Raw genomic sequence first — 56,360 nt, forward strand, 5'->3', positions numbered from 1 at the left:
CGCCATCGCCCGTGCGCACGAGCGCTCCGGCAGCAGCGCGCCCATGCGGCTGCTGTACGCCGTGCGCTCGGCGTCGGACGCCTTCTACCTCGACGACATCGACCGCCTCGCCGGCAACGGCCTCGTCATCGACTGGGCCTATTCGCGCGTCGCTCCGCCCGGCTTCGCACGTCCCGCCGGTCGGGTGGATGCCGCGACCATCGTCGCCTCGACGTTCGCCTCATCGCTCGAACCGACGGTCTACGTGTGCGGCCCGACCGGTTTCGTCGAGGCCGTCGCCGATCTCCTCGTCGCGGCGGGGCACGCCCCCGACCGCATCCGCACCGAGCGCTTCGGAGGAGCCTGATGGAACACACTCCCGAACCCCGGCCCGTCCGGCGCGTCGACGGGAACGCCGCCGGCGGGTATCTGCTCGAGATCTTCGGCAGGGACATGACCGGCGCGCGCGCCACCTGCGGGCACTGCGCGCGAGCGGCCGTGATCGCGGATGCCGTCGCCGAGATCGACGGCGCCTGCGTCATCCTGCTCTGCCGCGGATGCCGCCGCACACTGCTGACGTACCTGCGCAGCGAGGGGCGGAGGACGCTCCGCATCGACGGTCTGACGACCATCGAATGGGTGGACGGCGAAGTGGTGGGCCCTGCCGGGATCGAACCGACGACATCCACGGTGTAAACGTGGCGCTCTACCAGCTGAGCTAAAGGCCCTGGTGCGTCCAGTGTATCCGTATGCGGATGCGCACCCGCATGGTGGAAGAGGGCTAGGCTGAGGACGGCGCGCGTTGTGCACAGCCGACAAGGCTGCCCGCGTCGCTTCCCGTTTCCTTGGCATGACCTGCCAGCTTGACGAAAGGCTCCCCGTGACCGTCCACGACCAGGATCCGTACTCTCAGGACTCTCTCGACAGCGACCCGGAAGAGACGGGTGAGTGGCAGCAGTCGCTCGATGAGCTCGTCGATGCCAAGGGCCACGGCCGTGGGCGCGAGATCATGCTCAGCCTGCTGAAGCGCTCGAAGGAGCTGCACCTCGGCGTGCCGATGGTTCCGACCACCGACTACATCAACACGATCGCACCCGAGAACGAGCCCGAGTTCCCCGGTGACGAGGAGGTGGAGCGCCGCTACCGCGCGTGGATCCGCTGGAACGCCGCCATCACGGTGCACCGCGCCCAGCGCCCCGGCATCAGCGTCGGCGGGCACATCTCGACCTACGCGTCGTCGGCCGCGCTCTACGAGGTGGGCTTCAACCACTTCTTCAAGGGTGCCGACAACCCCGGCGGCGCCGACCAGATCTTCATCCAGGGCCACGCCTCGCCCGGCACCTACGCCCGCTCCTTCCTCGAGGGCCGACTGAGCGAGGACCAGCTCGACGGCTTCCGCCAGGAGAAGTCGCACGCCCCGCACGGCCTGCCCTCCTACCCGCACCCGCGCCTGATGCCGGAGTACTGGCAGTTCCCGACCGTGTCGATGGGCCTCGGCCCGATCAACGCGATCTACCAGGCGATGTCGAACAAGTACCTCGAGAACCGCGGCATCAAGGACACCTCGCAGTCGCACGTCTGGGCCTTCCTCGGCGACGGCGAGATGGACGAGGTCGAGAGCCGCGGACAGCTCCAGGTCGCGGCCAACGAGGGACTCGACAATCTGACCTTCGTCGTCAACTGCAACCTCCAGCGCCTCGACGGCCCGGTGCGCGGCAACGGCAAGATCGTGCAGGAGCTCGAGTCGTTCTTCCGCGGCGCCGGCTGGAACGTCATCAAGGTGGTCTGGGGCCGTGAGTGGGACGACCTCCTCGCCCGCGACACCGAGGGGGCGCTGCTCAACCTCATGAACGTCACGCCCGACGGCGACTTCCAGACGTTCAAGGCCGAGTCCGGCGGATACATCCGCGAGCACTTCTTCGGTCGCGACGAGCGCGCCGCCGCCCTCGTCGAGAACTACTCCGACGACGACATCTGGAACCTCAAGCGCGGTGGCCACGACTACCGCAAGGTCTACGCCGCGTTCAAGGCCGCGACCGAGCACAAGGGCAAGCCCACCGTCATCCTCGCGAAGACCGTCAAGGGCTACGGCCTCGGTCCGCACTTCGAGGGCCGCAACGCGACCCACCAGATGAAGAAGATGACGCTGGACAACCTCAAGACGTTCCGCGACGCCATGCACATCCCGATCACGGACGCGCAGCTCGAAGAGAACCCGTACCTGCCCCCGTACTACAACCCGGGCCCCCAGGACGAGACCATCCAGTACATGCTCGAGCGTCGCAACAACCTCGGCGGCTTCCTGCCCGAGCGTCGTTCGACGCACGTCGGTCTCTCGCTGCCCGACGACACCGCCTACGCACTCCCGAAGAAGGGCTCCGGCACGCAGGAGATCGCCACGACCATGGCGTTCGTCCGACTGCTGAAGGACCTGCTGCGCTCGAAGGACTTCGGCCACCGCATCGTGCCGATCATCCCCGACGAGGCGCGCACCTTCGGTATGGACGCGTACTTCCCGACGGCGAAGATCTACAACCCGAACGGCCAGCACTACACCTCGGTCGACCGCGAGCTCCTCCTCGCTTACAAGGAGAGCCCGCAGGGCCAGATCGTGCACGTCGGCATCAACGAGGCGGGCGCCCTCGCGGCGTTCACCGCTGCCGGCACGTCGTACGCCACGCACGGCGAACCGTTGATCCCGATCTACCTCTTCTACTCGATGTTCGGCTTCCAGCGCACGGGCGACGCCCAGTGGGCGGCGGGCGACCAGATGGCGCGCGGTTTCATCATGGGCGCCACCGCCGGTCGCACCACCCTGACGGGTGAGGGCCTGCAGCACGCCGACGGGCACTCGCACCTGTTGGCCGCGACCAACCCCGCGACGATCTCGTACGACCCCGCGTACGGCTACGAGATCGCGCACATCGTACGGTCGGGTATCGAGCGCATGTACGGCGGCGAGCACGAGGACCCGAACGTGATGTACTACATCACGCTCTACAACGAGCCCATCGTGATGCCCGCCGAGCCCGAGAACGTGGACGTCGACGGCATCGTGCGCGGCATCCACCGCATCTCGGTCGGCGAGGGCGAGGGCCACCGCGCCCAGCTCTTCGCCTCGGGCGTCGGACTCCCCTGGGCCCTCGAAGCGCAGGAACTGCTGAAGAACGACTGGGGCGTGATCGCCGATGTCTGGTCGGTCACCTCCTGGACCGAGCTGCGCCGCGACGGCCTCGCCGCCGACGAGCACAACTTCCTGCACCCGGAGGAGGAGCCCCGCACGGCCTACCTCACCCAGAAGCTGCAGGGCGCCGAGGGTCCGGTCATCGCGGTGAGCGACTTCATGCACGCCGTCCAGGACCAGATCCGCCCGTGGGTCCCGCAGCGTTTCGCGACGCTCGGCGCCGATGGCTTCGGTTTCTCCGACACCCGCGCCGCGGCACGACGCTTCTTCAAGATCGATGGCCCGTCGATCGTGGTGCGCACGCTGCAGTCGCTCGCCGAGGACGGCGTGGTCGACCGCTCGCTGGCCGCGCAGGCCATCGCGAAGTACAGCCTTCACGATGTCAACGCCGGCACCAGCGGCAACGCGGGTGGCGAAAGCTGAGTCATCGGTGACAGGTTCGTCTCCCGCCGGCATGGACAAGGCCGCGACCCTCGCCTGGCTGCGCCGGATCTCCGGTGACATCGCCTCGGTGACGATCAAGCGCCTGGAAGACACGCTGCCCTGGTACGCCGACATGCCGCCAGCCCGCCGCTCTGCGGTCGGGCTGGTGGCCCAGGCGGGCATCACGTCGTTCATCCAGTGGTACGACGACCCCACCTCGACGCCGTGGATCGCGGCCGACATCTTCGCCGCCGCCCCGCGGGAGCTGCTGCGCAGCGTGAGTCTGCAGCAGACCCTGCAGCTGATCCGCGTGACCGTCGAGGTCACCGAGGAGCGCGTCGCCGGCAAGGGTGAGAACATCCGCGAGGCGATCCTGCTCTACTCGCGCGATGTCGCCTTCGCGGCCGCCGACGTCTACGCTCGCGCGGCGGAGGCCCGGGGACTCTGGGATGCCCGACTCGAGGCGCTCGTGGTCGACTCGATCCTCACGGGCGAGGCCGACGAGGAGCTCCCCAGCCGGATCGCCGCTCTCGGGTGGCACGGTCACGGTGAGGTCGCCGTGCTCGTGGGCACGACTCCCCCGCAGTTCGACGTCGACCAGGTGCGACGCACCGCCCGCAAGCTGGCGGTCGACGTACTGATCGGCGTGCAGGGGTCACGACTCGTCCTCGTGCTCGGCCGCGCCCGTGACGAGGAGCAGGAGACCGACGACGACGAGCTCACGTTCCTCGAGATCGCGTCTCGACTGGAGCCCTCGTTCGGCCCGGGCTACGTCGTGCTCGGTCCCGCCGTCGTCGCGCTCGTCGACGCCAGCCAGAGCGCCCGCGCAGCACTCGCCGGTTTCGCGGTCGCCCGCGCCTGGCGCAGCGCCCCGCGTCCGGTCGAGGCCGACGATCTGCTTCCGGAGCGGGCACTCGCCGGTGATCCGCTGGCCAAGCAGACGCTCATCGAGCGGATCTACCGCCCGCTGCAGGCGCATTCGACCGACCTGGTCACGACGCTCTGGAGCTATCTCGACAACGGCCGCTCGCTCGAGGCGACGGCCCGCGAGCTCTTCGTGCATCCGAACACCGTGCGCTACCGACTCAAGCGCGTCAGCGAGGTCATCGGCTGGGATGCCACCGGCCCGCGCGAGGCATTGATCCTGCAGACGTCGCTGATCCTCGGTTCGATCGGCGCCGCCGACCAGTCCCGACGCCGCCCGTCGCAGCGTCGGGTGCCGCGCTGACCCGCGTTTCCCGCGGCACTGTGCGCCACACACAAGCGTTCTTCGGAATCTTGTGATGAATCATCCACCGCTTGCCTCCGATCATTGGCAGACTGGGGATGTGATTGTCGTCGTATGCCCTGGTCAGGGCTCGCAGACCCCCGGTTTCCTCGCCCCTTGGCTCGAGCTCGACGGGGTGGCCGAGCGCCTCGCGTCGTACTCCGACGCAGCAGAGGTCGATCTCCGCCTCCACGGCACAGAATCGGATGCCGACACCATCCGCGACACGCGCATCGCGCAGCCGCTGATCGTGGCCGCATCGCTCATCGCGGCCGACGCCCTGAACGCCCGCGCCGGGCGCCGGGCCGACGGCATCGCCGGCCACTCGGTCGGCGAGATCGCCGCCCTGGTGGGCAGCGACGTGATCGATGCCGAGACGGGCATGCGCCTGGTCGGCATCCGCGGACGGGCGATGGCGGATGCCGCGGCGCAGACCCCCACGGGCATGAGCGCGGTCCTCGGTGGCGATGAGGCGGCCGTCCTCGCCCGACTCGATGACCTCGGTCTGTCGCCTGCGAACTACAACGGCGGCGGCCAGATCGTCGTCGCGGGCGAGCTCCCCGCGCTCGAGGCCCTCGCCGCAGAACCGGTCAAGGGCACTCGGGTGATCCCGCTGCAGGTGGCCGGTGCCTTCCACACCACCTTCATGGCTCCCGCCGTGGCCGTGCTGCGGGACGCCGTCGCCGAGGTCACCCCCGCCGACCCGACGCTGACCCTCTGGACGAACCGTGACGGATCGGTCGTCACCCGCGGCGCGCAGGCTCTCGACTACCTGGTCGACCAGGTCTCGTCGCCCGTGCGCTGGGACCTCTGCATGGCGTCGTTCGCCGATCAGGGCATCACCGGCCTGATCGAGCTCGCTCCCGCCGGTGCGCTGGCCGGACTCGCCAAGCGCGGTCTGCGCGGCGTTCCGAGCGTCGCCGTCAAGACCCCCGAAGACCTCGATGCGGCCGTCGCGCTGCTGAACGGAGAAGCCGCATGAGCGCCACCCTGACGCAGGCCACGGGCCCCGCTTTCACCCGCATCTACTCGTACGGTGCCGCGCGCGGCGAGAACGCCGTGCCCAATGACGACCTGATCGGTCCGATCGACTCGAGCGACGAGTGGATCCGCCAGCGCACCGGCATCATCACGCGTGCGCGCGCCGACAAGGGCACCGACGCGATCGACCTCGCGTCCGAAGCCGGCGCCGAGGCGATCGAGAAGGCCGGGATCCCGGCCGACCAGATCGACCTCGTCATCGTCGCGACCATCAGCAACCCGAAGCAGTCCCCGTCGGTCTCGGCGATCGTCGCCGACCGCGTGGGCGCGAACCCCGCAGCGGCCTACGACATCAACGCCGCCTGCGCAGGATACGCCTACGCCGTGGCCCAGGCCGATGCCCTCATCAAGGCGGGTGCCGCCCGCTACGCGCTGGTGATCGGCGCCGAGAAGCTGTCCGACATCGTCGATCCCGCCGATCGGAGCATCTCGTTCCTGCTCGGTGACGGCGCCGGCGCCGCCGTGATCGGCCCGAGCGACACCCCCGGCATCGCTCCGGCAGTGTGGGGTTCCGACGGCTCGAAGGCGGATGCCGTGGGCATGAACGGCACCCTGACGCAGTTCCGCGACGGCGAGGTGCCGTGGCCGACCCTCCGCCAGGAAGGTCAGACGGTGTTCCGCTGGGCGGTCTGGGAGATGGCGAAGGTCGCCCGCGAGGCGCTGGACCGCGCCGGCGTCGAGGCATCAGACATCGCTGCCTTCATCCCCCACCAGGCGAACATGCGGATCATCGACGAATTCGCCAAGCAGTTGAAGCTCCCGGAGACCACGGTGATCGCCCGCGACATCGAGACGACGGGAAACACCTCGGCTGCATCGATCCCGCTGGCCAGCCACCGTCTGATGGCCGAGCACCCCGAGCTCTCGGGCGGACTCGCCCTGCAGATCGGCTTCGGCGCGGGCCTCGTGTTCGCGGCTCAGGTCGTCGTGCTCCCCTGACCGGGGCCCGACTTTCCCTAGACTGTTCCACGGTTCCGAAAACAACCCGTAAGAAAGAGGAAGACCACATGGCTTTCACCAACGATGAGGTCCTCGCCGGCCTCGCAGAGCTCATCACCGACGAGACCGGCATCAACGCCTCCGAGGTCGCTCTCGAGAAGTCGTTCACCGACGACCTCGACATCGACTCGATCTCGATGATGACGATCGTCGTCAACGCCGAGGAGAAGTTCGGCGTCACCATCCCCGACGACGAGGTCAAGAACCTGAAGACCGTCGGCGACGCCGTCAACTTCATCGTCGCGGGCCAGGAGTAATCCACGAGGGATGCCACCCCCGCACCGTCGGGGCGTGGCATCCTCCGTCCTGCCCCCACCCTGCTCTGAATCCCGTCCGACAAGGAACCACACCATGACCAAGCGCATCGTCGTCACCGGCATCGGCGCCACGTCCGCCATCGGCGGGACAGCTCCGGAGAACTGGACCAACCTCCTCGCAGGCGCCTCCGGCACCCGCGCACTCGAGCACGACTGGGTCGCCCAGTACGAGCTGCCCGTCACCTTCGCCGCCGAGGCGATCGTGCGGCCCGAGGAAGTCCTCCCGCGCCATGAGGCCAAGCGTCTCGACCCTTCTTCCCAGTTCGCCCTGATCGCCGCCCGTGAGGCCTGGGCCGACGCGGGCTCCCCCGAGGTCGCCCCCGAGCGCCTCGGCATCGACTTCGCCACCGGCATCGGCGGCCTCTGGACCCTTCTCGACGCATGGGACACCCTGCGTGAGAAGGGACCCCGCCGCGTCATGCCGCTCACCGTCCCGATGCTCATGCCCAACGCCGCGGCCGGCAACCTCTCGCTCCAGTTCGGCGCCCGCGCCTACGCGCAGACCGTCGTGAGCGCCTGCGCCTCGAGCACCGAGTCGATCATCCACGCGTTCCACCACCTGCAGGAGGGACTGGCCGACGTCGTCATCGCCGGTGGCACCGAATCGGCGATCCACCCGATCACGATGGCCTCCTTCGCCTCGGCACAGGCCCTGTCGCGTCGCAACGACGACCCCGCGACCGCTTCCCGTCCCGGCGCGATCGACCGTGACGGCTTCGTCATGGGCGAGGGTGCGGCAGCGCTCATCCTCGAGACCGAGGAGCACGCGAAGGCCCGTGGTGCGAAGATCTACGGCTACGTGCTCGGCGGCGGCGTGACGGCCGACGCCTACCACATCACCGGCAACGACCCCGAGGGCACGGGAGCGGCGCGCGCCGTCACCCAGGCGCTCGAGGAGGCGGGCATCACCGCCGATCAGGTCACGCACATCAACGCGCACGCGACGTCGACCCCGGTCGGAGACCCGAACGAGTACGTCGCGCTCAAGAAGGTCTTCGGCGACCGCATCGACGAGATCCCCGTGTCGGCGACCAAGGCGTCGACCGGTCACCTGCTCGGCGGCACCGGCGCACTCGAGGCGATCTTCGCGCTGCTCGCGCTGCGCGACCGCGTCGCCCCGCCCACCATCAACATGACCGAGCCCGACCCCGCTGTGCCGTTCCGCCTCTCCGGCGAGCCGACGCCACTGGGTGACGGCCCGCAGTACGCGATCAGCAACTCCTTCGGCTTCGGCGGTCACAACGCCGTTGCGGTGTTCGCAGCGGCCGACAACGACTGAGTCCCGCACACGACGACGGCCCCCGGAGATACTCCGGGGGCCGTCGTCGTGTGTCGAGGGCGCGTTCAGCTCGGCACGGACGCCGCGGGCGGGGCGAGCCGCTGGGACCGCGCCACGCGCATCCGGGTGATCCGCGGCAGGAACCAGCCGATCAGCGGACCGACGCCGAAGGCGAAGAGCACGGTGCCCACGCCGACCGGCCCACCGAGCACGAACCCGACCAGCAGGACGCTCCCCTCGATCAGCGTCCGCACGATCCACACCTTCCAGCCGGTGCGGCGCACGAGTCCGGTCATGAGTCCGTCGCGCGGTCCCGGGCCGAAGTCGGCAGCGATGTAGAGTCCGGTCGCGAAGGCGAGCAGCAGCAGACCGAAGATGAACATCGGCGCTCCGATCCAGACGGTCGGCGGAGCGGGCAGCACGAGCAGCGTGAGGTCGGCGGCGGGGCCGACCATCAGTGCGTTCAGCAGCGTGCCGAGGCCGACTCGCTGCCGCAGGGGGATCCACAGCAGCAGCACGACGATCGAGACGAGCACGGTCACGGTGCCGTAGCCGATGCCCGAACTCCCCGAGACGCCGAGTGCGAGGACATCCCAGGGAGCGACGCCGATCCCGCCCCGCACCATGAACCCGAGCGCCACGCCGTAGAGGAAGAGACCGAGCACGAGCTGCCCGAGGCGCTCGACGAGGTCGCGCCGACTCGTGGCGGTGACGGGCAGGAAGACGGCGCGCAGGTGCATCTCTCCATGGTGGATGCCGGTCACGCTCCGAATCCGAGTCCACTCCCCCAGAAGTGGCCTGCAGAAATCAGTCCACTTCTGCGCCATGCTGGAGGCATGGGATCACGACTCGTCGAACAGCTCGGAGCGCAGAACGCCGCCGGCGCCACGGCCTCCGCCCTCGCCGACCAGATCCGCGCGCTCGTGCTCGACGGTCGCCTGACCGTCGGCGAGCGGCTTCCGAGCGAGCGTGCGCTCGCGCTGGAGTTGCGCCGCTCCCGGTCGACGATCACCCGCGCGTACGGGCTCCTCGAGGCAGAGGGCTATGTCGCCCGGCTGCACGGCGGGAGCACCCGCATCACCCTCCCGCACGCCGATATCGTGACCATCCCGACCGACGACGACTCGGCCATCGACCTGTCGATCGCCTCGATGGACTCCACCCCCGGCCTGTACGACGCCACCGTGCGCTCCCTCCCGCGCCTCGCCGCGATGCGGGGCACGAGCGGCTATTCGTTGCGCGGCCTCCCCGAGCTCCGCGAGGCCGTCGCCGCTCGCTTCTCCGAGCGCGGCGTCGAGACATCGGCCGACGAGATCATGATCACCTCGGGGGCTCTGAACGCCCTCAACCTGGTGCTCGCGACGGTCGGACGACGCGGAGAGCGCGTCCTCGTCGAGCAACCGACGTTTCCGCACGCGCTCGAGGCGCTTCATCGTCACGGCTACCGCCTGGTCCCCACCCCCGTCGACGTCGAGGGCTGGGACGCGCGGCACCTCGCCGAAACGCTTCTGAGCGTGCGCCCGCATCTCGCCTATCTGATCCCCGACTTCCACAACCCGACGGGCGCGACGCTCCCCGATGACGAGCGCTCGCGCCTGGTCGCCACCGCGCGCAGCGCCGGGACCACGCTGATCGTCGACGAGACGACCACGGAACTCGACATCGACCGCGGGTGGGCGCCCACACCGATGGCGGCCTACGACCCCCGCGTCGTGACCGTCGGCTCGATGTCGAAGATCGCCTGGGGCGGCATGCGCATCGGCTGGATCCGCGCCGAACGGTCCCTCATCACTCGACTCCTCGCGGTGCGCCCCTCGTTCGAGCTCGGCACGGCCCTGCTCGAGCAGTGCATCGCCGTCGAGCTGCTCGGCGACATGCCGGCCCTCACCGCACACGTGCGCACGCGCTTGCGGGCGGGACGCGCGGCGGTCGAGGCGGGGCTCGCCGCGCTTCCCGGCATCCGGATGCCGTCGACACCCGGCGGCCTCTCGGCGTGGGTCGATCTCGAAGTTCCGGTCTCGACGGCGCTGTCGCTCGCGGCGCGCGAGCGGCAGCTCATCCTGCCGCCCGGGCCGCGGTTCACCACCGGAGGCGTGCTGGAGCGCCGACTGCGCATCCCCATCACGCTGCCCCCGGAGCGGACGGCCGAGGCGATGACGCGCATCGCCGAGTCCTGGGCGCATGTGCAGGGCGGGGCGGCCTCCCGCGGCGACGACCTCCGCCACGCCGCGGTGATCTGACCGGGCCGCCGGCTCTCCGACGTCGGCACCTCCGACGACGAAGACCCCGCCGCTGCGAACAGGGGCGGGGTCTTCGTCTATGGAGCGGGGGACGTCTTCTCAGCGTCCGGGACGAATCACCGGCATCCGATACTCACGCCTCCCGCGCTCCAGGTCTGTGGGTCGGCGGCACGTCAGCCGACCTTGTGCAGCCACACCACACGGGCGTCGTCGCTCGCGTGCCGGAACGGCTCGAGCTCGTCGTCCCACGCGGAGCCGAGAGCGACGTCGAGCTCGCGTTGCAGCTCGAGCGCGCTGCCGGCGGCGATCTCCATCGCGTACCGGATGCGATCCTCGCCGATGACGATGTTGCCGGCGGCATCCGTCTGGGCGTAATGGATGCCGAGGTCCGGGGTGTGCAGCCAGCGTCCACCGTCGCTGCGGGGAGTCGGATCCTCGGTCACCTCGAAACGCAGGTGCTCCCACCCGCGGATCGCGGTCGCGAGAGCGGCGCCGGTGCCCACCGGGCCATCCCAGTAGAACTCGGCGCGGCGCGCGCCGTCGAGCACGGGCTGGTCGGCCCAGTCGAAGTTCACCGCACGCCCGATAGCGCGACCCACCGCCCACTCGAGGTGCGGGCAGAGCGCGCGAGGCGCCGAGTGGATGTACACCACTCCGCGTGCGTAAGCCGTCGCCATGATCTCTCCGTTTCATCAGGTGCGTCTTCCCCAACGACCTGAACTGAAATCAGCGACGATATGCGGTTATGCGCCCATTCTCGCCCACGATCCTGGAAATCACAAGCATGTGATTCCACGGGAAAGGCCCCGGTCGCGACGACCGGGGCCTTTCGTGGAGACGGGTCTCCGAGGTGCAGAGGATCAGGCCTCGCTCATCGCCTGCTTGACCTGCTGGCCCTTGGCGGCGTAGTACGCGGCGCGCGCGGCATCCTTGCGGGCCTGCTCGGCGTAGCCGTGCTCGAGCACCTCCTGCGGAACCTCGACGTTGGGAACGTCATCGGTGCCGTGGTACTTCTCGATGTACGCGTCGAGCTCGGGACCCGACGTCCACGAGGTGATGAGGCAGTAACGCGGCTCGGTACCGTTGTGCGTCGCGGCGTGCCACAGGCGCTGCGTGTCGACGATGAGCTGCGCGCCGGCCGGAAGCGCGATGCGGTACTCGATGCTCGGGTCGGTGCGGTTCTCGCGCAGGACGAAGTAGCTGTCCTTGTCGTCGGTGAGGTTGAAGAAGCCGCGCACGACCCAGCCCGTGCCGTCCGGGTTCAGACGGTTGTTGTCATCCTGGTGCAGGTTGTAGAGGCAGTCGCCGTACGGGGTCGGCTGCAGTTCGATGACCCGGCAGCGCCCGACGTTGGCACCGGGCTCCTGCGCGCGGCGCGTTAGGTTCGGGGCCTTGGCGGTCTGCGAATCGATCCAGACGCCGTCCTTGTCGGTGCGCGGCGGCTTGTGGTTCCAGAAGCCGTTGCACTCGATGTCTCCGAAGGCGCTGGCGAGCGGCGCGAATCGCGTGTCGCCCGAGGACTTCCAGTCGTTGTACTCGATGTCCAGCCACTCTTTGGGGTCGAGTTCCTGGTTGTAGCTGTCGAGGACGACGAAGCCCTTCTCCTCCAGCGCTTTGGACTTGATGTATCCCATGATCGAGTCATGTTCCTTTCATCGGGGGCCAGCACGTTTTAACAGGCCCTGATAAGGCAAGCCTAACAGCGAGCCGTGCGTGCGCTTCGGAGGCGGCCGTGAATAACCGAATAGACTGAAAACGGTGCCGGGTTCACCCTCGACATCGCGCGCTACGGGAGGACGAGACACCAGTATGAGCACCGCCACCAACGTCGAGGCGACAGCAGTCAACACGATCGAGTGGCTCGCGGCGGGGTCGACCACCATCGTCGTCCCCGTATACCAGCGGCAGTACCGGTGGGACATCGGCGGGTGCGAGAGACTGCTCTCCGACATCCGCTCCGTGGCGGACGCCGACGAATCCCACCGTCACTTCATCGGCTCGATCCTCTCCGCGCAGGACGGCGCGACCGACGACGACCTGATCCTCATCGACGGGCAGCAGCGCATCACGACGCTCACCCTCCTCATCGCCGCTCTGCACCACAGCGTGCGGGGCACCGACCCGCAGCTCGCCGCCGAGCTCGAGAGGGTTCTCGTGCGTGCCGACGATCCGTCCCGCACCAAGCTGCGCCCGCACGACGCCTGGGCAGGGCTGTACGAATCGGTCGTGCTCGATCGGCGCGACGACGCCGACCGGGAATCCCGCTTCGACGACAACTACGCGTTCTTCCGGAGTCAGGTGCACGCCGACGAGGTCGCACGCATCTGGCGAGGGCTGCAGCGACTCGAGCACGTGTCGATCACGCTCGGCGCGCAGGCGAACGCGCAGCAGATCTTCGAGAGCCTGAACTCGACGGGTGAACCCTTGCGCGACCACGAGCTCATCCACAACTACATCCTGATGGGGCTCACCCACGCCGAGCAGCTCGATGTGGAGGCCCGCTTCTGGCTGCCGATCGAACGCCACACGGGTGAGACGATCGGCGCCTTCTGGCGGCACTACCTCGTGATGACGACCGGGCGCGAACTGGCGGCGAACGGGGAGCACGGCGTCTACAGCGCCTTCCGCCACTCGTTCCCCCGGGTCGATGCGGAGCGGCTGCAGGCGGATGCCGAGGTCTGGCGCCACTACGCCGAGATCTACGGCATCCTCCTCGACCCCTCGCTCGAGAGCGATCCGGAGATCGCCCGACAGCTGCGCTTCGTGAACACCTTCGGTCGCGCGGCCTACCCGCTCGTGCTCAGCGCCTACAGCGACCACTCCCGCGGGGTCATCGAGCGCGACGAACTGATCGAGACGCTCGAATGGATCCAGGCGCTCTACCTGCGCCGCACCCTCGTGAACCTGCCCAACGAGCGCCTGGTCGCCCGGCTCTGCCGCGCCCGCTCGCAGGGGCGGGAGGCGCTGGCTCGCGCATTCGCACGCATCACCCCCTCCGACGAGCGGGTCAGCGCGGTGCTGAAGTACAGCGAGCTCCCCTACGCCGCCTACGTGCTCGGCCGTCTCGAAGGCGTCGAGGATCCCCTCGAATTCGACGTCGAGCACATCGTGCCCACCGTCCCCGGCGACGCGTGGTCGGGTGACGGGGCGCGCACGTGGAGCGAGTACAGCGAGGACGAGCAGAACAGCCACCGCGCGCTCGCCCCCACGCTGGGCAACCTGACGCTGCTGGAACAGCACCTCACCGAGAGCGTCTTCGGCGCCTCGTTCCCGGTCAAGCGCGCGGATGCCTACGCGCGGAGCAGCGTCGCCGCGACTCGCGACCTGAACGCCATCGACCAGTGGAACACCGCGGCGATCACGGCCCGCACCGTGCGCCTCACCGCCGAGCTGCTGCAGGTCTGGGCGCGACCGGCCCTGCCCGAGATCGACGACGACGGACTGACCCCGATCCTCGACGCCGTCCGCCGTCGCGGCTGGCCCGCCGGTTGGGAGCGCGAGTTCGACTACGTCGAGTACCGCGGCGAGCGGTGGGAGGTGTACGACGTCAAGCATCTCTTCAACCGCGTCCTGCGTCGCGCCTGGACCGACACCCGTGCCGCGGCCCTGTCGTACTCGGCAGCGCACGGCGGCCCCATCTACGACGGCATGGCCTGGAAGGGGCAGTGGGACGAACTCACCGACGGCCACCACCTCTACATGGGCTGGGACTCGAACTACATGATGAGCGCCGTGCAGGGGGTGCTCGAGGAGGCCGGCATCGCCGCCGAGGTGTTCGTCAAGTACTCCTACATCGGCAACGTGATGTAGCGCCGGCTGCACCTTCGCCGCGGACCGCTGCTCGATAGGATCGAAGACGTGACTACCGTCGTGCGCCGCCTGCTGGATCTGACCGTCGAAGAGCACACGCTCACCGTCCCCCTCGTCTGGGGTGATCCCGCCGACAGCCGCACCATCGACGTGTTCGCCGCCGTCGTCTCGCGTCCCGGCGGCGAGACGCTCCCCTACCTGGTGTTCCTCCAGGGCGGCCCAGGCAGCGAGGCGCCCCGCCCGTTCCACGCCGCCACCGCGCCGGCCTGGCTCGACGAGGCACTCGCGCACTATCAGGTCGTGCTGCTCGATCAGCGCGGCACGGGGCGCTCGACTCCCGTCTCCGATGGCGACCTGGCACTCGGTTCCTCGGCCGTCGCCGAGCACCTCACCCATCTGCGGGCCGACGCGATCGTGCGCGACTGCGAGGCGATGCGCCAACACCTCGGCGCCGAGCAGTGGAGCGTGCTCGGCCAGTCCTTCGGCGGCTTCACGACCCTCGCCTACCTCTCCACCGACGCCGACTCCCTGACCGACGTGTTCATCACGGGAGGGTTGAGCGCGATCGGCCGCCACCCCGACGACGTCTACGCCCTCTGCTACGACAAGATGCGCGATGCCTCGGAGCGCTACTACCGGCGCTTTCCCGAGCACCGCGACGCGATGCGGCGCCTGGTCGATCGTGCGGCCGCCGGTGACATCGTGCTCCCCGACGGCGAGGTCGTCTCGGTCTCCCGCCTCCGGTCCTTCGGGTCGGCCCTCGGAACGGATGCCGGATGGCAGACGGTGTGGTCGCTTCTCGAATCGGATCCGACGAAGAACGCGTTCCGCTACGACCTCATGAATGCGATGCCCTACGGCGGACGCAACCCGCTCTACTTCGCCTTCCATGAGTCCAGCTACGCCGATGGCCACGCCACGCGGTGGTCGGCCGAGCGCACCGAGCCCGCGGACTTCCGCGACGACCCGACGCTGTTCACCGGCGAGCACATCCGCCGCGAATGGACCGAGACGGTGCCGGCCTTCCAGCCCTGGCGGGACGTCGCCCTCGAGCTCGCCGAGTTCGAGTGGCCCTCGGTGTACGACGCCTCGGCGATCGCCGCGTCCGAGGCGACCGGCGCCGCCGCCGTCTATGTGAACGACGTGTACGTGCCCTACGAGTTCTCGCTCGAGACCGCGAAGCTGCTGCCGGGCGTCCACCTGTGGCAGACGAGCGAGCACGAGCACAACGGGCTGCGATCGGGCCCCGTGCTCAGCCGTCTCATCGACCTCGCGCACGGTCGACGCATCCGCTGAGCATGTCCGTCGCTCGGCGGATGCCGACGACGTGCACGCACGTCGTCGCGAGTACGACGAAGGCCCCGCTCTCCGAGGAGAACGGGGCCTTCGACGCGGGGGTCCTTACTTGGACGATCCGCCGAAGCCCTTGAAGCGCTGGTTGAACTTCTCGACGCGGCCGGCCGAGTCCATGATGCGCTGCTTGCCCGTGTAGAACGGGTGCGAGGCCGAGGAGATCTCGACGTCGATGACGGGGTACTCCACGCCGTCCAGCTCGATGGTCTTGTCGCTCGAGACGGTGGAGCGGGTGAGGAAGGTCTCGCCCGAACCGAGGTCGCGGAACACGACTGCCTTGTACTCGGGGTGGATGTCAGTCTTCATGGGATTCCTTAGTTGCTGCCCTGGATTGTGCCAGGGACGAGGGAAGTCTGCGGTGCAGAGTGCACCAAGGGTCGATCTTATCAGATGACGGATCAGGATGCCGCGCGAGCCGCGTAGCGTCCGTCCTCGCTGCTGAGCGTGATCGGCATGCCGAACGCCTCCGTGAGCGCTTCGGCCGTGAGCGTCTCGCGGATCGGACCGGCCGAGACCACGCGCCCTTCACGCAGCAGCATGACGTGCGTGAAGCCCACCGGGATCTCCTCGACGTGGTGCGTGACCATGAGCATGGCCGGAGTCGTCGGCGACGAGGCGTAGCCGCTGAGCAGGGCGAGGAGCTCCTCGCGCGAGCCGAGGTCGAGCGAGGCGGTCGGCTCGTCGAGCAGGAGGAGCTCGGGGTCGGTCATCACGGCGCGGGCGATCTGGACGCGCTTCTGCTCGCCGTCGCTGAGAGTGCCGAAGGTGCGATCGGCGAGGTGGTCGAGCTTCCACTCCCCCAGCACGCGCAGCGCGCGGCGCTCGTCGATGTCCTCGTAGTCCTCGTTCCAGCGCCCGAGCACGGAGTACGCGGCGGTGAGCACGGTGTTGAGAACGGTCTCGTCGCGCGGAACGCGCTTGGCCATCGCCGACGAGGCGAAGCCGATGCGCGGGCGCACCTCGAACACGTCGGTGCGACCGAGGGTCTCGCCCAGCACCGTCACGGTTCCCGAGGTCGGGTGCATCAGCGTGTCGGCGAGCTGCAGCAGCGTGGTCTTGCCCGCGCCGTTGGGCCCGAGGACCACCCAGCGCTGGTCGTCCGCGACCTGCCAGGTCACGTGGTCGATGATGTTTCGCCCGTCGCGGCGCACGACGACATCGGTGAAATCCAGAGCGATCGGCATGCGACCAGCCTATCGGCTCAGGCGGTGAGCTCCGCGTAGAGCGCGCAGGTCGCGTCGGCGATCGACGACCAGCTGAACTCGCGCGTGGCCCGGTCCCGTCCGGCATCGCCGTAGACCCGCGCCTGCGCCGGATCCATGGCCACCTCGGTGAGCACGGCCGCGAGGTCGGCGACGTACCGATCGGGGTCGACCGGGGTACCGGTGCCGTCCTGCACCTGCTCGATCGGCACGAGGCGACCCGTCACGCGGTCGGCGACCACTTCGGGGATGCCTCCGGTCGCAGTGCCGACCACGGCCGCACCGCAGGCCATGGCTTCGAGGTTGACGATGCCCAGCGGTTCGTACACCGAGGGGCACACGAAGGTCGTGGCGGCGGTGAGGATCGCCGAGAGCTCGTCGCGCGGCAGCATCCGCTCGATCCAGATCACGCCGTCGCGGGTCTGCTGGAGCAACCGCACGCCCTCCTGCACCTCGGCCATGATCTCGGGGGTGTCGGGAGCTCCGGCGCAGAGGATCAACTGCACCTCGGGCGGCAGCAGCCGCGCGGCCTGCAGCAGATACGGGAGTCCCTTCTGGCGGGTGATGCGCCCGACGAAGACCACCGACGGACGGTTCGGGTCCATGCCGACGGATGCGAGGAACTCCGGGTTCTGCACGGGGCGCCAGCGTTCGACGTCGATCCCGTTGTGGATCACCCGGACCTTCGCGGGGTCGACCTGCGGGTAGCTGCGCAGGATGTCCGCCCGCATGCCCGCGCTCACGGCGATCACGGCCGCGGCGTTCTCGTAGGCGAGCTTCTCGATGCCGCTCGACACGGCGTAGCCGCCGCCGAGCTGTTCGGCCTTCCACGGGCGCAGCGGCTCGAGGCTGTGCGCGGTGAGCACGTGCGGGATGCCGTGCAGCTGCGCGGCGAGGTGTCCCGCGAAGTTCGCGTACCAGGTGTGACTGTGCACGACGTCGGCGCGCTCGATCGCGGCGACGATCTCGAGATCCGTTCCGAGCGTCTGCAGCGCGGCGTTCGCGGAGGCGAGTTCGGAGGGCGTGGAGTACGCGGCAGTACCCCGCTCGTCGCGCGGCGCACCGAAGGCGCGGACGCTCACGTCGATGCTTTCGCGGAGCGCCGCCGCGAGCTCGGCCACGTGCACCCCGGCACCGCCGTAGATCTCCGGCGGATACTCCTTCGTGATCATTTCGACTCGCATGTCTGAACGCTAGTACAGCGGGCCGGATCGCACCTAAGGTGGAGCCATGTCCGCTCCAAAGAAGATCTTCGGCATCATCCTCGCCGGCGGCGAGGGCAAGCGACTCATGCCGCTCACGGCCGATCGCGCGAAACCCGCGGTGCCCTTCGGCGGACAGTACCGATTGATCGACTTCGCGATCTCGAACCTCATCAACTCGGGCCTGCGGCAGGTCGTCGTGCTCACGCAGTACAAGTCGCACAGCCTCGACCGCCACATCTCGCAGACGTGGCGCATGTCGGCGCTGCTCGACTCGTACGTCACCTCCGTTCCGGCGCAGCAGCGCCTCGGCAAGCGGTGGTTCTCGGGCTCGGCCGACGCGATCCTGCAGAGCATGAACCTGCTCAACGACGAGAAGCCCGACATCGTCGTCGTGATCGGCGCGGACCACGTCTACCGCATGGACTTCCGGCAGATGATCGACGCGCACATCGCCTCGGGTGCGAAGGCCACCGTCGCCGGCATCCGCCAGCCCCTCGCTCTCGCGTCGCAGTTCGGCGTCATCGACACCGATCCCGAGGATCAGGGCCGGATCCGTGCGTTCCTCGAGAAGCCGACCGATGCCACCGGTCTGCCGGACGCGCCGCACGAGGTGCTCGCCTCGATGGGCAACTACGTCTTCGACGCCGACGCTCTGATCGCGGCTGTCGAGACCGACGGCGAGTCCCCGACCTCCGGCCACGACATGGGCGGCGACATCATCCCCTACTTCGTCGGGCGCGGTGAGGCCGGTGTCTACGACATGAAGCGCAACGAGGTGCCCGGCTCCTCCCCGCGCGATCGCTCCTACTGGCGCGACGTCGGAACGATCGAGTCGTTCTTCGACGCCCACATGGACCTGATCTCGACCCTGCCCGTGTTCAACCTGTACAACACCGACTGGCCGATCCACTCGCAGACCGTGAACTCGCCCCCCGCGAAGTTCGTGCGCGACTCGGTCGGCCGCATCGGCAACGCGATCGATTCGATCGTCTCGCTGGGGTCCGTGCTGTCGGGAACGCACCTCGAACGCAGCGTGGTGGGTCCGTGGACTCTCGCCGGGGGCGGATCGACGATCACCGATTCCGTCGTGTTCGACCACGTGCACGTCGGAGCCGGATCCCGCGTGCATCGGGCGATCCTCGACAAGAACGTGGTGCTCGCCGACGGTGCGACCGTCGGTGTCGATCGGGAACGCGATCTCGCCCGCGGGTTCACGGTCACCGAGACGGGCATCACGGTTGTCGGCAAGGGACTGTACATCGAGCGCTGAGCGTCATCCGTCCGGCGGCGACGTCCGCGCTCGGTAGGCTCGACGTCGTGACCCCTGCGCGCTTCCTCGTCGTCCTCGATGCCGATTCGACCCTCATCCGCAACGAGGTGATCGAGCTGCTAGCCGACGAGGCCGGGCGCCGCGACGAGGTGCAGGCCGCGACCGAGGCCGCGATGCGCGGCGAGGTCGACTTCGCCGAGAGCCTGCGCACCCGCGTCGCGGCGCTCCGCGGCGTCTCGGTCGATGCCTTCCCCCGCGTTCTCGCGCGCATCGAGCCCACGCCGGGCGTGCGCGAGCTGACCGCCGCGGTTCACGCACGCGGCGGAGTCGTGGGCGTCGTGTCCGGAGGATTCCACGAGATCCTCGACGACGTGGCCCCGACCCTCGGCGTCGATCGCTGGCGGGCCAATCGGCTCCGCGTGGCCGACGGGGCGCTGACCGGCGAGGTCGACGGCGCGATCGTCGATGCCGCAGCCAAAGCCGAGTCGCTCCTCGAGTGGGCCGCCCAGCTGGGTGTCGCCCGGCACGCGACGATCGCGATCGGAGACGGGGCGAACGACCTGAAGATGATGGCGGCGGCCGGCCTCGGACTCGCTTTCAACGCCAAGCCCGCCGTGCGCAACGCGGCGAGTCTCGTGGTCGGACCGCAGGACCTCGCCGAGGTCATCGCTCTTCTCCCCTGATCGGCCCCGCGGGGTTCGGCGGTGTTCTGCGACCCCCTCGCGGATGTCGGAGGCCGGCGCTAACGTCGGCGCATGGACATCATCCTCATCCCGGGCCTGTGGCTCGATGCCGAGAGCTGGAACGACGTGACACCCGTGCTGACGCGCGCGGGGCATCGCGTGCACCCTCTGACCCTGCCGGGAGTCGGTGCGCCCGCGACCCGATCCGCCGACATCGGCATCGCCGACTGGGTCGATGCCGTCACGCAGAAGATCGACGAGCTCCCCGGAGAGCGGGTGGTCGTCGTCGGACACAGCGGCGGGGGAAACGTGGCCTGGGGCGCGGCGAACGCCCGCGCCGACCGCGTCTCCCGCGTGGTCTTCGTCGACACCGTTCCGCCGCCGCCCGGTCACGGCATCAGCGAGTTCGAGGTCGTCGACGGTGTCGTGCCGTTCCCCGGGTGGGACTTCTTCCCCGATGAAGACGTGTTCGATCTCGATGCCGACACGCGTGCGCGCACCGCACCGACCGCGAAGAGCGTTCCCGCGCGCGTGCCGACCGACGCGATCGCCTTCGAGGGCGATGCGCGCTTCGGAGTGCCGGTGACGATGCTGATGGGCGGACTCGACCAGGAGACGCTCGAATCGGAGATCTCCGACTGGGGTCCCTACGGCGACGAGTACAGCGCGATCGACGACGTCGAGGTCGTGCGAGTCGGCTCCGGTCACTGGCCGCAGTTCACGATGCCCCAGCGTCTCGGCGAACTGATCCTCGCCGCCGTCGCCCGCTGACCGACCGTCGGGGCGCGGTCAGCGGCGAGGCCGCTCGGAGAATCGAGGGGAGATCAGCGCGACGGGCGTCAGTGGCCCATCCCGAGGCCGCCGTCGACGGGGATGACGGCGCCCGAGATGTACGCCGCGTCGTCACCCGCGAGCCAGGTCACGACGCCCGCGACCTCGTCGGGGCTCGCGAATCGTCCCGCGGGGATGTTGGCCTTGTACTGCTTCTGGGTGTCTTCGGGTAGCTCGGCGGTCATGTCGGTCTCGATGAAGCCGGGAGCGACGACGTTGGCCGTGATGCCGCGGCTGCCGAGTTCGCGCGTCAGCGAACGTGCGAAACCGACGAGGGCGCTCTTCGACGCCGAGTAGTTGATCTGACCGGCCGAGCCGTACAGCCCGACGACGCTCGAGATCAGGATGACGCGGCCGAAGCGTGCACGCAGCATCCCCTTCGACGCGCGCTTGACCACGCGGAAGGTGCCCCCCAGGTTGGTGGCGATGACGCTGTCGAAGTCGTCCTCGCTCATGCGCAGGAGCAGGGTGTCCTTGGTGATGCCGGCGTTCGCCACGACGATCTCGATCGGGCCGAGCTTCTCCTCGACCTCGGTGAATGCGGCGTCGATCGCGGCGGCATCCGTCACATCCGCGCGCACCGTGAGCGTGCCCTCGGGGCCCTCGCCGCTGCGCGCGGTGACGGCGACGCGATAGCCCTCGCGCACGAATCGCTCGGCGATCGATCGGCCGATGCCCCGGTTGCCTCCGGTGACGAGGACGACGCGCTGCTCACTCATGTTCATTCACTCCCGCTGTTCACGACGATCCGGCATCCGAACCGACACCGATCCTACCGAGGATGCTCCCCCGAGTCGGGCGCGCGGCGTTTGACACCCGCGCAGCGGGCTGGGACCCTGATCTCGACGAAAGGGTCTCCGCGTGAGCGACAACACCACTCCCCCTCCAGCCGGCGGAACGCCGTACACTCCGCCGCCCGCCCCTCCCGTGCAGCCCACCCAGGCGTACCCGGGAGCCGCTCCCGTCTACGGCGCACCTGCCGCCCCCGGCTATGGGCAGCCGCAACCGCCGGTCCAGCCCGGCTACGGCGCGCCCCACCAGCCGTACGGCTACGCGCAGAATCCGTATCCCGTCTACCCGGCACCGCGTCCGACCAGCGGCCTCGCGATCACCTCGCTCGTCTGCGGCATCGTGAGCCTTCTGTTCAGCTGGCTCTTCCTCCCGGCGCTCGCGTCCATCGCCGCGGTGATCACCGGGCACATGGCGCTGAAGAAGACGAAGAACGACCCGACTGTCGGCGGACGCGGAATGGCGTTCGCCGGTCTCATCCTGGGGTACGTCGTGCTCGGTATCGGCGTGCTGACGATCGCGATCTCGCTCATCAGCCTCCTCGCGTTCGGAGCGTTCACCCTCCCCTTCCTCTACAACAGCTGATCGACCCACGAACGCACTCCAGCCCCCCGCCCACCGGCGTAGGCTGGAGGCATCGTGAACCGCAAGCGCACCGTCCCCGCCGTGACCTCTCTGCCGCAGTCGCCGGCAGCCGAGTCCGATCACCGCGTGCGCCGCTATGCGATCACGATGACGATCCGCATCGTGTGCTTCGGCCTCATGGTCTTCGTGCAGCCTTACGGCTGGTACACGTGGGTCTTCGCCGCCGCGGCCGCGGTGCTCCCGTACATCGCCGTGGTCTTCGCGAACGCCGGCAGCGACAGCACCGAATCGGGGGCGGAGTCCCCTCGGCAGGAGATCGAGGCGGCACCGGCGGTCGTCCCGGAGCCGATCGAGGAAGCTCCCGGCGTCATCACGATCCACGAGAAGCCGCAGGATCGCACGTGACCGATCTCATCTGCTCGCGCGCCGGCTGCCGGAGCGCGGCGACGAAGCAGGTCGTCTGGCGTAACCCACGCATCCACGCTGCGGACCGCGAGAAGATCTGGCTGGCGTGCGACGAGCACGTGGACTACTTGCACGACTACCTGGTGGCCCGCGACTTCCCGGTGACCGTCCGAAACGGAGTACCCGCGTGAGCAAGCGCCTGACCCGTTGGATGGTCTACGTCCTCATCGCGATCGGCTTCGCGGTCGCCTGCGCGTTCCTCTCCAACTGGCAGTTCGAGAGGAACGAGTCCCGCGCCGAGCAGATCGAACTGGTCGAGCAGAACTACGATGCCGACCCGGTCCCGCTCGGAGACCTGATCGGCGACGACGACCTCCTCCAGCCCGGCGATGAGTGGCATCCGGTGCTGCTCCGCGGCGAGTACCTTTCCGACCAGCAACTGCTCGTGCGCAACCGGCCGCACGGCGGCACCAGCGCCTTCGAGGTCCTCGTGCCGTTCCGTGACGCCGACGGTCGCGTGTTCATCGTCGACCGCGGCTGGGTTCCCCCGGGCGACGGCGACACCCCGGATGCGGTTCCCGAGGCCCCGAGCGGCACCGTCGAGGTCGTCGCGCGACTCCGCCCGAGCGAGCAGGTCCCGGCCTCCGGGCGCGGTGCCCCCGACGGGCAGGTGCCGACCATCAACCTGCCGACGATCGCCGGCCTCGTGGAGGGCGATGTCATCACCGCCGCCTACGGACAGCTGATCAGCGAAGATCCCGCGGGTACGCCGCTCGGAGGCTTCACGTCGCCCACCGACGATCCGGGGCCCCACCTGTCATACGCGATCCAGTGGATCCTCTTCGCGATCATGGGTTTCATCTTCATCGGCTACATCATCCGCACCGAAATCGTGAAGCACCGCGAGGAGATCGAGGGCCGACCGGCCCCCGTCAAGGAGAAGCGTCGCCGTGACAAGGACGCCGACGTCGAGGACGAACTTCTCGACGCCCGCTGAGGTCAGCTCCTCGCCGCCCCGGCATCCGTTCGTCCCCATGCGCGGCCGTCGCGCTCGTAGACGACGCGGGTGTGCCGACGATCCTGCGAGCCCTGCCAGAACTCGATGCGTTCGGGCACGAGGCGCCACAGCACCCAGCCACCCGGCTCGATTCCCGCGCGGGCGGCAGCCGAGCGCGCGGAGAGATCGGCGGCGCTCTCCTCCCTCGCGGCTTCGACGACCCGCCCGCGCACGCGGACCGCACGCACCAGGGGCTGCCACCAGAGATTGAGCGCGGCAGCAGGATGCGCCGACAGCTGATCGCCCTTGCGCGACGCTCGAGGACCGGCGAACGCCCAGCCCCGTTCGTCGACGTCCTTGAGGATCAGCGCCCGCGCGTCCGGGATGCCGTCGGGGCCGACCGTCGCCAGCGTCGCCACGTGGGGCTCGGGCACTCCGGCATCCACCGCCGCGCCGATCCAGTCGCGGAACAGCTCGAGCGGAGAATCCGGCAGCAGCGTCGCGTCCCAGACCGGCGCGTCGCCGATCAGAGTGGGTTGCGCCCGCAACCAGGAGGAGATCGTGCTCGGCGGGGTCGGCATGCTCTCGACTATGCCACCGATCCCTCGCGCTCGCGTCAGGCGAGCTCGATCAGGTCCTGGTACTCCTGGTTCCAGATGTCCTCCACGCCGTCCGGGAGGATGAGCACACGCTCGGGATTCAGCGACTGCACGGCGCCCGGGTCGTGCGAGACCAGCACGACGGCCCCCTCGTAGTGCGCGAGGGCGTCGAGGATCTCCTCGCGCGACGCGGGGTCGAGGTTGTTCGTGGGCTCGTCGAGAAGCAGCAGGTTCGCCGACGACACGACGAGGGTCGCGAGCGAGAGACGGGTCTTCTCCCCACCGGAGAGCACACCCGCCGGCTTCAGCACGTCGTCCCCCGTGAACAGGAAGGAGCCGAGCACGCGGCGCGCTTCCGTCTCGGTGATGTGCGGGGCCGCCGAGACCATGTTCTCGAGCACCGAACGATTCACGTCGAGGTTCTCGTGCTCCTGCGCGTAGTACCCGACCTTGAGGCCGTGGCCGGGCTCGAGCTGTCCCGTGTCGGGCTGATCGACGCCCGCCAGCATTCGCAGGAGCGTCGTCTTGCCGGCACCGTTCAGACCCAGCACGACGACCTTCGAACCGCGATCGATCGCCAGGTCGACGTCGGTGAAGATCTCGAGCGAACCGTACGACTTCGACAACCCCGACGCCATGAGGGGCGTCTTGCCGCAGGGCGCGGGCTTCGGGAAGCGCAGCTTCGCGACCCGATCCTGCTGCCGCACGTCGTCGAGTCCGGCGAGGAGCTTCTCGGCGCGCGCGACCATCTGGTGCGCGGCCGCGGCCTTCGACGCCTTCGCCCCGAAGCGCGCGGCCTGCAGCTGCAGCGTCGTCGCCTTCTTCTCGGCGTTGGCGCGCTCCTTCTTGCGGCGCTCCTCGTCGGCCACGCGCTGACGCAGGTAGTTCTTCCAGTTCATGTTGTACGTGTCGATGACCTGGCGGTTGGCATCGAGGTAGAACACGCGGTTGACGGTCTCGCCGACCAGTTCGACGTCGTGGCTGATCACGATCAGCCCGCCCTTGTACGTCTTGAGGAACTCGCGCAGCCACACCACGCTGTCGGCGTCGAGGTGGTTGGTCGGCTCGTCGAGGATCATCGTCTCGGCATCCGAGAAGAGGATGCGGGCGAGCTCGATGCGACGACGCTGACCACCCGACAGCGTCGACAGCGGCTGGTCGAGGATGCGGTCGGGAAGCGAGAGGTTGTGGGCGATGGATGCCGCCTGCGCCTCGGCGGCGTAGCCGCCCTGCGCCTCGAACTGCTCGGTCAGCGCCGCGTAGCGCTTCATGGCCTTCGCGGCGACGGCGGGGTCGTCCGATCCCATCGCGAGCGACGCCTCGGTCATGCCGAGATTGAGCTGGCCGAGACCACGGGCGTCGAGGATGCGCGTGCGCGCCAGGTCCTCCGGGTTGCCCGAGCGCGGGTCCTGCGGCAGATAGCCGAGCTCCCCCGAACGCGTCACGCTGCCGCCGGAGGGCAGGACGTCGCCGGCGAGCACCTTGGTGAGGGTGGTCTTGCCCGCTCCGTTGCGGCCGACGAGACCGATCTTGTCACCGTCGCCCACGCGGAACGACACGTTCTCCATCAGGAGGCGAGCGCCCACGCGGATCTCGAGTTCGTGCACGGCAAGCACAGCGGGATGTCCGTTCGTTCGGGAGGAAGGTGGCCGAGCGGCCAGCCTCCCAGTATAAGCGCCCCGACGGTACGGCCATCCCAGGAAGATCACTCCCCGGTGTGACGCGGTCGATACCGCAGAGGGATGACCGTCCTGCCACCCGGTTCGTAACGTTCGAGGGTGGACGTGATCAATGACCTCATTCTCCAGGCCGTGGCCTCGCCGTGGCTCGTGCTCGTTCTCTTCGCCGTCACGGTGATCGACGGCTTCTTCCCTCCCGTGCCGAGCGAGACGGTGCTCGTCGCCGCCGCGGCCGCGTCGGTCTCGGGCGGAGGCACGAATCTGCTCCTCCTCGGCGTCGTGGCTGCGCTCGGCGCCGCACTGGGCGACAACATCGCGTTCCTCATCGGTCGGCGTCTCGGTACGTCCCGTGCGGGCTGGATGCAACGGCCCCGCGTCCGCGCCGCGTTCGCCCATGCCGAGCGCGCGCTGGAGACCCGCAGCGCCGCGCTGATCCTCGGCGCCCGCTACATCCCGGTCGGTCGTGTGGCCGTGAACATGACGGCCGGGGCCCTGCGCTTCCCCTGGCGGCGGTTCCTGCCGCTCAGCCTCGTCGCGGGGGCGAGCTGGAGTGCCCTCAGTCTCGCGATCGGTCTGCTCGCCGGCAGCTGGATCAAGGATCAGCCGCTTCTGAGCGCCGGCGTCGGCATCGTCATCGCCCTGCTGATCGGCATCGTGATCGACCGCGTGTCCGCCACCCGACGCCGCCGGAGCGCGCCCGCCCACCTGGCAGGATGAAGATCATGACCCGTGTCCGGCGTGCTCCCCGTCACTCCCGGCGGACGATCGCGTTCATCGGGCTCTGGACGGTGACCGTCGGCCTGTACTCGGTGTTCGTCCCGGTCCACGCCGCCCTCTACGGAACCCCCGTCGCGCTGGCATTCCTGCTCGGCGCCGGGGTCTGCGGCGCCCTCCCCCTCTCGATCGCCCGCCCGCGCACGGCGATCGTCGTGTTCTGCACGGCGGTGCTCATCGTCCCGCTCGTGACCGACACCGCCCTCGCTGCGACCGCCCCCTGGCCGTGGTCGGTTCCCGCCACGCTCGCGTTCGTCGGCCTCCTCGGGCTCGTCACCGGTATCCACGGGGCGCGGCCGGGACTCCTCCTCCTCGTGCTCGCGCTCGTCGCATCGCTCACCGCCCCGCTGCTGCGCCCCGACATCATCGAGACGGCGAACGTCGCGGCGACCGCGACGGCCGATCTCATCGTCACCGCGTCCGTTGCCGTGGCCGCTTTCCTCCTCGCGCTGCTGATCGCCAGCCGCCTGCGCATCGGCGTCGAGCTCACGCGCGAGCGCGAGCATTCCGCCCTCGAGGAGTCGCGGCGCGCCCTGATCGAGGAACGCACCCGCATCGCCCGCGAACTCCACGACGTCATCGCGCACAGCATGTCGGTCATCCAGGTGCAGGCGTCGACGGCGCGTTACCGCCTGCCATCGATCGACGACACCGCCGCGGCCGAGTTCGACGACATCGCCGCGACCGCGCGCACGTCGCTGAGCGAGATGCGGCGGATGCTCGGGGTGCTGCGCACCGAGGATCAGGCCGTGGAACTCGCTCCGCAGAACGGCATCGACGACATCCCCGCGCTGGTCGACACCATCCGCCGCGCCGGCGTCGACGCCGGTCTCTCGCTCGTGGGGATGGATGCCGCGACATCCGCTCCCCCGGCCGTCCAGATCGCGGCCTACCGGATCGTGCAGGAGAGCCTCAGCAACGCGGTGCGGCATGCGTCCGGCAACGCGGTGACCGTTCAGCTGCAGGCGGATGCCGGCACTCTCCGCATCCGCGTGCGCAACGCCGCCCCCGCGGAGGCGCAGGATCGCGGCGCCGGGCACGGCCTGCGCGGAATGCGCGAGCGCGCCGAGGTGCTCGGCGGCAGTCTCTCGGCGGGCCCCGCTCCCGACGGCGCCTGGCTCGTCGAGGCCGCCCTCCCCCTGGCCGGAGGGCGTGACGATTCGCCGTCCCCGGCATCCGCCCCTCCGAAGGAGAACCCGTGACCATCAGTGTCCTCATCGCCGACGATCAGGCCATGGTGCGCGCGGGCTTCGCCGCGCTGCTCGACGCGCACGACGGCATCCGCGTCACCGGTCAGGCTTCCACGGGAACCGAAGCCGTGTCGCTCGCCGCACGGCTCGACCCCGACGTGATCCTCATGGACGTGCGGATGCCCGACCTCGACGGGATCGAGGCGACCCGCCGCATCCTCGGCTCCTCGTACCCCGCGGCGCATGTGCCCCGCATCCTCATGCTCACCACCTTCGACATCGACGACTACGTCTACGACGCTCTCGAGGCGGGGGCGAGCGGGTTCCTGCTCAAGGATGCGCTCCCGGAGGAACTGGTGCACGCCGTGCGCGTCGTCGCCGGGGGCGACGCGCTGCTCGCCCCGAGCGTGACCCGCCGGGTGATCGCGCAGTTCGCCGGACGTCGCCCCCGTACGCCCCGCGCGGCTTCCGCCCTCGCCGAGCTCACCGACCGTGAGCGCGAGGTGCTCGTGCTGATCGGCCGCGGGCGGTCCAACGGCGAGATCGCCGCCGAACTCTTCATCGCCGAGCAGACGGTGAAGACGCACGTCGGCAAGGTGCTCGCGAAGCTCGGACTCCGCGACCGTGTGCACGCGGTGATCCTGGCCTACGACACCGGACTCGTCGAACCGTCCTGACCGCACCCTCCTGGCCGTGCCCCTCGGCGACGGCGGCGCCTCACCCCTCGGTACGGGGTCGAACGGCACCGCGGGGTGATGCCCTCCGCCGCACCGCGTCCATAACCTCCGGGAAGACCGTTCCCCAGGAGGATTCATGGCCATCGTGCAGGCACCCCCCGTCCGAGACATCCCGAGCGCCGAGGCTCGCGGCACCCGCGACACCGGCATCGACCTCGTCCGCTCGCTCTGCGTGATCGGCGTGGTGCTGCTGCACGCGATCATGGTCGGCGTCTCCGTGGTCGACGGACGCCCCGCCTTCGACAACGCCAGCACCGGCACGTGGTGGATCGTGCCCGTCAGCTGGGCTCTGCAGGTCATGCCCCTGTTCTTCGTCATCGGCGGGTTCTCCGGACTGCTCGCCTACCGTTCGGCGGTCGCCCGCGGGAGCGACGCGCGGAGCTTCATCGCGGGGCGGGTGCACCGACTGCTGCGGCCCGCCGTGGTCACGATCGCCGTGATCGGCGTCGCGCTGTGGACGTTGACGCTGTTCGGGGTCCCCGCGGACCTCATCGCCGTCGCGGGTTACCGGTACGGGCAGCCGCTGTGGTTCCTCGCGGTCTTCCTGCTGTGCCAGGCACTCCTGCCCGCGCTCGTGCACCTGCACCGGACTCGGCCGCTCCTGGTCCTCGCCGTGCTGGTCGCAGGCGCAGCCACCGTCGACGCGGCGAGGGCGATCAGCGGAGTCGACGCCCTCGGGTTCCTCAACCTGGCGTTCGTCTGGCTCGCGCTCCAGCAGATCGGGTTCTTCCTCGCCGACGGCAGCATCGACTCCCTGCCCCGTCGCACCCGGGCGCGCATCGGCGTGGGCGCAGCGCTCACCCTCCTTCTCGGTTTCGCCACCGGCCTCTGCTCCCCCGACCTGATCGCGCACATCAACCCGCCGACCTCCGCGCTGATCCTCGTCGGTATCGTGCACACCTGCGCCCTGTCGCTGAACCGCGCCCGCCTGTCCGCCCTCAGCGCTCGCCCTCTTGCCGCGGTCGTGAGCGGCTTCATCGGCCGACGGACGATGACGATCTACCTCTGGCACATGCCGGTACTGCTCGCCATGGCGGGCGTGACGGCGATCCTCGCGATCAGCGACGGCAGCACGCTCCCGGTGGCGGGAAGCGCCGCGTGGTGGGCGGATCGTCCGCTCTGGCTCGCGACGGCACTGACGCTCGCCGCCCTCGTGGCGGTCCCGTTCACGCGCATCGAGACGCGTCGCCCGCCGCTGCCGACCGACGCGACCTGGCGCATCGCGCTCTCGGTGCTGAGCGGTCTGATCGGCGTGGTGCTGCTACTCGTGACCGGCACGACACCCGTCACGGCGATGATCGCGGTCGTGCTGCTCGTCGTCGCTCTCCGCCTGGCGGCCGCGCCGGTACACGGCCGATGGATCCCCCGTTCGGCTCTCAGGAGCGTTCGGCCGCGTGCCCGAGCCTGAGACCCGGGATCGCCGCTGCACCGACGAGCGCGAGGCAGAACACGAACACGACCCAGAACGTGCTCGCTCCGCCTCCGAGCGTCGCGACGGCGAGACCGGCGAAGGCGATCGTGACCGCCGAGCCCGTCGAGTCCGAGATCGAGAGCGCCGAGGAGTTGAATCCCTGGTTGCTCTCATCGGAGTATGCGAGCGTGAGCACGGTCAGCCGTGGGTACAGCAGGCCCATTCCGCCGCCGGCGAGGCCCCACCCGATCACGACCACGATCGGCGAGATCCCGAACAGGGCGGCGAGGAGCACGCACAGCAGGGCGACCAGCAGCAGCGAGAGGCTGATCATGGTGATGCGGTGGTTTCCGAGCCGTTCGCCGTACTTCCCCTGCAGTGCGGATGCCCCGGCCCACGCGAGCGCGGCGAACATGAGGGCGATGCCGGCCCAGGTCGCCGTGAATTCGAAGCGCTCCATGAGCAGGTACGGGATGTACGCCTCCGCGGCGAAGAAGGCACCGGCGACGATGCCGCGCATGAGCACGACGCTCGGCAGCCCCCGTCCGGCCCGGAGCGCACCTCGGGGCAGCAGCGGGAGGATGGCGATGCCGATGACCACCAGTGCGCCGATCGCGACCGGCCAGCGCACTTGAGGCACCATGTCGGCGGTGAAGCCGATCACGACGGCGAGAACGGCGACGACGACCGCGAGCAGCCGTCGGGTCGCGATCGTCCGCCGGTCCTGCGGCTCACCGTGCCCGAGATCGACTCCGCTCAGGCGCACCGCGATTACCGTGAACGCGATGCCGGTGAGCACGGCGACCCCGAGGAACGTCCAACGCCAATCGATGTGCTCGGCCACCGCTCCGGCGAGGAAGGGGCCGATCATCGACGGCACGACCCAGGCCGCGGCGAACGCGGCGAAGATCCGCCCGTGCAGGTGCGGCGGATACAGCCGCGCGACGACGACGTAGAGCGCGACGGTCTGGCCACCGGCGCCCAGCCCCTGCACGAGTCGCCCGACGAGGAACTGGTGCATCGTGACGGCGAAGCCCGAGATCAGGAGTCCCACCAGGAACAGCGTGACCGCGACGTAGAGCGCACCCCGCGGCCCGCGGGCGTCCGACCAGGCGCCCGCGGCGACCATGCCGATGACACCGGTCGCGAGGGTACCCGAGAAGGCGACCGCATATAGCGCTCCGCCGTCGAGGGCCTCGCTGACGATCGGCATCACCGTCGTCACCGCGAGGGCCTCGATCGCGGCGAGGAAGATCAGCGCGATCGCGCCGGTCGTGACCCAGATGCGGCTCCGGTCCCAGATCGACGCGACGGGCGACGGGGCCGTCATCGCCCGACGAGCGCCGCGATGCGCTCGATGGCCTCGGTGAGGATCTCGGGACTCGTGCCGAAGTTCAGGCGCGCGAACCCCGTGCCCTCGTCGCCGAACGCCGAGCCGTTGTGGAGGGCGACCTTGGCCTCGCGCAGGATGCGTCGCGAGGGGTTGTCGCCCCACCCCAGGGGTCGCAGGTCGATCCAGGCGAGGTATCCGGCATCCGGCAGGCGGTAACGCGCCCCCGGGAGATGCCGCACGAGGAGATCCTCGAGAAGAATGCGGTTCTGGTCGAGCGTGCGGAGCAGACCGTCGAGCCAGTCGTCGCTCTCTTCCGAGAACGCGGCGACGGCAGCGATCAGACCGAACTGTCCCGTGCGCCAGACGACCTCGATGGGCAGGTCGCGCAGGACGGCGTACGTCGTCTCATCGGCTGCCACCATGAGCGCGCACTTGAGGCCGGCGAGATTGAACGCCTTGCTCGCACTGACCACGGCATAGCCGACTCGGCGGGCGGCATCGTTCACGGCGAGGAACGGAGTGAATCCCGTGCCGGGCTGCGCGAGCGGTGCGTGGATCTCGTCGGAGACCACTGCCGCACCGAACTCGGCGGCGAGATCCGCGAGGGCTGCCAGGGCGTCGCGATCGTGCACCGTCCCGGTCGGGTTGTGCGGGTTGCAGTGCAGGATGGCGGTGGCGCCGTCGTCGAAAGCCGCGCGGATGCCGTCGAGATCGAGTTCCCAGCGCGTACCGGTGTCGCGCAGGGGCACGCGCTCGACCTCCGCGCCGGCCTCCGCGACGAGGTCGTAGAAGGGCGGGTACACCGGAGGGGTGACGACGACGCGCTCCCCCGGTTGGGTGACCCGGCGAAGGATCTCGACGATCCCCATGCTCACATCCGCCGTGCTGCGCATGAGGGACGGGTCGGGCGCCCACCCGAACCTGCGCTCGGCGAACGCCGCGTAGGCCTCCTTCAGGGGAGTCCGCGACGCGATGTACCCCGTGTCACCGAGATCGAGCGCACGCTGGAGCGACGCCGTGATCTCCGGTGCGAGCGGGAAATCCGTCTCCGCCACGAACAGGGGCAGGACGTCCTCGGGGTACTCGCGCCACTTCTCGCTCGTGCGTCGGCGCAGCTCGGAGAGAGGCAGCGCCTTCACCTCAAGCATCAGATGGCGAAGCCGAGTGCTCGCATCATGTCGCGGCCGTCGTCGGTGATCCGCTCGGGACCCCACGGCGGCATCCATACCCAGTTGATGCGGAAGCGGTCGACGACCTTGTCCAGGGCCTGCGCGGTCTGCTCCTCGAGCACGTCCGTCAGCGGGCATCCGGCGCTCGTCAGCGTCATGTGGATGACGAGAGCGTCGTTCTCGTCATCCCACGCCAGGTCGTAGATGAGTCCGAGGTCGACGACGTTGATCCCGAGCTCGGGATCCATGACGTCCTTCAGAGCCTCGGTGACCTCGTCGTACTTCTCGTCGGTCAGCGTCGCGGTCGCGGTCATGCGGTCAGCCTACGCCTCGATGGGAGCGGCGGGGTCGAGGAAACGGTCGTATCCCTCGTCTTCCAGCCGGTCGGCGAGCTCGGGACCGCCCTCTTCCACGATCTTGCCGGCGACGACCACGTGCACGAAGTCGGGGCGGATGTAGCGGAGGATGCGCGTGTAGTGCGTGATGAGGAGCACGCCGAGGCCGGTGGCCTCCTTGGCGCGGTTGACGCCCTCGGAGACGATCTTCAGCGCGTCGACGTCGAGGCCGGAGTCGGTCTCGTCGAGGATCGCGAACTTCGGCTGCAGGACCTCGAGCTGGAGGATCTCGTGACGCTTCTTCTCGCCGCCGGAGAACCCCTCGTTGACGTTGCGCTGAGCGAACTTCGGGTCCATACGCAGGTTCGCCATGGCCGCCTTGACGTCCTTGGTCCACGCGCGGATCGCGGGGGCCTCGCCGTCGAGCGCGGTCTTGGCGGTGCGCAGGAAGTTGGTGACCGTCACGCCGGGGATCTCGACGGGGTACTGCATCGCGAGGAACAGACCGGCGCGTGCGCGCTCGTCGACGCTCATCTCGAGCACGTCCTCACCGTCGAAGGTGATCGAACCACCGGTGACGGTGTACTTGGGGTGGCCGGCGATCGTGTAGGCCAGCGTGGACTTACCCGAGCCGTTGGGGCCCATGATGGCGTGGGTCTCACCCGTGTTCATGGTCAGGGTGATTCCGTTGAGGATCGGGGTGGCCCCCGCCTCGGTCTCGACCGTCACGTGGAGGTCGCGGATCTCGAGAACAGACATTCAGATTTCCTTCGTCACAGTCGGGTCGATGAGCACGTCGTCGCCGTCGATCTCGACGACGTAGACGGGGACGGGCTCGTAAGCAGGGAGGTTCTGGGGCTTGCCGGTGAGCAGGGAGAACGCCGAGCCGTGGGCCCAGCACTCGACCGTGTCACCTTCGACGAAGCCCTCGGAGAGCGAGATGTCGCCGTGGGTGCAGGTGTCGCCGATCGCGTGGATCACGCCCTCGCCGTCCTTGATCACGGTGATCGGGACGCCATCGGGCTCGACGCGGATCGGCATGTCCTGCTCGAGCTCCGCGACACCGCACACGCGCTGAGCGCTCATGCCGATACCGCCGAGAGCTCCGCCTCGATCGCAGCGAGGAGTTCGGACTCGAGCGCCGGGATGCCGAGGCGCTGGACGATGTCGGTGAGGAAGCCGAGCACGACGAGACGGCGTGCCTCTTCCTCGGTGATGCCACGAGCCTGCAGGTAGAAGAGCTGCTCGTCGTCGAAACGACCCGTCGCGCTCGCGTGTCCGGCGCCGAGGATGTCGCCCGTCTCGATCTCGAGGTTCGGGATCGAGTCGGCGCGGGCGCCCTCGGTGAGCACGAGGTTGCGGTTCGCCTCGTAGGAGTCGGTGCCGGTGGCATCCGGGCCGATCAGCACATCGCCGATCCAGACGCTGTGGGCGCTCTCGCCCTGCAGCGCGCCCTTGTACAGGACGTCGCCCTTGGTGTGCGGGCCCTTGTGGTGCAGGTAGACCTGGCTCTCGAGGTGCTGGCCGGCGTCGGCGTACGACAGACCGTAGAGGTAGCCCTCCGAGCCTGCACCCGCGAGCTCCACGTTGGGGTTCACGCGCACCACACCGCCACCGAAGCTGATGACGAAGTGCTTGAGCACGGCATCCGCATCGACACGGGCCTGATGCGCCGACGTGTGCACCGCGGCATCCTGCCACTGCTGGAGGGTCACCACGGTGAGACGCGACCCGGCGCGGGCGATGATCTCGACGTTCTGCGCGTACTGCGCGGCACCGATGTGGTTCAGCACGACGGTCGCCGAGCTGTGCTCGAGAGCCTCGATCACGATGTGGGCGTCGGCGCGCTTCTCGGCACCGCGACCCTCGATGGTGAGGAGGATCGGCTCCGCGACCTCTTCCTCACGCGGGATGCGGATGTGCATCGCCTCCGTGGCACCCTGCCAGGCAACCGCGCCGGTGATGTCCTCGCCGCGGAAGAACTCGCCGCGAGGAGCCGCGCCGATCGCGAGTGGTGCCGCGAGGTACTGCTCTCCGGCGAAGAACTCGTAGGAGACGCCGTCGTTCTGCGCGGCGGTCTCGAAGAGCGCCGTCAGCTTCGCGACGGGGGTGTGCTTCCAGTTCACCTCGCGCCCCGTCGGCACGCCGAAATCGGCGGGCTCGAAGGAGTGCGGGCGTTCGGAGCGGGTCTGCACCGGCACGAAGCCGGCGTCCGCCACCTGCGCCGCCGGGTCGACGTGCGCGCTCGAATAGTGCGACGCCGTGGGCGTCGTCGTCTGGGAGGTCATCTCAGCCGACCGATCCTTCCATGCCCATCTCGATGAGCTTGTTCAACTCCATCGCGTACTCCATCGGCAGCTCGCGCGCGATCGGCTCGATGAAGCCGCGCACGATCATGGCCATGGCCTCGTCCTCCGGCATGCCGCGCGACTGCAGGTAGAAGAGCTGCTCCTCGCTGACCTTGGAGACGGTGGCCTCGTGACCGAGCTGCACGTCGTCGACGCGGATGTCGATCGCCGGGTAGGTGTCGGAGCGCGACTTGGTGTCGACGAGCAGCGCGTCGCATCGCACGGTGTTCGCCGAGTGGTGGGCGTTCGCATCGACGCGGACCTCGCCGCGATATCCCGCGCGACCGCCGCCACGGGCGATCGACTTCGAGACGATCGACGACTGCGTGTACGGAGCCATGTGGATCATCTTCGCGCCGGCATCCTGGTGCTGGCCGGGGCCGGCGAAGGCGACCGAGAGCGTCTCGCCCTTGGCGTGCTCGCCCATGAGGTAGATCGACGGGTACTTCATCGTCACCTTCGATCCGATGTTGCCGTCGACCCACTCCATCGTCGCTCCCTCGTGCGCGACCGCGCGCTTGGTGACGAGGTTGTAGACGTTGTTCGACCAGTTCTGGATCGTCGTGTACCGAACGCGGGCGTTCTTCTTCACGATGATCTCGACGACGGCCGAGTGCAGCGAGTCGGACTTGTAGATCGGAGCGGTGCAGCCCTCGATGTAGTGCACGTAGCTGTCTTCGTCCGCGATGATCAGGGTGCGCTCGAACTGCCCCATGTTCTCGGTGTTGATGCGGAAGTACGCCTGGAGCGGGATCTCGACGTGCACGCCCTTGGGGACGTAGACGAAGGAGCCGCCCGACCAGACGGCCGTGTTGAGGGCGGCGAACTTGTTGTCGCCGGCGGGGATGACCGAGCCGAAGTACTCCTCGAAGAACTCGGGGTGCTCGCGGAGAGCGGTGTCGGTGTCCATGAAGATGACGCCCTGCTGCTCCAGGTCCTCGCGGATCTGGTGGTAGACGACCTCGGACTCGTACTGCGCGGCGACGCCGGCGACGAGACGCTGGCGCTCGGCCTCCGGGATACCGAGGCGCTCGTAGGTCTCGCGGATCTCGGCGGGGAGGTCCTCCCACGACTGCGCCTGCTTCTCGGTCGAGCGCACGAAGTACTTGATGTTGTCGAAGTCGATGTCGCTGAGGTCGGCGCCCCAGGTCGGCATCGGCTTGCGGCCGAACAGCTGATAGCCCTTGAGCCGGGTCTTCAGCATCCATTCGGGTTCGCTCTTGAGCGCCGAGATACCGCGGACGACCTCTTCGGAGATCCCGCGTTTCGCGACGGCGCCGGCGGCGTCAGCGTCGTGCCAGCCGAACTCGTACACCCCCAGGCCATCGAGCTCCGGGCGGTCGATCAGCACATCCGACATCACACTCTCCTCATTGGGCCTCAACGGTGTCATCCGCCCCGACACACCTGATCCCCGTCGAGTCTGCGGGGAGCGGGTGCCGCTGGTGGGCCCTCATCACCGGCGCATCCTTCGCGCCTAAACTGTTATCGATGCTTCCGCGCCCTCGAGCGCGCATCGCAACAATCCGATTCTACAGGCTCCGCTTCGCGGACGGGCCGCCCGTCCTGCGCGAAGCGCGCCGGAGGCCCCATGCCCGACACCGCCACGCCCGCCCGCACCACCGCCGCGGCGCTCGATCTGCGACCCGCAGCATTCACTTCGCCGTGGGGACGCGTCCTCCGCGTGTTCGCGTGGCTGTCGTTCCTCACCGAGACGATCATCATCGGGACGGGTGGGGCCGTGCGCCTGACGGGCTCCGGACTCGGATGCTCGGAGTGGCCGCTCTGCACACCGGAGTCCCTCGTGCCGATCCTGGCGGACCAGGGCATCCACGGCGCGATCGAGTTCGGCAACCGGCTGATGACCGGCGTCGTGGGCGTCATCGCGCTGGTGGTCGTGCTGCTCGTGCTGCACCTGACCGACGGATCGCGCTCGGTCTTCCGCGCGCTCCGCTATGCGGCGGGCGGCATCGTGGCGGCCGCGGCCGCGTTCGCTCTCGTCACCCTCACCGGCCTTCCGGTGCCCGCGTTCCCCGTGGCATCCGCGGTCCTGCTCCTCGCGGTGATTGCCGCCGCGATCCACACGACGCGTCGCACCTCGGCGCGCCGCGATCTCCTCGTCCTGGCCTGGGTCGTGTTCGCCGGCGTCATGGCGCAGGCACTCGTCGGCGGCATCACGGTGCTCACCGGCCTGAACCCGTTCATCGTCGGATTCCACTACACGTCGTCCCTGCTCCTGGTGTGCGTCACGGCCGCATTCCTGGTGCGCCTGTACGCGGCTCCGGGACCGCGCGAGCGCGCGGTGCCGACCTGGTTCATGATCCTCAGCCACGTCACCGGGCTGGCGCTCGCGGTCACCATCCTGTTCGGCGTGCTGACGACCGGATCCGGCCCGCACTCCGGCGACCAGGACGTGCTGCGGCACGGATTCGACGCGACCGTGCTCGCGCACGTGCACTCCTGGCCCGGGTACATCCTCGCCGCTCTCGTGCTCGCCCTGACGATCGCCGCCTGGGCGCTGCGCCTCCCGCCGCGGAAGTGGCTCGTCGTCCTGGTCCTGGCCATCGCGGTCCAGGTCGGCGTCGGGGTCTGGCAGGCGCGCGCGGGACTCCCGCCTCTGCTGGTCGGCATCCACATGGTGCTCGCCTCGCTCTCGGCAGCGACCTACACCGTCGTCGTGCTGAAGCTGAAGCGCCCGGCAGCCGACGAGGTCAGCGCCCCCTCCGCCGGCTGAACGAACGTCTCAGAGTCCGCGGACAGCCGATCCATAGGCTGCGCATACCGGAGTCATCAGCGCGTCCGTGATCGTGGTCGGCATGAACAAGTCACTGACACGCAGCATCGGATTCTGGCTGCTCCTCGTGCTCGCCCTCGCCTCGACCGCGGTGGGTGGGTGGCTCATCTCCGGGCAGATCGGGACGATGACCACGACGCTCCTCGACAACACCGCGACCGGGGTTGACGTCTACGTCGGTCAGTCGCTGGTGGTCGTCGGCTCCGCGCTGCTCGGCGCGGGCGTGCTCGGCATCCTCCTCGCCGTCGCCCTCGTCGCCGTACAGTCGCTGATCCCTGCGCCGACGCCCGTCGTCGTGGAGCCGATCGACTGGACGACCGAGGCCGATGACACGACCGCTCCGGTCGGTGAGGCGACGGTCACGGCCGTCGACGAAGAAACCTCAGCGGATCGGGCTCTCGGGACTCCGGTGAACGACGACGTCGCGGCGGATGCCGAGACCGACGATCAGAAGGGCAGCAGCGGGTCGACCGCGACCGCGACGAAGATCAACGTCAAGTAGGTGATCGAGGCGTGGAAGACTCGCATCGGCCGCGCCTCGGTCCCCCGCACCGCACGGTTGTACAGGCGGTGCGACTCGTAGATGAACCATCCTCCGAAGACCAGGGCGGACACCGTGTAGACGAGGCCCATGTTCGCGATCGGCACCAGCAGCAGCGAGCACGCCAGCGTCGCCCACGCGTAAAGGATGACCTGGAGTCCGACCTGCGAGGCGTTGCGCGTCACTCCGAGCATGGGCACGTCGACGTCGTCGTAGTCGTCGCGGTACTTCATCGACAGCGGCCAGTAGTGCGGCGGCGTCCACAGGAAGATCAGCAGGAACAGGATGAACGCGGGCCAGTCGAGCGATCCGGTCACGGCCGCCCAGCCGATCAGCACCGGGAAGCACCCGGCGATCCCGCCCCAGACGATGTTCTGCTCGGTGCGGCGCTTGAGCAGCATCGTGTAGATCACGACGTAGAAGAAGATCGCGAAAGCCGAGAGAGCGGCCGCGAGCCAGTTGGTGGTGACCAGCAGCCAGACCGTCGAGAGCACCGCGAGGGTCCAGGAGAACACCAGCGCGCCGCGCGGGGTGACCTCACCCGTCACGAGCGGGCGGTTCTCGGTGCGATGCATGTGCGCGTCGATGTCGCGGTCGAGGTACATGTTGAACGCCGCGGCGGAGCCGGCGCTCATCGCGCCGCCGATCACGGTCGCCAGCACCAGCCACAGATCGGGCATGCCGCCGTACGCCAGGAACATCACCGGCACGGTCGACACGAGGAGCAGCTCGAGGACGCGCGGCTTGGTGAGGGCGACGTACGCCTTCACCGTGCGACCGATGGACCGCTTCCCCACGGTCTGATCAGACATCGTCGAGATCTCGATCGCCTCCTCCACACGCGTCATGACAACCCTTCCAGTCTAGGGCACGCGGCGGGGCGGACTCGGAGCGTAAGACGGGGTCTGGGGTCGGACCCACCCCGCTATGCTGAAAACACTCGCGCCCGGCGCTGTGCACACTCTCCGTGACAATGCGGAGGCGCAGGGAATACGGGCGCCCTCGAAACTGTCGGAAAGGGCATGAACGTGTCGGAATTGCAGTGGGATGAGATCGATCGGCGCGCGGTGGACACCGCTCGCCTCCTGGCGGCGGACGCCGTGGAGAAGGTCGGAAACGGGCATCCCGGCACGGCCATGAGCCTCGCTCCTGCCGCCTACCTCCTCTACCAGCGCGTGCTGCGGCACGACCCGACCGACACCGATTGGCTCGGTCGCGACCGCTTCATCCTCTCGGTCGGACACTCCTCGCTCACGCAGTACGTGCAGCTCTACCTCGGCGGCTTCGGCCTCGAGCTCGACGACCTGAAGGCGCTCCGCACCTGGGGCTCGCTCACGCCGGGACACCCCGAGTACGGTCACACCAGGGGCGTCGAGATCACCACCGGTCCCCTGGGTCAGGGCCTCGCGTCGGCCGTGGGCTTCGCCTACGCCGCCCGCTACGAGCGCGGCCTGTTCGACCCCGAGGCGGCAGCGGGCACCAGCCCGTTCGACCACTTCGTCTACGTCATCGCCGGTGACGGCGACCTGCAGGAAGGCGTCACGAGCGAGGCCTCCTCTCTCGCGGGCCACCAGCAGCTCGGCAACCTCATCGCCATCTACGACTCGAACCAGATCTCCATCGAGGACGACACCAACGTCGCCTTCACGGAAGACGTCGCGAAGCGCTACGAGGCTTACGGCTGGCAGGTGCAGACGGTCGACTGGAAGAAGACCGGCGAGTACGTCGAGGACGTCGCCGAGCTGAACGCGGCCATCGACGCCGCGAAGGGCGAGACCTCCAAGCCCTCGCTCATCATCCTCAAGACGATCATCGGCTGGCCATCGCCCGGCAAGCAGAACTCCGGCAAGATCCACGGCTCGGCGCTCGGCGCCGACGAGCTCGCCGCCACCAAGAAGGTCCTCGGCTTCGACGCCGAGGAGACGTTCGTCGTCGCCGACGACGTCATCGCCCACACCCGCGGTCTCGCCGACCGCGCCGCCGGCATCCGTGCCGAGTGGCAGGAGTCCTTCGACGCCTGGGCCGCGGCGAACCCCGAGCGCAAGCAGCTCCTCGACCGCCTCGAGGCGGGCGAACTGCCCGCCGACATCCAGAACACCCTGCCGGTCTTCGAGGCCGGCAAGGACGTCTCGACCCGTGCGGCCTCCGGCCAGGTCATCAACGCCCTCGCCGCCGAGCTCCCCGAGCTCTGGGGCGGATCGGCCGACCTCGCCGAGTCGAACCTCACGACGATCAAGGGCGCCCCGTCGTTCATCCCGGCCGAGTGGTCCACCCACGAGTGGTCGGGCAGCCCGTACGGCCGCGTGCTGCACTTCGGCATCCGCGAGCACGCCATGGGCGCGATCGTCAACGGCATCGTGCTGCACGGGAAGACGCGCGCCTTCGGCGGTACGTTCCTCATCTTCAGCGACTACATGCGCCCCGCCGTGCGTCTGGCCGCGCTCATGAACGTACCCAGCGTCTTCGTCTGGACCCACGACTCCGTCGCGCTCGGCGAGGACGGACCCACGCACCAGCCGATCGAGCAGCTCGCGACCCTGCGCGCCATCCCGAACCTCGCGGTGGTGCGCCCCGCCGACGCGAACGAGACCTCGGCCGCCTGGCTCGAGATCCTGCGCCGCCAGGCGGGTCCGGCCGGCATCGCCCTCACCCGTCAGAACATCCCGGTGTTCGAGCGCGGCGAGGGTGACGCGGAAGGCGAGGTCTTCGCCTCGGCCGACCGCACCGCCCGCGGTGCCTACGTGCTGGCGGAAGCCGCGAACGGCACCCCGGACGTCATCATCGTCGCCACCGGATCCGAGGTGCAGCTCGCCGTCGAGGCCCGCGCCGCACTCGCCTCCGAGGGAATCGGCGTGCGCGTCGTGTCGGCCCCCTCGCTCGAGTGGTTCGACGAGCAGGACGAGGCGTACCGCGAGAGCGTGCTCCCCGCCGCCGTCACCGCGCGCGTGTCGGTCGAGGCCGGCTCCGTGCTCACGTGGCGCGGCATCGTCGGCGACCGCGGACGCTCGGTCGGCATCGACCACTTCGGCGCATCCGCCGACTACAAGACCCTGTTCCAGAAGTTCGGTATCACCACGGAGGCCGTGATCGCGGCCGCTCGCGAGACCATCGCCGCACACAGCACCAAGGAGAACGCATGAGCACCCCCACCGCACAGCTCGCCGCCGCCGGCGTCAGCATCTGGCTCGACGACCTCTCGCGCACCCGCATCTCCTCCGGCAACCTCGCCGAGCTGATCGAGACGCGCAACGTCGTCGGTGTCACCACGAACCCGACGATCTTCGCCAACGCGCTCACCGACAAGAGCAACACGTCGTACGACGCCCAGGTCACCGAGCTCGCCGCCGCCGGCGCCTCCGCCGAGGAGGCCGTGTTCGCGGCCACCACTCAGGACGTCGCCGCCGCACTGGACGTGTTCCGTCCGGTGTGGGAGGCCTCGAACCACGTCGACGGCCGCGTGTCGATCGAGGTCTCCCCCGACCTCGCTCACGACACCGACGGCACCGTCGCGTCGGCCAAGGAGCTGTGGAGCAAGATCGACCGTCCCAACCTCCTCGTCAAGATCCCCGCGACGAAGGCGGGCCTGCCGGCGATCACCGAGGCGATCGCCGCGGGCATCAGCGTCAACGTCACCCTGATCTTCAGCCTCGAGCGCTACGAAGAGGTCATCGACGCCTACCTCGCGGGCCTCGAGCGCGCGCAGGCGGCGGACATCGACCTCGCCGGCATCCACTCGGTCGCCTCGTTCTTCGTGTCGCGCGTCGACACCGAGACCGACAAGCGCCTCGACGCGATCGGCACCGATCAGGCGAAGGCCCTCAAGAGCAAGGCCGGCCTCGCCAACGCGCGTCTGGCCTATGAGCTGTTCGAGAAGAAGTTCGCCGAGAAGCGCGCGCAGGATCTCCTCGCCGCCGGCGCGAACCTGCAGCGCCCCCTCTGGGCCTCCACCGGCGTCAAGGACCCCTCGCTGCCCGACACGCTCTACGTGACCGAGCTCGTCGCGGCCGGCGTCGTGAACACGATGCCGGAGAAGACGCTCGAGGCGACCTTCGACCACGCCGTCGTCACCGGTGACACCATCACGGGCGGTTACGCCGAGGCGCACGCCGTCTTCGACGCACTGGCGGAGGTCGGAATCGACCTCGTCGACGTCACCCAGGTGCTGGAGGACGAGGGCGTCGCGAAGTTCATCGACTCCTGGCACGACCTGCTCGCGCAGGTCGCCGAGACGCTGGAGGCACAGCGATGACCTTCGGCATCCACGCCTCCGGCGACGCTCGCGTCGCGATCGACGAGGTCGTCCCCGCACTCGTGCGCGACCTGGTCGCCTCGCGGATCACCGGCGGAGACCCGACCCTCTGGGGCCCGGCGGCCGAGGCCGAGGCCTCCATCCGTCTGGGCTGGGTCGAGGCCGTCTCGGTCTCGCGTCCGCTCGTCGACGAGATCGTCGCACTCCGCGAACAGCTCGCCTCGAAGGGCGTCGACCGCGTCGTTCTCGCGGGCATGGGCGGATCGTCGCTCGCCCCCGAGGTGATCGCTCAGACCGCGGGCAAGCCGCTCACGATCCTCGACTCGACGGCCCCGGGCCAGGTGCTCGCGGCCCTCGACGAAGGACTCGCCGACACCGTGCTCGTCGTCTCCTCGAAGTCGGGCTCGACCGTCGAGACCGACTCCCAGCGCCGCACGTTCGAGGCCGCCTTCCGCGACCTCGGCATCGACCCGCTGGAGCGCATCGTCGTCGTCACCGACCCGGGCTCCCCGCTCGACGTCTCGGCGCGCGAGACCGGCTACCGCGTGTTCAACGCCGACCCGAACGTCGGCGGACGCTACTCCGCGCTGACCGCGTTCGGCCTCGTGCCGTCCGGCCTCGCGGGCGTCGACATCGACGAGCTCCTGAACGAGGCCGAGGCCTCGCTGCTCGAGGTCGCGGTCGACTCGGCCGAGAACCCTGCACTACGCCTCGGCGCGGCCATCGCCGCGACCGATCCCCGCCGCGACAAGCTCGGCCTCATCACCGACGGCACCCACATCAAGGGCCTGCCGGACTGGATCGAGCAGTTGATCGCCGAGTCGACGGGCAAGGACGGCACGGGAATCCTCCCCGTGGTCCTGCTGCCGGTCTCCCCCGAGCTCGATTCGAAGCCCGCCGACCTCCAGATCGTCCGTCTCGTCGACGACGCCAACGAGTTCCACCTGCACGAGCGTCACGAGGGCGAGATCCTCGTCAGCGGCTCGCTCGGCGCGCAGCTCATCGTCTGGGAGTACGCCACCGCGATCGCCGGCCACCTGCTGCGGATCAACCCGTTCGACCAGCCCGACGTCGAGTCGGCGAAGGTCGCGGCCCGCGGTCTTCTCGACGCGCGCCCGGAGCCGACCGCTCCGGCGTTCACCGAGAACGGCGTCGAGGTGCGCGTGTCCGACCCGGCTCTCGCCGTCTCGGGCACCGTCGAAGGCGTGCTGGACGCCCTGTGGGCGCAGCTCGCCGAAGACGGCTACGTCTCGATCCAGGCCTACGTCAACCGCCTCGAGGTCCCGCAGCTGCAGGGTCTCCGCGAGCTCGTCGCCGCCGACTCCGGCCGCCCGACGACGTTCGGCTGGGGACCGCGATTCCTGCACTCCACGGGTCAGTACCACAAGGGAGGCCCCGCCCAGGGCGTCTTCCTGCAGATCCTCGAGCGCACCGACGTCGATCTCGAGATCCCGGAGCGACCGTTCACGTTCGGCCAGCTCATCGAGGCTCAGGCTGCCGGCGACGCCGCAGTCCTGGCCGAGCACGGTCGCCCCGTCGTCTCCCTGACGATCACCGACTCGTCGGCCGACGTGCTCACCCTCTTCGAAGCCGCACAGAAGTAGTCAGCAGGAGAATCCCCCACCGATGTCTGTTCCCCTCTCGCGCGGGCACAACCCGCTGCGCGATCCCGATGACCGCCGTCTCAACAGGATCGCCGGGCCCAGCGCCCTGGTGATCTTCGGCGTCACCGGAGATCTGTCTCGCAAGAAGCTCATGCCGGCGGTCTACGACCTCGCCAACCGCGGTCTGCTCCCGCCCGGCTTCGCACTCGTCGGGTTCGCCCGACGCGATTGGGAGGACCAGGACTTCGCCCAGGTCGTCTACGAGGCCGTCAAGCAGCACGCGCGCACGCCGTTCCGTGAGGAGACGTGGGAGCAGCTGCTGCAGGGCATCCGGTTCGTCTCGGGCGAGTTCGACAACCCCGAGTCGTTCCAGAAGCTGAAGGACACCGTCGACCAGCTCGACGTCGAACGCGGCACCATGGGCAACCACGCCTACTACCTGTCGATCCCGCCGAAGGACTTCCCGCTCGTCGCGAAGCAGCTGAAGGACTCGGGACTGGTCGGGGAGGATGCCGACGAGGATTCGCGCTGGCGGCGCGTGGTGATCGAGAAGCCGTTCGGGCACGACCTGGACTCCGCGCGTGCGCTCAACGCCGCGCTCGAGGTCGCGTTCCCGGCCGACTCGATCTTCCGCATCGACCACTACCTGGGCAAGGAGACGGTGCAGAACATCCTCGCTCTGCGCTTCGCCAACGAGCTCTACGAGCCGATCTGGAACCGCAACTACGTCGACCACGTGCAGATCACGATGGCCGAGGACATCGGCGTCGGCGGGCGCGCGGGGTACTACGACGGGATCGGCGCCGCGCGCGACGTCATCCAGAACCACCTGCTCCAGCTGCTCGCGCTCACCGCGATGGAGGAGCCCATCAGCCTCTCCGCCGAGCATCTGCGCGCCGAGAAGGAGAAGGTCCTCGCAGCGGTGCACGTACCCGACGACCTCTCGCAGGCGACCGCGCGCGGCCAGTACGCGGGTGGATGGCAGGGCGGCGAGAAGGTCACCGGCTTCCTCGACGAGGAGGGCATGAACCCCGAGTCGACCACCGAGACGTACGCCGCGATCAAGCTCGAGATCGACACGCGCCGCTGGTCGGGTGTGCCGTTCTACCTGCGCACCGGCAAGCGACTGGGCCGCCGCGTCACCGAGATCGCCGTGGTCTTCAACCGCGCTCCGCAGCACCTGTTCGGACGCGGCAACGCCTCGGAGCTCGGTCAGAACGCACTGGTCATCCGCGTGCAGCCCGACGAGGGCGTCACGATCCGCTTCGGCTCGAAGGTGCCGGGCAGCGGGTCGAACGTGCGCGACGTGACGATGGACTTCGGATACGGCCACGCCTTCACCGAGGCCAGCCCCGAGGCCTACGAGCGCCTCATCCTCGACGTCCTGCTGGGCGATCCGCCGCTGTTCCCGCGGCACGAGGAGGTCGAGCTCTCGTGGAAGATCCTCGACCCCGTCGAGAAGTTCTGGGCGTCCGAGGGCGGCCCGGTTGAGCAGTACGCACCCGGTTCGTGGGGTCCGGCATCCGCCGACGCCCTGCTGGCCCGCGACGGACGAGTCTGGAGACGACCGTGATCATCGACCTTCCCGACACGACCGTCAGCCAGGTCGCCAAGCAGCTCGTGAAGGTGCGCGAAGAGGGCGGCGCCGTCGCCCTCGGCCGCGTGCTGACCCTCGTGATCTCGGCCCGCAACGGCGTCGCCGAGGCGGCCATCGACGCGGCCAACGACGCATCGCGCGAGCACCCGATGCGCGTCATCGTGCTCACCACGGGCGAGGGCGAGTCCCGTCTCGACGCCCAGATCCGCGTCGGCGGGGATGCCGGAGCTAGCGAGGTCGTCGTCCTGCACGCTTACGGCGACGCCGCGAGCAATGAGGAGAGCCTCATCACGGGCCTGCTGCTGCCGGATGCTCCGGTCGTGGCCTGGTGGCCGGAAGAGGCACCGACCTCTCCGTCGTCGTCGCCGCTGGGCCGGATCGCCCAGCGCCGGATCACGGACGCCGCGACCGCGCACGACGTGCGCGACCGCCTCGCGCTCCTCGGCAAGACCCACGCCCCGGGTGACACCGACCTCGCGTGGACCCGTCTGACGCACTGGCGCGAGCAGCTCGCGGCCGTGCTCGATCAGCCGCCGTTCGAGCCGATCACCGCGATCGAGGTCCGCGGCGCCGCCGCCTCCCCGTCGACCGCGCTACTGGCCGCCTGGCTGCAGCTCGCTCTCGAGGTTCCGGTGCGCTGGTTCTCCGAGCAGCCGGAGGTCTGGCACGACGGCATCCGTTCCGTACGGCTGACCCGCGAGTCGGGAGACATCCTGCTCGAGCGCCCCTCGCCCGGCGTCGCCCAGCTCACGCAGCCCGATCAGCCGAACCACGACCTGCACCTCCCCCGGCGCACGCTTCGCGAATGCCTCGCCGAGGAACTGCGCCGCCTGGATCCCGACCTCCTGTACGGTCGAGTGATCACCGAGGGCTGGGAGAAGCTGGGCCCGCCCGAGACAGGAGAGTGACGACGTGAGCGACGCAACGTCCGCAGAGAAGCGGGTCGTGATCGAGGCCACGCCCACCGACGTGGCCGCACGGGTCGCCGATCGTTTCCTGACGCGCCTGCGCGCCCGTACCGTCAACGGTCGCGTCGCCCACGTCGCCCTCACGGGCGGTTCGATGGGCGGCGCGGTCCTGGCAGCGACACGTGATGACCCGCGGGCCGCATCGATCGACTGGTCGCTCGTGCACTTCTGGTGGGGCGACGAGCGCTTCGTGCCGCGCGACGACGCCGATCGCAACGCACTCCAGTCGCGCAACGCGTTGCTCGACCACATCCCGGTACCGCCCGAGAACATCCACGAGGTCGCCGGCTCCGATGACGGCCTCACCCTCGACGAGGCCGCGGCCGCGTACGCCGCCGAGCTCGCGCGCTTCGGCACCGACGAGAACCCGTGGCCGGCGTTCGCCGTGTGCTTCCTGGGGGTCGGGCCCGACGGGCACATCGCCTCGCTCTTCCCCGATCGCGAAGAGGTCACGGTGACGGATGCGGCCGCGCTCGCCGTCCGCAACTCGCCGAAGCCTCCGCCCGAGCGCGTCACACTGACGCGCCCGGTCATCAACACCTCGAAGCGCGTCTGGCTGGTGCTCACGGGCGCCGACAAGGCGTCGGCGCTGGGCCTGGCCCTCGCCGGTGCGAGCTACACGAGTGTTCCGGTCGCCGGTGCCCGCGGGCGCAAGCGCACGGTGTTCTTCGTCGACGAGGCCGCGGCCTCCGAGGTCTCGCCGGATCTCATCGATCAGGCGTACTGATCGGGCGTACCGAGAACCGCTCTACGGACGATCCGTCTCCTCGGACCCCGGTGCCTGCTCGGCGCCGGGGTTCGTCGTTGCGGTGCCGCTGTCGCTGCCGCGCGTGATGCCGATCTCCTGGCTCTCGCTGAGCACCTGCGGGTGGTAGCGGGCGAGGTTGACCACGCCGTAGACCGCGATGGCCCCGGCGACGCCGTAGATCACGAGCGCCCATGGCGGCGCGGCGGCCGCCTCACCGAGGATCACCATTCCGATGAGCACGGCGATGAGCGGGTCGACGACCGTGAGGCCGGCAATGACGAGGTCGGGCGGGCCGGAGCTGTAGGCGGTCTGCACGAAGTACGCCCCGACCGCCGCGGCCGCGACGAGGGCGATGACGCAGATCGCGGTGATCCACTCGAACTGCCCCGCCTCGATGCGCTTGATGACGACCTTCGCCAGGGTGGCGACGAAGCCGTAGAGAACACCGGCGCCGATCACGTAGAACAGGGCGCGCATGCGGTGCCGCAATACGAGCCAGCAGGCGCCGAGCACGATGATCACGACGAGGAGGATCGCGAGGATCACGAACAGTTCGCGATCCTGCACCTCGCGCTCGGTGGCGAACAGCGCGGCGAAGAAGACGAACAGGAAGATGCCGCCGACGCAGCAGATGATCGCGGTGATGGATTTCTTCGTCGGCGAGTGCCCGGAGATGCGGGCGTTCAACAGTGTCGTGATCACCAGCGCGATGGCGCCGAGCGGCTGCACGACCATGAGCGGAGCGCGCACGAGCGCGGCGAGCTGGCACACGATCGCCAGGCCCAGCATCAGGGTGCCGATGATCCAGGAGGGGCGGGTGAGCAGCCGGCGGAGCTGGTCGAAGCTGAGGCCCGACGTCCCCTGCGAACCGCTCAGGCGCTCGACCTTCTCGACGCCGCGGTGCTGGTACTGCGCGCCGAGCGACATGAACACCGCACCGGCCAGCGCGAGCGGGATGCCGAGGAGCAGCCCGGGGTTCTGGAAGACACCGACGAGCTGCTCGCCGACGTCTTCTACCGAGTTCACTTCCACACCCCTGCGCTCACCCTACGACCCTACCCGTCGCAGTGCGCCCAGTAGGGTTGTGACGTGGCTGTACTTCCGATTCGCATCATGGGCGACCCCGTCCTGCACTCCCCCGCTTCTCCCGTCGACGAGATCACCGATGAGATCCGCACCCTCGTCGCCGACATGTTCGAGACGATGGACATCGCTCCGGGTGTCGGCCTGGCCGCACCGCAGGTCGGCGTCGCCCTGCGCATCTACACCTACTCGTACGTCGACGACGACGATCAGCCCTGGCGCGGCGTGATCATCAATCCCGAGCTCTGGATCACTCCGATCGAGCCCGGCTCCCCCGATCCCGACCTGGAGTCCGAGGGCTGCCTGTCGTTCCCGGGCGAGCGCTTCCCTCTGCGTCGCTCCGAGCACGTCCGGGTCACCGGCATTGACCTCGAGGGCGCACCGGTGTCGATCGCGGTCGACGGATGGCGCGCACGCATCATGCAGCACGAGTTCGACCACCTCGACGGCATCCTCTACGTGGACCGCCTGTCGGACGGCGACTGGAAGACCGCGCAGAAGATCGCCCGTAAGCGCGGCTGGGGCCGACCCGGCGCCAGCTGGCTGCCCGGCGTCGACGACCTGGAAGGCTGAGGGCGCACATGACCCGGCGTACACACCGCGGCCTCGCCGCGCTCGCACTCACGGCGACTCTCTCACTCACCCTGCTCGGCTGCAGCAGTTCGGACGAACCCGAACGCGATTCCGGGACCGGTCAGGTGACGGAGGAGGGCACCATCGACATCGTCGCCCTCGAGCTCGGCGACTGCATGATGGACGCCCCCAGCGGGCTGCGCGAAGACATCGACGTGGTGCCCTGCACGGAGCCCCACGACCAGGAGGTCTTCCACGAGATCACCATGCCCGACGGCGATTTCTCGGAGACCGACATCGACGCGGCGAGCATGGAGTGCATCGGAGAGCCCTACACGGCGTTCATCGGTCTCGAGAAGGCCGAGTCGGTGTTCGAGGTGTTCCCCCTCATCCCGAGCGAGACCTCGTGGGACGAGCACGACGACCGGACCATCCAGTGCGTGATCTTCGACCCCTCAGGCCCCGTGACCGGCACGCTCGCGGGAGCTTCCCGCTAGAACGTCGCGGTCGTCGGGTCGGAGGTCGAGCCGGCGCAGGAGCTGGGCGTTGAGCGCGACGACGACCGTCGACAGCGACATCAGCACCGCACCGACCGACATCGGCAGCACGAACCCGATCGGCGCCAGCACACCCGCGGCCAGAGGCACGGAGAGCAGGTTGTACCCGGCCGCCCACCAGAGGTTCTGCGACATCTTGCGGTAGGTCGCACGCGACAGCTCGATCACGGACACGACGGAGCGCGGGTCGGAGCTGGCCAGGATCACCCCGGCCGAAGCGATCGCCACGTCGGTGCCCGCGCCGATCGCGATCCCGACGTCCGCCTGTGCCAGCGCGGGAGCATCGTTCACGCCGTCCCCCACCATCGCGACGATCCTGCCCTCCCGCTGCAGCTCCGCGACCTTCGCCGACTTGTCCTCCGGACGCACCCCCGCGAACACACGTCGTATGCCGAGCTCCGCGGCGACGGCATCCGCGACCGCCTGCGCATCTCCGGTGATCATGACGACCTCCACGCCGCGACGACGCAGGTCGTCGACCGCGGTACGGGACTCGGCGCGCACCTCATCGGCCAGCGCGAACGCGCCGATCACCGTACCGTCGACCACCGCGTGCAGGATGATCGCGCCCGTCGCCCGCCACGTCTCGGCGACGGGCAGCTCGTGCGCTCCGATCTCATCGAGCAGTTTCGGACCGCCCACGCGCACATCGGCACCGTCGACGGTCGCCCGAACCCCGACCGCCGGCGACGACGAGAAGCCGACGGCCGACGGGGTGTCGAGTCCACGCTCCTCCGCCGCGCGGACGATCGCCCGGGCGAGGGGGTGCTCGCTGTCACCCTCCGCCGACGCCGCCAGTACGAGCACGCGGGCCGGATCGACTCCATCGACCGCCGCGATGTCGGTGACGACCGGCTCGCCGCGCGTCAGCGTTCCGGTCTTGTCGAACAGCACCGTGTCGACGGTGCGCATGCGCTCGAGCGCCAACCGGTCCTTCACCAGGATGCCCGCGCGAGCGGCCCGTTCGGTCGCGATCGAGACCACGAGCGGTATCGCGAGACCCAGCGCGTGCGGGCAGGCGATCACGAGGACCGTGATCGAGCGCACGACGGCGGCATCGACGTCGCCGACGGCCGACCACACCACGGCGGTCACCGCCGCCGAGATCAGGGCGAACCAGAAGAGCAGCGCCGCCGCACGGTCGGCGAGCCGCTGAGCGTGCGAGGTCGAGTTCTGCGCATCCTCGACGAGTCGACGGATGCCGGCCAGCGCCGTGTCGTCGCCGACAGCCGTGATCTCGACGCGGAGGCCCGAGTCGGTCGCCACCGTGCCCGCCGTGACGATGTCGCCGGGCGTACGGGTCACAGGACGCGACTCCCCGGTGATCATCGACTCGTCCATCGCCGCGCTGCCGTCGACGATCCGGCCGTCGGCGGGTACCCGCGCGCCGGGACGCACGACGACGAGATCGCCTACGCGGAGTGCATCCGGCGGCACGCGCACGGTGCGCTCGCCCTCGATGCGTTCGGCTTCATCGGGCAGGAGCGCGGCCAGCGAGTCGAGCGCCGACGTCGTCTGCGCGAGTGAGCGCATCTCGATCCAGTGACCGAGCAGCATGATCACGATGAGGAGGGCGAGCTCCCACCAGAACTCCAGCTCGTGATGCAGCACCCCGAGCGTCGCTCCCCACGAGGCGAAGAAGGCGACGGTGATCGCGAGGGCGATCAACAGCATCATGCCGGGGCGTCGCGCGCGCAGTTCGCCGACGGCGCCCTGAAGGAACGGCCTGCCGCCCCACACGTACATCACCGAACCGATGACCGGGGCGACGAAACGCACCGGGCCGTCGGCGATCTCGTAGCCGATGATCATCGCGAACATCGGGGAGAGCAGCACGACGGGGACCGCGAGCACCAGGTTGATCCAGAAGAGTCGCCGGAACTGGCCCACGTGGTCGCCGTGGCCGGAATGACCGGCGTGCCCGGAGTGGCCGGAGTGCCCGGGGTGTCCGTCGTGCCCGGAATGGTCGTCGACTTTCGCCTGGCCTCCGTGGGGTGGCGCCGAGTGCTCGTGCTCCGGGTGCGCGTGTGGGTGCGTCTCGCTCATCGATCTCTCCGCTCGTCTCGTGCGCCACTGTGGAATCCGCGGAGGCGCAGACTGTTGCCGACCACGAACACGCTCGACAACGCCATCGCGGCGCCGGCCAGCATCGGGTTCAGCAGTCCGAGGGCGGCGACCGGGATCGCCGCCACGTTGTACGCGAAGGCCCAGAACAGGTTCGTCCGGATCGTGCGCAGGGTGCGGCGCGACAGGCGGATCGCGTCGACGGCGCTGCGCAGATCCCCGCGGACCAGCGTGATGTCGGATGCCTCGATCGCGGCATCCGTTCCCGTTCCCATCGCGATGCCGAGGTCGGCACGCGCGAGCGCAGGCGCATCGTTGACGCCGTCGCCGACCATCGCGACAGTTCGTCCCTCGCTCTGCAGCCGCGCGACGACCTCGGCCTTCTGCGCGGGGAGCACCTCGGCGATGACCTCGTCGATGCCGACCTCGCGAGCGACATGACGCGCGACGGCCGCGTTGTCGCCCGTCAGCAGCACCGGGGTGAGGCCGAGCGCCTTCAGCTGCTCGACCGCTGCGGCGCTCGTCGGCCGCACGGCATCCGCCACGACGAGCACGCCTCGGACCGCTTCGTCCCAGCCGACCGTCACGACCGTGCGCCCCGCCTCCTCATGGGAACCGTGGATGGAGTGGTCGCGCGTGCTCGTCACTCCGGCGAACATCGCCGCGCGGCCGACGCGCACGCGATGCCCGTCCACGACGCCCTCCACTCCGATGCCCGGGTGGTTGACGAAGCCATCGACCGCTGGAAGCGTCCCGGCCTCGACCTCCGCCGCCTGCGCGATCGCCCGTCCGATCGGATGCTCGGAGGCGGCCTCGAGGGCACCGGCGAGGCGGAGCAGTTGAGTGCGATCCGCTCCCGGCTCGACGATCACGTCCACCACGCTCATCGCGCCCCGGGTGACCGTTCCCGTCTTGTCGAGCACGACCGTGTCGACCGCGCGCGTGGATTCGAGTACTTCGGGGCCCTTGATGAGGATCCCCAGCTGGGCTCCGCGGCCGGTACCCACGAGCAGCGCGGTCGGGGTCGCCAGGCCGAGGGCGCACGGGCAGGCGATGACCAGCACCGCGACGGCCGCCGTGAACGCCATCGTGGCCGAGGCACCGACGGCGAACCAGGTGACGAGCGTGCCGAGCGCGATCACCAGAACGATCGGCACGAAGACACCCGAGATCCGATCGGCCAGGCGCTGCACCTCGGCCTTCCCGGTCTGCGCCTCCTCCACCAGTCGCGCCATCTGCGCGAGCTGGGTGTCGGCCCCGATCCGTGTCGCCCGGACGACGAGGCGTCCGCCGGCGTTCACGGTCGCGCCGGTGACGGAGTCTCCCGTGGCGACCTCGACGGGCACGGACTCGCCCGTCATCATCGAGGCGTCGACGGCCGAGGTACCCGAGACGACGGTGCCATCGGTCGCGATCTTCTCACCGGGGCGTACCACGAACTCGTCACCGATCCGCAGATCGTCCGCCGGGATGCGTTGCTCGACACCTCCCCGGAGCACCGAGACGTCCTTCGCTCCGAGCTCCAGCAGAGCGCGCAGCGCCGCACCCGCACGACGCTTCGACCGCTTCTCGAAGTAGCGACCGGCGAGGATGAACATCGTCACGCCCGCCGCGACCTCGAGGTAGATCGCATCGGCGCCGTCGGACGGCGTCAGGACGAACTCGAACGGATGGGTCATACCCGGCATGCCCGCCATGCCGAAGAACAGCGCGTAGAGCGACCAGAGGAACGCCGCGATCGTTCCCATCGACACGAGCGTGTCCATGGTCGCCGCACCGTGTCGGAGGTTCACCCAGGCCGCCCGGTGGAACGGCCACCCGCCCCACACCACGACGGGAGCCGCGAGCGTCAACGAGGCCCACTGCCAGTACGTGAACTGCAGCGCCGGAATCATCGCCATCGCGATGACGGGGACGGTCAGCGCGACGGAGACCCACAGCCGGGTGCGCAGGCCGTCGAGCTCGGGGTCGCCCGCGGCATCCGGTTCGGCATCCTGGGCGCGGACGGGCAGCGCCGCCGTGTACCCGGCCTTCTCGACCTCGGCGATCAGGACGGCCGGGTCGAAGCCCTCCGGCGCCGCGACCGACGCCTTCTCGGTCGCGTAGTTGACCGTGGCGGTCACCCCGTCGAGCCGATTCAGCTTCTTCTCGATCCGCGTCGCGCACGACGCGCACGTCATCCCGCCGATCTCGAGGTCGACGCCGATCGCCCCGGCGGTCATCAGACGCGGACGGCCGAGTACCCGGCCTCGGATACGGCCGAGAGGATCTGCGCATCGTCGACGTACGCAGCGGTGATGCGCAGCATGCCGGTCTGCGCGCTGACGTCGACGATCTCGACGCCCTCTATCTGCTCGACCTCCTCGCGGACCGACATCTCGCAGTGGCCGCAGGTCATCCCGGTCACCCGGTAGTCGGCGGTGGTGTCGCTCATGAGAACTCCTTCAGAGTGTTCGTGGATACCCCCTGGGGGTATTAGGTGCAACGCCACTCTACCCCTCGTATTCCCCGAGCGCACGCGAGAGCGGCCGGACGCCGTCGCCGAGCGCCCGAGCGGCGAGACGAGGAGTGCCGACCGAGAAAAGGGAAAAGCCCCTCCGAAGAGGGGCTTTTCATTGGCTCCCCGGCTTGGACTCGAACCAAGAACCTGCCGGTTAACAGCCGGCTGCTCTGCCAATTGAGCTACCGAGGAATGTGCTCCGCTGCGCGGGCAACTCGACAAGCTTAGCAAACTCCGAGCGGTGCACGTGACACCGGAGGCGGTTATCGCGCTCTCGGGCGTGTCGCGCTCAGCGCCGGGAATCCGCCTCTGCGTTCGGCACCCAGAGCAGGTCCTTCCCGACGCCGCGCGCGACCACGTGCCCGGCGCGCAGCATGAGCGTCTCGGCGTTGAGCTCACGGATGAAGTCGGCGTCGTTCGTGACGAGCAGAGCCGCCATCGACTGCTCCTTACGGCGGCGCGTGATCGCATCGAAGACCACCGGACGCACCTCGAGATCGAGGTTCGCGAGGATCTCGTCGGCGATGAGCACCTGCGGTTCGAGCACGAACGAGCGGGCGATCGCGACGCGCTGGCGCATTCCCGCGCTCAGCTCGTAGGGGAACTTCGCCGCAGTGCCAAGCGGGAGATGCAGCTCGTCGAGCAGCGTGGCGACGCGAATCGAGAGCGCCTTGCTGTTCACGCGCTTCTCGCGCATCAGGATGGGTTCGGCGATCACCTCGTTGACCGTGAGCCGGGGCGGAAGATCGGCTCCGGCGCCCTGCGGCACGAAACCCGTGCGGTAGGTGAGCACGCGGTGCTTGCGACCGGGACGCCGCGCATCGACGCCGCAGACCTCCGCGCGCCCGCCGACGACCTTCACCGAGGGATCGGTGGATCCGGCCAGCGCCGCCACGAGGCTCGACTTACCAGATCCCGTGGGACCGGCGATGCAGAGGAGCGCGCCCGGGGCGAGCGAGAACGAGACGCCGTCGACCGCACGCGTCGGAGAGCCGTGCCCGATCCGGTCGATGACCAGATCGGAGCAGTCGATGGCGTGGGTGGAGGCGTGCCTGCGGGACATGCATCCCATCCTGCCCTCCCCCGACGGCCGTGGGGGGTTACGACTCGACGAACCGCTGACGCTCGATGTCGATGTCGCGCAATCGCATGCGGAGCGCACGACCGCCGTCGGAGTCGGCGGGCACCCGCTGGACAGCGCCCAGGAGCTCCTGCTTCTCGCTCTCGAGCTGCCGCATGATGAGGCGTCGCGCGAGATCGGTGGTGCTGGCCACGGCGCCCTCCTCGTTGCGCGCGGGGAAGGGCATCATGAGCAGTTCACCCGCGAGCGTGCGGTACGGCTCGCGCACGCTGTTGACGGCATCCGTCGCCCACCCCGCCCGCGTGCGGTCGGCAGCGGCGGCCACGGCCTCGCGCACGGCATCGAGGGCCGGGGTGCGCAGGGGGGCGCCGAGCGCCCGCGAGAGCAGCGGCTGGTCGATCTGGTGACCGTACTGCAGCGCTCCCATCAGCGCATCGCGCTCCACGGCGACATCGGCCGAGCGCGGCAGGCTCGCGAGCGTGACCGGTGCGATTCCGGATGCTGCTCCCTCACCCCCGCCGGACGGTACCGTCTCACGCCGCGCAGGGGCGCTCTGCGAGCCGCCCC

55 protein-coding genes and 2 tRNA genes (2 of these 57 running past the window's edge) are annotated in these 56,360 nt (G+C 69.4%); 32 read left to right on the plus strand and 25 right to left on the minus strand.

All coding sequences use genetic code 11. From position 1 onward, the window contains the following. Both ACTJKK_RS04565 and ACTJKK_RS04570 read left to right on the plus strand, forming a co-directional pair. Positions 1-346, plus strand: partial view of an FAD-binding oxidoreductase gene (locus tag ACTJKK_RS04565; protein WP_440747136.1) — the 3' portion only. The gene continues 380 nt to the left of window position 1, outside the view; 346 of the gene's 726 nt are visible here — the last part of the coding sequence; its start codon lies off the left edge, out of view; it ends in the stop codon at positions 344-346. Further along, positions 346-675, plus strand: coding sequence for a DUF6510 family protein (locus ACTJKK_RS04570; protein WP_372491950.1), 330 nt, complete (start codon positions 346-348; stop codon positions 673-675). The genes ACTJKK_RS04565 and ACTJKK_RS04570 overlap by 1 nt, the downstream gene beginning before the upstream one ends. Here the strand turns inward: ACTJKK_RS04570 and ACTJKK_RS04575 are convergent. Continuing rightward, positions 632-707: transfer RNA gene (locus tag ACTJKK_RS04575), tRNA-Val, on the minus strand. The genes ACTJKK_RS04570 and ACTJKK_RS04575 overlap by 44 nt on opposite strands. A 152-nt stretch (positions 708-859) precedes the next feature. On the opposite strand from ACTJKK_RS04575, the gene aceE reads away from it, so the two are divergent. The 6 genes from aceE (at position 860) to ACTJKK_RS04605 (ending at position 8,489) form a co-directional block, all read left to right on the plus strand. Further along, positions 860-3,586, plus strand: coding sequence for a pyruvate dehydrogenase (acetyl-transferring), homodimeric type (aceE, locus tag ACTJKK_RS04580; RefSeq protein ID WP_247632086.1), 2,727 nt, complete (start codon positions 860-862; stop codon positions 3,584-3,586). Between the two features lie 31 nt (positions 3,587-3,617). After that, entirely contained in the window at positions 3,618-4,814 is a 1,197-nt protein-coding gene (locus ACTJKK_RS04585) for a PucR family transcriptional regulator (protein ID WP_440747204.1), read from the plus strand. Between the two features lie 100 nt (positions 4,815-4,914). Beyond that, positions 4,915-5,835, plus strand: a complete 921-nt coding sequence (locus ACTJKK_RS04590) for an ACP S-malonyltransferase (protein WP_440747137.1) — start codon at positions 4,915-4,917, stop codon at positions 5,833-5,835. Next, positions 5,832-6,833 (plus strand): beta-ketoacyl-ACP synthase III, encoded by a 1,002-nt coding sequence (locus ACTJKK_RS04595; protein ID WP_247632084.1) that lies wholly within the window; start codon positions 5,832-5,834, stop codon positions 6,831-6,833. The genes ACTJKK_RS04590 and ACTJKK_RS04595 overlap by 4 nt, the downstream gene beginning before the upstream one ends. Before the next feature lie 68 nt (positions 6,834-6,901). Continuing rightward, positions 6,902-7,150: an acyl carrier protein gene (locus ACTJKK_RS04600; RefSeq protein WP_017202249.1), complete on the plus strand. Its 249-nt coding sequence runs from the start codon at positions 6,902-6,904 to the stop codon at positions 7,148-7,150. Between the two features lie 94 nt (positions 7,151-7,244). Continuing rightward, positions 7,245-8,489, plus strand: a complete 1,245-nt coding sequence (locus tag ACTJKK_RS04605; RefSeq protein ID WP_247956291.1) for a beta-ketoacyl-[acyl-carrier-protein] synthase family protein — start codon at positions 7,245-7,247, stop codon at positions 8,487-8,489. A 65-nt stretch (positions 8,490-8,554) separates the two neighbouring features. Here the strand turns inward: ACTJKK_RS04605 and yczE are convergent, their stop codons facing one another. Further along, a complete protein-coding gene (gene yczE, locus ACTJKK_RS04610; protein WP_440747138.1) occupies positions 8,555-9,253 on the minus strand; it encodes a membrane protein YczE in 699 nt (232 codons plus the stop codon). Positions 9,254-9,325: 72 nt separating this feature from the next. On the opposite strand from yczE, the gene yczR reads away from it, so the two are divergent. Next, complete coding sequence (gene yczR / locus ACTJKK_RS04615; RefSeq protein ID WP_440747139.1) at positions 9,326-10,729, plus strand: MocR-like transcription factor YczR; 1,404 nt, start codon at positions 9,326-9,328, stop codon at positions 10,727-10,729. Positions 10,730-10,902: 173 nt separating this feature from the next. Here the strand turns inward: yczR and ACTJKK_RS04620 are convergent, their stop codons facing one another. Together ACTJKK_RS04620 and ACTJKK_RS04625 are read right to left on the minus strand one after the other, a co-directional pair. Further along, positions 10,903-11,406: a DUF3145 domain-containing protein gene (locus ACTJKK_RS04620; protein WP_247622283.1), complete on the minus strand. Its 504-nt coding sequence runs from the start codon at positions 11,404-11,406 to the stop codon at positions 10,903-10,905. Positions 11,407-11,589: 183 nt separating this feature from the next. Then, on the minus strand, positions 11,590-12,363 hold the full coding sequence (locus tag ACTJKK_RS04625) for a hypothetical protein (RefSeq protein WP_247622282.1): 774 nt from the start codon (positions 12,361-12,363) through the stop codon (positions 11,590-11,592). A gap of 175 nt (positions 12,364-12,538) precedes the next feature. Between ACTJKK_RS04625 and ACTJKK_RS04630 the strand changes: the two genes are divergently transcribed. Both ACTJKK_RS04630 and ACTJKK_RS04635 read left to right on the plus strand, forming a co-directional pair. Continuing rightward, positions 12,539-14,539: a DUF262 domain-containing protein gene (locus ACTJKK_RS04630; protein ID WP_440747140.1), complete on the plus strand. Its 2,001-nt coding sequence runs from the start codon at positions 12,539-12,541 to the stop codon at positions 14,537-14,539. 48 nt (positions 14,540-14,587) lie between these two features. Then, positions 14,588-15,835 (plus strand): alpha/beta fold hydrolase, encoded by a 1,248-nt coding sequence (locus ACTJKK_RS04635; RefSeq protein ID WP_440747141.1) that lies wholly within the window; start codon positions 14,588-14,590, stop codon positions 15,833-15,835. A 105-nt stretch (positions 15,836-15,940) separates the two neighbouring features. On the opposite strand, the gene ACTJKK_RS04640 is transcribed toward ACTJKK_RS04635, so the two are convergent. From ACTJKK_RS04640 to glgA, 3 genes are all read right to left on the minus strand, one after another. Beyond that, positions 15,941-16,198 (minus strand): type B 50S ribosomal protein L31, encoded by a 258-nt coding sequence (locus ACTJKK_RS04640; protein WP_021200734.1) that lies wholly within the window; start codon positions 16,196-16,198, stop codon positions 15,941-15,943. Positions 16,199-16,290: 92 nt separating this feature from the next. Next, positions 16,291-17,076 (minus strand): ABC transporter ATP-binding protein, encoded by a 786-nt coding sequence (locus ACTJKK_RS04645; RefSeq protein ID WP_247622279.1) that lies wholly within the window; start codon positions 17,074-17,076, stop codon positions 16,291-16,293. 17 nt (positions 17,077-17,093) lie between these two features. Further along, on the minus strand, positions 17,094-18,278 hold the full coding sequence (gene glgA, locus ACTJKK_RS04650) for a glycogen synthase (RefSeq protein WP_440747142.1): 1,185 nt from the start codon (positions 18,276-18,278) through the stop codon (positions 17,094-17,096). A gap of 46 nt (positions 18,279-18,324) precedes the next feature. Here glgA and glgC point away from each other — a divergent pair, with 46 nt between their 5' ends. The 3 genes from glgC (at position 18,325) to ACTJKK_RS04665 (ending at position 21,023) form a co-directional block, all read left to right on the plus strand. After that, positions 18,325-19,569, plus strand: coding sequence for a glucose-1-phosphate adenylyltransferase (gene glgC / locus ACTJKK_RS04655; RefSeq protein ID WP_247622277.1), 1,245 nt, complete (start codon positions 18,325-18,327; stop codon positions 19,567-19,569). 47 nt (positions 19,570-19,616) lie between these two features. Beyond that, a complete protein-coding gene (gene serB, locus ACTJKK_RS04660) occupies positions 19,617-20,252 on the plus strand; it encodes a phosphoserine phosphatase SerB (protein WP_247956298.1) in 636 nt (211 codons plus the stop codon). A gap of 72 nt (positions 20,253-20,324) precedes the next feature. Then, positions 20,325-21,023 (plus strand): alpha/beta fold hydrolase, encoded by a 699-nt coding sequence (locus tag ACTJKK_RS04665; protein ID WP_440747143.1) that lies wholly within the window; start codon positions 20,325-20,327, stop codon positions 21,021-21,023. 68 nt (positions 21,024-21,091) lie between these two features. Here ACTJKK_RS04665 and ACTJKK_RS04670 read toward each other — a convergent pair whose 3' ends face one another. Beyond that, a complete protein-coding gene (locus ACTJKK_RS04670; protein ID WP_336640222.1) occupies positions 21,092-21,802 on the minus strand; it encodes a beta-ketoacyl-ACP reductase in 711 nt (236 codons plus the stop codon). A gap of 142 nt (positions 21,803-21,944) precedes the next feature. Between ACTJKK_RS04670 and ACTJKK_RS04675 the strand changes: the two genes are divergently transcribed. Genes ACTJKK_RS04675 through ACTJKK_RS04690 form a run of 4 tightly spaced genes read left to right on the plus strand, consistent with a single transcriptional unit; the run spans position 21,945 to position 23,859 of the window. After that, positions 21,945-22,457, plus strand: coding sequence for a DUF4190 domain-containing protein (locus ACTJKK_RS04675; RefSeq protein ID WP_247622273.1), 513 nt, complete (start codon positions 21,945-21,947; stop codon positions 22,455-22,457). Between the two features lie 54 nt (positions 22,458-22,511). Next, positions 22,512-22,862 carry a DUF3099 domain-containing protein gene (locus tag ACTJKK_RS04680; protein ID WP_440747144.1) on the plus strand — a complete coding sequence of 117 codons (351 nt, stop codon included), beginning with the start codon at positions 22,512-22,514 and terminating at the stop codon, positions 22,860-22,862. Beyond that, complete coding sequence (locus ACTJKK_RS04685; RefSeq protein ID WP_440747145.1) at positions 22,859-23,053, plus strand: hypothetical protein; 195 nt, start codon at positions 22,859-22,861, stop codon at positions 23,051-23,053. The genes ACTJKK_RS04680 and ACTJKK_RS04685 overlap by 4 nt, the downstream gene beginning before the upstream one ends. Then, positions 23,050-23,859 (plus strand): SURF1 family cytochrome oxidase biogenesis protein, encoded by an 810-nt coding sequence (locus tag ACTJKK_RS04690; protein ID WP_440747146.1) that lies wholly within the window; start codon positions 23,050-23,052, stop codon positions 23,857-23,859. The genes ACTJKK_RS04685 and ACTJKK_RS04690 overlap by 4 nt, the downstream gene beginning before the upstream one ends. Positions 23,860-23,861: 2 nt before the next feature. Here the strand turns inward: ACTJKK_RS04690 and ACTJKK_RS04695 are convergent, their stop codons facing one another. Together ACTJKK_RS04695 and ACTJKK_RS04700 are read right to left on the minus strand one after the other, a co-directional pair. Then, a complete protein-coding gene (locus ACTJKK_RS04695) occupies positions 23,862-24,440 on the minus strand; it encodes a pyridoxamine 5'-phosphate oxidase family protein (RefSeq protein ID WP_440747147.1) in 579 nt (192 codons plus the stop codon). A gap of 35 nt (positions 24,441-24,475) precedes the next feature. After that, positions 24,476-26,074, minus strand: coding sequence for an ABC-F family ATP-binding cassette domain-containing protein (locus ACTJKK_RS04700; protein ID WP_247622268.1), 1,599 nt, complete (start codon positions 26,072-26,074; stop codon positions 24,476-24,478). A gap of 162 nt (positions 26,075-26,236) precedes the next feature. Between ACTJKK_RS04700 and ACTJKK_RS04705 the strand changes: the two genes are divergently transcribed. The 4 genes from ACTJKK_RS04705 to ACTJKK_RS04720 all read left to right on the plus strand — a co-directional run bounded on the left by ACTJKK_RS04705 (position 26,237) and on the right by ACTJKK_RS04720 (position 30,246). After that, positions 26,237-26,854: a DedA family protein gene (locus ACTJKK_RS04705; RefSeq protein ID WP_440747148.1), complete on the plus strand. Its 618-nt coding sequence runs from the start codon at positions 26,237-26,239 to the stop codon at positions 26,852-26,854. A 5-nt stretch (positions 26,855-26,859) separates the two neighbouring features. Continuing rightward, positions 26,860-28,113: a sensor histidine kinase gene (locus ACTJKK_RS04710; protein ID WP_440747149.1), complete on the plus strand. Its 1,254-nt coding sequence runs from the start codon at positions 26,860-26,862 to the stop codon at positions 28,111-28,113. Next, the gene (locus tag ACTJKK_RS04715; protein WP_247956305.1) at positions 28,110-28,778 is read left to right on the plus strand and encodes a response regulator; all 669 of its coding nucleotides are present in this window, start codon (positions 28,110-28,112) and stop codon (positions 28,776-28,778) included. Before ACTJKK_RS04710 ends, ACTJKK_RS04715 begins: the two co-directional genes overlap by 4 nt. Before the next feature lie 136 nt (positions 28,779-28,914). Next, positions 28,915-30,246, plus strand: a complete 1,332-nt coding sequence (locus ACTJKK_RS04720) for an acyltransferase family protein (protein WP_440747150.1) — start codon at positions 28,915-28,917, stop codon at positions 30,244-30,246. Here the strand turns inward: ACTJKK_RS04720 and ACTJKK_RS04725 are convergent. The 7 genes from ACTJKK_RS04725 to sufB are packed head-to-tail and all read right to left on the minus strand — an operon-like array spanning position 30,215 to position 36,794. Continuing rightward, positions 30,215-31,579 carry an MFS transporter gene (locus tag ACTJKK_RS04725; protein ID WP_440747151.1) on the minus strand — a complete coding sequence of 455 codons (1,365 nt, stop codon included), beginning with the start codon at positions 31,577-31,579 and terminating at the stop codon, positions 30,215-30,217. The two genes, ACTJKK_RS04720 and ACTJKK_RS04725, sit on opposite strands and share 32 nt — an antisense overlap. Continuing rightward, a complete protein-coding gene (locus ACTJKK_RS04730) occupies positions 31,576-32,730 on the minus strand; it encodes a MalY/PatB family protein (protein ID WP_440747152.1) in 1,155 nt (384 codons plus the stop codon). The genes ACTJKK_RS04725 and ACTJKK_RS04730 overlap by 4 nt, the downstream gene beginning before the upstream one ends. Continuing rightward, positions 32,730-33,065, minus strand: coding sequence for a metal-sulfur cluster assembly factor (locus tag ACTJKK_RS04735; RefSeq protein WP_247622261.1), 336 nt, complete (start codon positions 33,063-33,065; stop codon positions 32,730-32,732). Before ACTJKK_RS04735 ends, ACTJKK_RS04730 begins: the two co-directional genes overlap by 1 nt. 9 nt (positions 33,066-33,074) lie before the next feature. Next, positions 33,075-33,845, minus strand: coding sequence for a Fe-S cluster assembly ATPase SufC (gene sufC / locus ACTJKK_RS04740; RefSeq protein WP_247622260.1), 771 nt, complete (start codon positions 33,843-33,845; stop codon positions 33,075-33,077). After that, the gene (locus ACTJKK_RS04745) at positions 33,846-34,172 is read right to left on the minus strand and encodes a non-heme iron oxygenase ferredoxin subunit (protein ID WP_247622259.1); all 327 of its coding nucleotides are present in this window, start codon (positions 34,170-34,172) and stop codon (positions 33,846-33,848) included. After that, on the minus strand, positions 34,169-35,374 hold the full coding sequence (gene sufD / locus ACTJKK_RS04750) for a Fe-S cluster assembly protein SufD (protein ID WP_440747153.1): 1,206 nt from the start codon (positions 35,372-35,374) through the stop codon (positions 34,169-34,171). The genes ACTJKK_RS04745 and sufD overlap by 4 nt, the downstream gene beginning before the upstream one ends. A 1-nt stretch (position 35,375) precedes the next feature. Further along, on the minus strand, positions 35,376-36,794 hold the full coding sequence (gene sufB, locus ACTJKK_RS04755; RefSeq protein WP_247622257.1) for a Fe-S cluster assembly protein SufB: 1,419 nt from the start codon (positions 36,792-36,794) through the stop codon (positions 35,376-35,378). A 231-nt stretch (positions 36,795-37,025) separates the two neighbouring features. Here sufB and ACTJKK_RS04760 point away from each other — a divergent pair, with 231 nt between their 5' ends. Then, positions 37,026-38,168, plus strand: coding sequence for a COX15/CtaA family protein (locus ACTJKK_RS04760; RefSeq protein ID WP_440747154.1), 1,143 nt, complete (start codon positions 37,026-37,028; stop codon positions 38,166-38,168). 82 nt (positions 38,169-38,250) lie between these two features. Beyond that, positions 38,251-38,730 (plus strand): hypothetical protein, encoded by a 480-nt coding sequence (locus tag ACTJKK_RS04765; protein WP_440747155.1) that lies wholly within the window; start codon positions 38,251-38,253, stop codon positions 38,728-38,730. Here ACTJKK_RS04765 and ACTJKK_RS04770 read toward each other — a convergent pair. Beyond that, complete coding sequence (locus tag ACTJKK_RS04770; RefSeq protein ID WP_404596767.1) at positions 38,676-39,581, minus strand: heme o synthase; 906 nt, start codon at positions 39,579-39,581, stop codon at positions 38,676-38,678. The genes ACTJKK_RS04765 and ACTJKK_RS04770 overlap by 55 nt on opposite strands. 216 nt (positions 39,582-39,797) lie before the next feature. On the opposite strand from ACTJKK_RS04770, the gene tkt reads away from it, so the two are divergent. Genes tkt through pgl form a run of 6 tightly spaced genes read left to right on the plus strand, consistent with a single transcriptional unit; the run spans position 39,798 to position 47,914 of the window. Further along, positions 39,798-41,909: a transketolase gene (gene tkt, locus ACTJKK_RS04775; RefSeq protein ID WP_440747205.1), complete on the plus strand. Its 2,112-nt coding sequence runs from the start codon at positions 39,798-39,800 to the stop codon at positions 41,907-41,909. Then, entirely contained in the window at positions 41,906-43,018 is a 1,113-nt protein-coding gene (tal, locus tag ACTJKK_RS04780) for a transaldolase (RefSeq protein ID WP_440747156.1), read from the plus strand. Before tkt ends, tal begins: the two co-directional genes overlap by 4 nt. Continuing rightward, on the plus strand, positions 43,015-44,622 hold the full coding sequence (locus ACTJKK_RS04785; RefSeq protein ID WP_247956311.1) for a glucose-6-phosphate isomerase: 1,608 nt from the start codon (positions 43,015-43,017) through the stop codon (positions 44,620-44,622). Before tal ends, ACTJKK_RS04785 begins: the two co-directional genes overlap by 4 nt. A 22-nt stretch (positions 44,623-44,644) precedes the next feature. Further along, positions 44,645-46,195, plus strand: coding sequence for a glucose-6-phosphate dehydrogenase (gene zwf / locus ACTJKK_RS04790; protein ID WP_247956312.1), 1,551 nt, complete (start codon positions 44,645-44,647; stop codon positions 46,193-46,195). Beyond that, the gene (locus tag ACTJKK_RS04795) at positions 46,192-47,127 is read left to right on the plus strand and encodes a glucose-6-phosphate dehydrogenase assembly protein OpcA (protein ID WP_247956313.1); all 936 of its coding nucleotides are present in this window, start codon (positions 46,192-46,194) and stop codon (positions 47,125-47,127) included. The genes zwf and ACTJKK_RS04795 overlap by 4 nt, the downstream gene beginning before the upstream one ends. Positions 47,128-47,131: 4 nt before the next feature. Beyond that, positions 47,132-47,914: a 6-phosphogluconolactonase gene (pgl, locus tag ACTJKK_RS04800; RefSeq protein ID WP_440747157.1), complete on the plus strand. Its 783-nt coding sequence runs from the start codon at positions 47,132-47,134 to the stop codon at positions 47,912-47,914. 21 nt (positions 47,915-47,935) lie between these two features. Here pgl and ACTJKK_RS04805 read toward each other — a convergent pair whose 3' ends face one another. Then, entirely contained in the window at positions 47,936-48,961 is a 1,026-nt protein-coding gene (locus ACTJKK_RS04805) for a DMT family transporter (protein WP_440747158.1), read from the minus strand. A 63-nt stretch (positions 48,962-49,024) separates the two neighbouring features. Here ACTJKK_RS04805 and def point away from each other — a divergent pair, with 63 nt between their 5' ends. Continuing rightward, complete coding sequence (def, locus tag ACTJKK_RS04810) at positions 49,025-49,591, plus strand: peptide deformylase (protein WP_247956316.1); 567 nt, start codon at positions 49,025-49,027, stop codon at positions 49,589-49,591. Positions 49,592-49,599: 8 nt separating this feature from the next. Then, entirely contained in the window at positions 49,600-50,088 is a 489-nt protein-coding gene (locus ACTJKK_RS04815; RefSeq protein ID WP_247956317.1) for a hypothetical protein, read from the plus strand. Here ACTJKK_RS04815 and ACTJKK_RS04820 read toward each other — a convergent pair. From ACTJKK_RS04820 to dnaG, 6 genes are all read right to left on the minus strand, one after another. Beyond that, positions 50,047-52,194 carry a heavy metal translocating P-type ATPase gene (locus ACTJKK_RS04820; RefSeq protein ID WP_440747159.1) on the minus strand — a complete coding sequence of 716 codons (2,148 nt, stop codon included), beginning with the start codon at positions 52,192-52,194 and terminating at the stop codon, positions 50,047-50,049. The genes ACTJKK_RS04815 and ACTJKK_RS04820 overlap by 42 nt on opposite strands. Continuing rightward, a complete protein-coding gene (locus ACTJKK_RS04825) occupies positions 52,191-54,434 on the minus strand; it encodes a heavy metal translocating P-type ATPase (protein WP_440747160.1) in 2,244 nt (747 codons plus the stop codon). The genes ACTJKK_RS04820 and ACTJKK_RS04825 overlap by 4 nt, the downstream gene beginning before the upstream one ends. Continuing rightward, positions 54,434-54,646, minus strand: a complete 213-nt coding sequence (locus tag ACTJKK_RS04830; protein WP_440747161.1) for a heavy-metal-associated domain-containing protein — start codon at positions 54,644-54,646, stop codon at positions 54,434-54,436. The genes ACTJKK_RS04825 and ACTJKK_RS04830 overlap by 1 nt, the downstream gene beginning before the upstream one ends. Positions 54,647-54,828: 182 nt before the next feature. Beyond that, positions 54,829-54,904: transfer RNA gene (locus tag ACTJKK_RS04835), tRNA-Asn, on the minus strand. Positions 54,905-55,001: 97 nt separating this feature from the next. Then, on the minus strand, positions 55,002-55,775 hold the full coding sequence (locus ACTJKK_RS04840; protein ID WP_247622243.1) for an ATP-binding cassette domain-containing protein: 774 nt from the start codon (positions 55,773-55,775) through the stop codon (positions 55,002-55,004). 37 nt (positions 55,776-55,812) lie between these two features. Beyond that, positions 55,813-56,360: the 3' portion of a DNA primase gene (gene dnaG, locus ACTJKK_RS04845; protein ID WP_440747162.1), read on the minus strand. It continues 1,315 nt past the right edge of the window; the window shows 548 of its 1,863 coding nt (coding positions 1,316-1,863); the start codon falls outside the window, past its right edge; its stop codon occupies positions 55,813-55,815.

Origin of the sequence: Microbacterium sp. 22179, assembly GCF_052045715.1 — a bacterium.
Lineage (GTDB): Bacteria > Actinomycetota > Actinomycetes > Actinomycetales > Microbacteriaceae > Microbacterium > Microbacterium galbinum.

Bases quoted from the DNA above. Each gene is read 5' to 3' on its own strand.
- ACTJKK_RS04640 (WP_021200734.1), bottom strand. From the start codon at position 16,198: ATGAAGACTGACATCCACCCCGAGTACAAGGCAGTCGTGTTCCGCGAC.
- yczR (WP_440747139.1), top strand. From the start codon at position 9,326: ATGGGATCACGACTCGTCGAACAGCTCGGAGCGCAGAACGCCGCCGGC.
- ACTJKK_RS04645 (WP_247622279.1), bottom strand. From the start codon at position 17,076: ATGCCGATCGCTCTGGATTTCACCGATGTCGTCGTGCGCCGCGACGGG.
- ACTJKK_RS04745 (WP_247622259.1), bottom strand. From the start codon at position 34,172: ATGAGCGCTCAGCGCGTGTGCGGTGTCGCGGAGCTCGAGCAGGACATG.
- ACTJKK_RS04585 (WP_440747204.1), top strand. From the start codon at position 3,618: ATGGACAAGGCCGCGACCCTCGCCTGGCTGCGCCGGATCTCCGGTGAC.
- ACTJKK_RS04620 (WP_247622283.1), bottom strand. From the start codon at position 11,406: ATGGCGACGGCTTACGCACGCGGAGTGGTGTACATCCACTCGGCGCCT.
- ACTJKK_RS04595 (WP_247632084.1), top strand. From the start codon at position 5,832: ATGAGCGCCACCCTGACGCAGGCCACGGGCCCCGCTTTCACCCGCATC.
- ACTJKK_RS04720 (WP_440747150.1), top strand. From the start codon at position 28,915: ATGGCCATCGTGCAGGCACCCCCCGTCCGAGACATCCCGAGCGCCGAG.
- ACTJKK_RS04665 (WP_440747143.1), top strand. From the start codon at position 20,325: ATGGACATCATCCTCATCCCGGGCCTGTGGCTCGATGCCGAGAGCTGG.
- ACTJKK_RS04625 (WP_247622282.1), bottom strand. From the start codon at position 12,363: ATGGGATACATCAAGTCCAAAGCGCTGGAGGAGAAGGGCTTCGTCGTC.
- ACTJKK_RS04820 (WP_440747159.1), bottom strand. From the start codon at position 52,194: ATGAGCGAGACGCACCCACACGCGCACCCGGAGCACGAGCACTCGGCG.
- ACTJKK_RS04605 (WP_247956291.1), top strand. From the start codon at position 7,245: ATGACCAAGCGCATCGTCGTCACCGGCATCGGCGCCACGTCCGCCATC.
- sufC (WP_247622260.1), bottom strand. From the start codon at position 33,845: ATGTCTGTTCTCGAGATCCGCGACCTCCACGTGACGGTCGAGACCGAG.
- ACTJKK_RS04735 (WP_247622261.1), bottom strand. From the start codon at position 33,065: ATGACCGCGACCGCGACGCTGACCGACGAGAAGTACGACGAGGTCACC.
- ACTJKK_RS04730 (WP_440747152.1), bottom strand. From the start codon at position 32,730: ATGCTTGAGGTGAAGGCGCTGCCTCTCTCCGAGCTGCGCCGACGCACG.
- ACTJKK_RS04695 (WP_440747147.1), bottom strand. From the start codon at position 24,440: ATGCCGACCCCGCCGAGCACGATCTCCTCCTGGTTGCGGGCGCAACCC.
- ACTJKK_RS04670 (WP_336640222.1), bottom strand. From the start codon at position 21,802: ATGAGTGAGCAGCGCGTCGTCCTCGTCACCGGAGGCAACCGGGGCATC.
- glgA (WP_440747142.1), bottom strand. From the start codon at position 18,278: ATGCGAGTCGAAATGATCACGAAGGAGTATCCGCCGGAGATCTACGGC.
- ACTJKK_RS04760 (WP_440747154.1), top strand. From the start codon at position 37,026: ATGCCCGACACCGCCACGCCCGCCCGCACCACCGCCGCGGCGCTCGAT.
- ACTJKK_RS04770 (WP_404596767.1), bottom strand. From the start codon at position 39,581: ATGTCTGATCAGACCGTGGGGAAGCGGTCCATCGGTCGCACGGTGAAG.
- sufD (WP_440747153.1), bottom strand. From the start codon at position 35,374: ATGACCTCCCAGACGACGACGCCCACGGCGTCGCACTATTCGAGCGCG.
- ACTJKK_RS04630 (WP_440747140.1), top strand. From the start codon at position 12,539: ATGAGCACCGCCACCAACGTCGAGGCGACAGCAGTCAACACGATCGAG.
- ACTJKK_RS04725 (WP_440747151.1), bottom strand. From the start codon at position 31,579: ATGACGGCCCCGTCGCCCGTCGCGTCGATCTGGGACCGGAGCCGCATC.
- ACTJKK_RS04785 (WP_247956311.1), top strand. From the start codon at position 43,015: ATGACCTTCGGCATCCACGCCTCCGGCGACGCTCGCGTCGCGATCGAC.
- ACTJKK_RS04830 (WP_440747161.1), bottom strand. From the start codon at position 54,646: ATGAGCGACACCACCGCCGACTACCGGGTGACCGGGATGACCTGCGGC.
- ACTJKK_RS04840 (WP_247622243.1), bottom strand. From the start codon at position 55,775: ATGTCCCGCAGGCACGCCTCCACCCACGCCATCGACTGCTCCGATCTG.
- sufB (WP_247622257.1), bottom strand. From the start codon at position 36,794: ATGTCGGATGTGCTGATCGACCGCCCGGAGCTCGATGGCCTGGGGGTG.
- ACTJKK_RS04600 (WP_017202249.1), top strand. From the start codon at position 6,902: ATGGCTTTCACCAACGATGAGGTCCTCGCCGGCCTCGCAGAGCTCATC.
- glgC (WP_247622277.1), top strand. From the start codon at position 18,325: ATGTCCGCTCCAAAGAAGATCTTCGGCATCATCCTCGCCGGCGGCGAG.
- ACTJKK_RS04765 (WP_440747155.1), top strand. From the start codon at position 38,251: ATGAACAAGTCACTGACACGCAGCATCGGATTCTGGCTGCTCCTCGTG.
- zwf (WP_247956312.1), top strand. From the start codon at position 44,645: ATGTCTGTTCCCCTCTCGCGCGGGCACAACCCGCTGCGCGATCCCGAT.
- tal (WP_440747156.1), top strand. From the start codon at position 41,906: ATGAGCACCCCCACCGCACAGCTCGCCGCCGCCGGCGTCAGCATCTGG.
- ACTJKK_RS04815 (WP_247956317.1), top strand. From the start codon at position 49,600: ATGACCCGGCGTACACACCGCGGCCTCGCCGCGCTCGCACTCACGGCG.
- ACTJKK_RS04825 (WP_440747160.1), bottom strand. From the start codon at position 54,434: ATGACCGCCGGGGCGATCGGCGTCGACCTCGAGATCGGCGGGATGACG.
- ACTJKK_RS04570 (WP_372491950.1), top strand. From the start codon at position 346: ATGGAACACACTCCCGAACCCCGGCCCGTCCGGCGCGTCGACGGGAAC.
- ACTJKK_RS04710 (WP_440747149.1), top strand. From the start codon at position 26,860: ATGACCCGTGTCCGGCGTGCTCCCCGTCACTCCCGGCGGACGATCGCG.